This window comes from Coleofasciculus sp. H7-1, assembly GCF_057473865.1.
Genome location: NZ_JBYCCT010000010.1, coordinates 57672 through 115342 on the forward strand (window position 1 = coordinate 57672; position 57671 = coordinate 115342).

The following is a 57671-nucleotide window of genomic DNA, read 5'->3' on the forward strand; positions in this document are numbered from 1 at the left end:
GGTATTCCAGGATACATCTATCTCTGGCTAGCGATTATTATCTTTGGAGCTTCTAACGCCATTACTCGGCGGCTGACGGAAATTGGTTCTCAAAACTTCGTTGATGGCAGAAATCCAATTTCCTTTTGCAATGTTCTGTTTGTCGGAAATATTTGCGCTTTACTGATTCTGATTTTAATCTATCATCAGCAGTGGAATATTCGCTCCTTAAGACAGCTTTCCTGGAAAGATTGGCTTAGCTTGATAGCGGTGGCGATTTTGTCTGGGGCACTGGCTCCAGGTTTAATTTTTGAAGCCCTTTCGCAGACGATGGTTACTAATGTTGTGTTAATCGGACGAATCGAGCCTCCTCTGGTTCTGGCTTTATCCGTCTGGTTTCTCAAGGAACGAGTTAATTTTTTGCAAATTGCGGGTGCGATTGTTTCCTTGGCTGGAGTCATTTTGATTATGTTGCTTCAGCGTTCATCAGGGGAAAACATGATGAACATGGGAGGTTTTATCAGTGTAGGAACGGGTGAGATTTTTGCGGCGGCAGGAGCCGTGGCTTTAGCTGTTTCCACGATTATTAGTAAATTTCGGATAGAAGAGATACCTTTGGGAATTTATACCGTATTTCGTACAGCTTTGGGATCGGTAATATTTTTCTTTGCTGCTTTGTATTTCTATGGAAGTAATCATTTTATGGATGTATTTTCACCCTTTTTGTGGCAGTGGATGTTAGTTTATGGCGCGGTTATCGTCGCAGTAGGTCAATCATCCTGGTTTACTGGCTTAAAAAGTACTACGGCGTCTAAAGTTTCGTTAGCTAGCTCTTTTACTCCAGTTGTTGCGATTGTGGCGGCTTATTTAATTTTGGGCGAAGTGCCTACTTTAGCTCAATGTATTGGAGGCAGTGTCATTTTAGGAGGGATACTTCTAAGCCAGATTGGGGTGCGGCGCAAGAGCCACCGACAAGAGGAAATGGCACATACTAGCAGCAACTCTAAAGAGATGGATATGAGAGTAGGATTTAAAGGAATCTAGGATCAGGGTTACTAGGTAATTGATTAAGGAATGGTAATAGCATTTGTGACGGATTTTAAATTAATTGAGTGCTAAGTAACTTCAGCTTTAGGAAAGTAATAGAGATGACGCCTTCACAAATTGAAAATCAAATCTCAAAGCGTCAAGTCCTAAAACGGATTTTCCGCCTTCAGATGGCAACGCTGATCATGGTGGGGATTGTTGTCTTCGCAGCGGCGATCGCTGCGGCGTGGTTTGCTGGTGAAGGGAAGATTAGTCAGCTGTTTGCCGAACTCAATGCTTTGCAAGAAAACCCCCCCATGTGGCTGCAAGCACCAATGGTGAAGAGTGAATATTTGCTGGTTCCCACAGTTGCCTTGCTGGTGATTGTTCTGGTGGTGATGAAGATTTCCCCAAAGACCGATGCTTGGTCTCGATTTTTTGTGGTGGGGATTTTGCTGGGGTTGACGGGTCGCTATATTCTATGGCGATCGCTCTCAACTCTGAATGTTGCTGACCCCCTGAATGGTGTCTTCAGCCTGGGGTTATTTTTTATGGAAATGTTGATGTTGAGTAGTAGTACAATTCAGCTTTTTTTGATGCTGAATGTAAAGGAGCGACATCGTGAAGCTGACCAGATGGCGAGAAGTGTGCTTGATGGCAGCTTTATGCCAACCGTCGAGATTTTTATTCCTACTTACAATGAACCTTTATTTATTCTGAAGCGCACAATTATCGGTTGTCAAGCTTTAGATTATCCCAATAAGACAATTTATTTACTGGATGATACAAGCCGTCCAGAAATGCAAAAATTAGCTGAAGATTTGGGTTGCGAGTATAAAACAAGACTCGATAATAGTCATGCCAAAGCCGGAAATTTAAATCATGCCTTTCCTCAAACAACTGGGGAGTTAATTGTTGTATTTGATGCAGATTTTATTCCGACTAAAAACTTTCTCACCCGCACCGTAGGCTTTTTTCAAGATGAAACCGTTGCCCTGGTACAGACGCCCCAAAGCTTTTATAACTCTGACCCAATTGCCCACAATTTAGGATTAGAACACGTCCTGACGCCGGAAGAAGAAGTGTTTTACCGGCAAATTCAACCCATTCGGGATGCAGCAGGTAGCGTTATTTGTTCTGGAACTTCTTTCATTGTCAGGCGCAGTGCTTTAGAAGCAGCGGGTGGCTTTGCCACCGATTCTTTGAGCGAAGATTACTTTACTGGCATTTGTTTATCTGCCCAAGGCTACCGATTAATTTACCTAGATGAAAAGTTAAGTGCTGGATTAGCCGCAGAAAATATTGCTGCTCATGCTACCCAGCGGCTACGGTGGGCACAAGGCACTTTACAAGCTTTCTTTATTAAGGCGAATCCGTTAACAATTCCGGGACTTAGTCCTCTGCAAAGACTGGCTCATTTAGAAGGATTATTGCATTGGTTTACCAGTTGGTCGCGAGTTTATTTTCTACTGATGCCGTTAACTTATTCGTTCCTCGGCGTCATTCCCCTTCGGGCAACGGCTGGTGAATTGTTGTATTATTTCCTTCCTTACTATGTGGTACAACTCTCTGTTTTTTCATGGTTAAATTATCGTTCGCGCTCAGCTTTGCTCTCGGATATTTACACATTGGTGTTGTGTTTTCCCCTAGCGCTGACTGTACTTCAAGTGATGTTGAATCCCTTTTCTAAAGGATTTCAGGTCACGCCCAAGGGAATATCGCGCGATCGCTTTGCTTTCAACTGGAATTTAGCATTGCCTTTGATTATTTTATTTATAGCAACCGCTGTTAGTTTATGGCGAAATTTAGGAATGTGCATGATGGCGGGTGGCTGGCAAGGGACGGAAGCTTATGAATCAACTGAAGTGTATAAAGGTCTCGGCTTGGGTTGGATTTGGAGTGGCTACAACCTGTTAATGATTGGTATCGCGCTGTTAATATTACTAGATGTCCCCAAACCAGATATTTATGAATGGTTTGATTTACGGCGGTTGGTGCGGCTGAATGTTGCTGGGCAGAATTTTTGGGGCATCACTACGATGATTTCAGAAGCAGGCGCTGAAATCGCTTTAACGCAGGCAGGACTACCGAATGATGCTAGTGAAATGTTGCCGGTAACATTAGAAATTCTGGAAGAACAATTAGAATTGCAAGGCAAAATTATCCACACCGGAGTCAGATGTGAGTATCCGACCGTACAGGTGGCTTTTGAAAAATTGAATCTCGAAGAATATCGGCGTCTGGTAGAAATGCTATTTTGTCGCCCAGGTCAGTGGAAGCGCCGGGAGACTCCTGGAGAGTTTGGCTCTTTGTTGCTGATTTTCAAAATTTTACTTCGTCCACGAATTTTGTTTGATAGAGGGCGAGAAGTGAGAGCGATCGCTGTTTCCAAAATTTAAGGCTTTGCTAATTTCAGAAGCCAGAGATGGTTGTCCCCATAAACTCCCTCGCTCTGGGAATTCTTCTGTTTCTCCACTTGCTCTCGCAGCTTGTCTGAAGGACTCAGTAAAAACACAGTAGAGACACGATTAATCGCGTTACTATCATCAGGAATCTTGGGTATATTCGGGTCAACCACCAACTGAAACCGCACTTTTGGATCGAGAATATAGCTCAAAGAAAAGACATTTCCCGGATTAATCCCAAAAGAATTGCTCACTAAAAGTGGGCGCTCTGCTTGGTTGATTATCCTAGCAACTTTTGGATTGCTATAGCTAATCACCTTACTCCACCAAGTCTCGGCTTGGGAACTGACTGCACAGGAAACAACACCACTGACAATCAGCAGCGTCATCATCGCTTGCCAAATTTTCCGGCGTGAAAAACTCTTACTAGACAACTGAGCCGCTAACAGATAAGCAACCGCTAATTGAATTCCTAAAAAAGACGGAATTAGATATCGACTGGAAGCCGAGCGCAAACCCCCAAAGACTAAATCTGGAAGCATTAAGGATAATGCAGGCACTCCAATTAATGTCAAAATAAACAGCCAAATTTGCTTTGGAGTATTCCGACAGAGGAAATAAATTGCATATCCCACCAAAATTAAAAAAGCTGGTGTAATTAAATAAGTAACTGGATTTTCAAAGCCAAAGTCAAAATCGATAAAAATACGGTTAATGTGAAGGCTCCATGCTTGAATTAAAATTAACGGAGGCACTTTCATCATTGTCCAGCTTGTTGTATCTTGAAATTGAGAAAAATTAGTATTAAGAACTATAATCCAAGGAGCAAAGATGAAAACCCCAGCTAAGGATGCTATCACGAAGGCAGTTACTATCGGAGTCCAGCGAAATCTTTCGGTAACAATTATATAAATTCCCTGGGCAACTGCCACTAAGGCACTAAACAGAAATGTATACAAACTCAAAGCTAAAGTTACAGCATAAATTGCCCAGCTAAATTTTGTTTTGAGCCGCATTGCTCGCAGCAGTGAAGCGCTCAATAGTAAGAGGGTAACTGTCCATAAAGTATATTCCCGTGCTTCTTGGGCATAGAGAACGTGAATAGGAGAGATAGCAATGAGTGCGGTAGCAAAGCTTGCCGTAGGCATCGCTACCAGCGGCGACTCAAATAATTCTCGACACAGCCAATAGATACACGGAAATACCAGCAAACTCAGGAACGCCGAAAAACTTCTCATCGCTGTCACGGAATTCCCAAACCATTGCACCCAAAATCGCGCCATTACGTAATAAAACGGTGGATGCTGAGGATCTTCGATTGCCAAAGATTTAAGGGTGTCAATTAAGCCTTTTTCAGAATTTGGATGCTGGAACTTGGCAAAATCTTCGATACCAATGACGCGACCATCAAAGAGTTGTTGAAACACTTCTTGACTGGTGTAGCCCGAAATTCGCAACGAGGTATAAGTCTCGTCGTGCCAGTAAACTTTGCCTTCAAGGTTGAAAAATCGAAAAAAGATACCCAGTGCTAACAGGAGGACAATTAAAAATTGAACCGGATTCAGTTCTGAATTCCGCGTTAGAGATTTCATAGATTGGATATTTTCTATATTTATAAGTTTATCTATTTAGATAAATTTTGCAGTGGAGGTCTAGGCAGTTTACAAAGTTTAACTTAGTTTTTGAATTTTCGGCTGGATCGCCCCGCCCGATCGGGTGAGCTATTTGGATGAAGCGCGATCGCTCTCGCTCATCGTATGTTGACGAATACCCTGATTTGAGATGATAGCGATGAAAACCTCAGCGGTGCTATTTACTCTAAACAAAATTTGGAAAAGTTTTGTTAAATTTCTAGTTAAAAGCCCAGAACTGCGAACTAGAAAAGGTTCTGGTGACGGGCATTCTTCCTGGCTTGCTTACGATCCTGCTACAGATCGCTCTGCCTATCTTGGTTCAGAAGCCGAGGTGCGTTCGTGGATTGAAAAGCGCGATCGCGACAAGTGACAGATACTAGACTGACGCGATCGCACTCTTTAAAAGTGAAGCACTCAATTAAAAGGTTTCTTTATGGGTACTTAATAACAATTCAGGAATTTGTGAAAATTCGGGAAATTTACTTTACAAATTGAAGTAATATAAAACGCGATCGCGTCTGATGAAAAAGCAATTCAATAGCAGCCAGATTAACTGCAAGTAAAAAAGCTTAATAACAGAAGTCGCGGCTATACAAACGTAGGCACGTTCATGCCGTTAGGCTTTAGCCTTCAAGGGAGGGTAGTCCGCCTAGGCAGGCTAGCTGTGCCAAAATCGAGAGAAATAAGTAGGCGATCGCATTCGTTCTACCACGCTGCACCAAACTCATACTGGGGCAAACACAATGAGCAACTTTCCAGACTTTTCTAGTCACGCCTATCAAGTCATCGGAGAACTGGGACGCAACCGGGAAGCGGGGCGCATTACCTATCTAGCTACTGCCTTAAATCAAGACAAACAGGTTGTTATCAAAGAGTTCCGCTTTGCAGATTCCGGTGCAGATTGGTCGGGTTTTAAAGCTTATCAGCGCGAGATTGAAGTGCTGCGGGAACTGGATCACCCCCGCATTCCCCGCTACCTAAATTCCTTTGAAACCTCACAGGGTTTTTGCTTGGTGCAGGAATATAAAAACGCGCCCTCCTTAGCGGAACGATGCAGCTTTAATCCGGAAGACATCAAACAAATCGCCCTTTCACTATTAGAAATTTTGGTTTACTTGCAGCATCGCCTTCCCCCAATTATTCATCGGGATATTAAGCCAGAAAATATCTTGGTTGACGATCAACTAAATGCTTACTTAGTTGATTTTGGTTTTGCCCGAATTCGGGGCGCGAAAGTAGCAATGAGCAGTGTTGCCGCTGGCACTCCAGGCTTTATGCCGCCGGAAGAATTATTTAATCGTCTCCTCACAGAAGCGTCAGACCTCTATAGTTTAGGGGCAACATTGATTTGCTTGCTCACTGGCACCCGTTCGGTGGATCTTTGTAATTTAATTGATGATAATTATCGCCTTAATTTTAAGAAACTGGTTCCCCACCTCAGTCCATCTTTTATCGCTTGGTTGCAAAAGATGGTCGCCTCCAATGTCAAAGATCGCTTTAATAATGCAGCGATCGCTCTAAAAGCATTGAAGCCAATTCCAGTTGTTGGCGGTGCTATCGAGCTAGAAACTCTAGTTCAGGCAATAAGAGCTAAAAAGTTATTCACTACTCTGAATGTAGCAACGATTAGCATTATTTTATTGGGCACAACTTCTTTCCTCATTTACCAAAAGGGCAGTTCCGTCAGGCACTTATTAAAAACGAATACGTGCGTAGCGTGTAATCTTCAAGAAACTAACCTGGAAGGTGCCGATCTCAAGGGTGCCAACTTGGTTAATGCCAACCTGAAGTATGCAAGTTTGGAGCGTGCCAACCTCAAGAGTGCTAACTTGATCGCTGCCAATTTACAAGGTGTTGACTTGGGAAGTGCCAACCTGTGGGGGGCATATTTGGAAAGTGCCAACTTAGAAGGTGCTGAACTGGAACGTGCTAACTTGTGGGGGGCAGATTTAGAAAGTGCCAACTTAGAAGGTGCCGAACTCAAAGGTGCCAACTTGGAACACGCCAACTTGGAATACGCCAACCTGGAATATGCCAACTTGGAAGGTGCCAACCTGAAGAATCTCAATCTGAAAGGTGCCAATTTGAAGGGTGCTAATTTAAAGCGTGCCAACTTGGAATCTGCCAACCTCACAGAAGCAATTATGCCTGATGGCACGATACATCAATAAACGTAGTGCGGTTCAGGGGTGATGTCGCACGTAAGCAGGATGCGATCGCTATTTCTGTATCTGGTAATTCACCAAGTAGACGCGATCGCTAAAATGGAAGTATTCCACAAGAGCTATTAAATATGACTCTCAGCAAAAGCGATATCTACGTTTCCCCAGAAGACTATTTAGAAGGTGAGAAGATAAGTCCCATCAAGCACGAGTACAGACAAGGGGAAATTTATGCAATGGCAGGCGCAAGCGATGCCCATATAACTATTGCGGGAAATTTATTTGCGCTGCTGAGAAACCATGTTCGTGGTTCTGGCTACCGTGTATACATGGCAGAGATGAAAGCTCGGATTGAGCAAGCTAATATCTTTTATTATCCCGATGTGATGGTGACTTGTGATGAACGGGATAGAACTCCTGATGATTTCAAGCGCTACCCTTGCTTAATTGTCGAAGTGCTTTCTCCAACGACTGCGGCTTTTGATCGAGGTGAAAAATTTGCTGATTACCGAACATTAGAAACTCTCCGAGAATATGTATTAATCAATCAAGAAAGGGTAAGTCTAGAGTGTTTTCGCCGCAATGCTGAGGGGCGATGGGTTCTCTATCCCTACGGAGAAGGGGAAGAAGTTCACTTGGCTAGCGTTGATTTTAGGTGCGCGATCGCAGCCCTGTATGAAGATGTATTAGCGCTTAGTTGATAGGTTTAACCCGTTCGGTTAGCCATAAATTATTAATCGGCTAACTCATCAAGCGCAGCCCCTTGCCAGCGCTAAGATCGTTAAGCACTGTTTCGCTCTGCCCTCATGTCTGACCGTGTCAATCTTTCGGATGCTTTACCAACTGAGTCCTCAAACGGGCATCATTCCACGGGCGTAAATCAAAACAGCCAAAACGCGATTCGCATTCGCGGCGCTAGGCAGCACAACCTGAAGAATATCGATCTGGAACTGCCGCGCGATCGCTTAATTGTCTTTACTGGCGTCTCTGGTTCCGGCAAGTCTTCCCTCGCCTTTGATACCATCTTTGCAGAAGGACAGCGGCGCTACGTGGAGTCCCTGAGTGCCTACGCGCGGCAATTCTTAGGGCAGTTGGATAAGCCAGATGTGGATGCGATTGAGGGACTTAGTCCGGCAATTTCGATTGACCAAAAATCGACATCTCACAACCCCCGCTCAACGGTTGGCACGGTAACGGAGATTTACGACTATCTGCGGCTGCTGTTTGGACGCGCGGGTGAGCCTCACTGTCCCCTGTGCGATCGCTCGATTGCGCCTCAGACTATTGATGAAATGTGCGATCGCATCCTGGAACTGCCCAATGGCACCCGCTTCCAAATCTTAGCGCCTGTGGTGCGCGGCAAAAAGGGCGCCCATCAAAAATTGCTCTCCAGCCTGGTTTCTGAAGGATTTGCTCGCGTCAGAGTTGATGGAGAGGTGTTTCAACTGTCCGATTCTATTGAATTAGATAAAAATTATACACACACGATTGAAATTGTCGTTGACCGACTTATTAAGAAACCCGGTATTCAGGAGCGTCTAACCGATTCTCTCAGCACTTGTCTGCGTCATGCCAGTGGAATTGCGGTTATAGAGGTATTAAATGATACATCTAAACCTATAGAATTAGGCAGTATTAGTCTTACGGACACTAAGGAATCTACCACAAATCCAGAAAATGTACAAGAAAATTCTACAAATACTGATAATTCCTATCGGGAAAGCTCCAATGAATTAGTTTTTTCAGAAAACTTTGCTTGTCCAGAACATGGGGCGGTGATGGATGAACTTTCCCCGCGATTGTTCTCCTTTAATTCACCTTATGGTGCTTGTCCTCAGTGTCACGGATTGGGTAGTTTGCGGACATTTTCACCAGAGTTACTGGTGCCTTTTCCGGAGTCGCCGGTGTATGCTGCGATCGCGCCTTGGTCAGAAAAGGATAATTCCTACTATCTCTCCCTACTATACAATGTCGGACAAGCGTATGGTTTTGAAATCCAGACACCCTGGAATCAGCTAACAGCAGAACAGCAGCACATCATTATGCATGGTGCTGACAAATCAATTTGGAACGAAAGTCGAAATGATTTTAGACGCTACGCAGGTGTTATCGCTATACTCCAGAAGCAATATGATGAAACCAATTCGGAACTAATTAAACAAAAACTGGAGCAATATCTCGTCGAGCAACCTTGCGAAGTGTGTCAAGGGAAGCGATTGAAACCGGAAGCGCTGGCTGTGCGGTTGGGACAGTATCAGATTCGCGACTTGACGAGCGTTGATATTGGGGAAAGTCGGGAACGAATTAATAATTTGAAATTGAGCGATCGCCAGTTTCAAATAGGCGATTTGGTACTTAGAGAAATTAAAGCTAGGCTGCAATTTCTCCTTGATGTTGGCTTAGATTATCTTACGCTTGACCGTCCGGCAATGACACTTTCGGGTGGAGAAGCGCAACGAATTCGCCTCGCCACCCAAATTGGTTCGGGTTTAACCGGCGTCCTTTACGTGTTAGATGAACCGAGTATCGGACTGCATCAGCGAGATAATGGACGCTTGCTGCAAACTTTAATTAAACTCCGCGACTTGGGCAATACATTAATTGTGGTCGAGCATGATGAAGAAACTATTCGTGCTGCTGATCACATTGTTGATATTGGTCCTAGTGCGGGCATTCATGGCGGAAGAATTATTTCTCAAGGTGACTTAGAGACATTGTTAGCAGCAGAGGATTCGCTAACGGGTGCTTATTTGTCGGGACGGCAAGTGATTGAAACACCTGCACAGAGGAGAGATGGAAACGGGCGATCGCTAATTCTCAAAAATGCCTACCGCAACAACTTAAAAAATATAGATGTCGAAATTCCGCTGGGTAAACTTGTCTGCATCACCGGCGTTTCTGGTTCTGGCAAATCTACACTAATTAACGAATTACTTTACCCAGCCTTACAACACCACCTCACCCGCAAAGTTCCCTTCCCTAAACACTTGGAAGCAATCAAGGGATTGAACGCAATTGATAAAGCAATTGTCATTGACCAATCTCCAATTGGACGCACCCCTCGTTCTAATCCAGCTACTTATACTGGTATATTTGATGCGATTCGAGATGTGTTTTCCCAAACTATAGAAGCCAAAGCGAGAGGGTACAAACCGGGGCAATTTTCTTTCAACGTTAAAGGTGGACGCTGCGAAGCTTGTGGCGGACAAGGCGTGAATGTGATTGAGATGAATTTCCTGCCAGATGTCTACGTGCAGTGCGAAGTTTGTAAAGGCGATCGCTACAATCGAGAAACTCTACAAGTCAAGTATAAAAGCAAATCTATTTCCGATGTTCTCAACATGACCGTAGAAGAAGCTTTGGAATTTTTTAAAAATATCCCTAAAGCGGCAACACGGTTGCAAACTTTAGTAGATGTGGGACTCGGTTATATCCGTTTAGGACAAACTGCACCCACTCTCTCTGGTGGTGAAGCGCAACGAGTGAAGTTAGCCTCTGAACTCTCTCGTCGTGCTACAGGTAAGACGCTTTATTTAATCGATGAACCGACAACGGGTTTATCTTTTTACGATGTCCACAAGTTGCTAGATGTGTTGCAAAGATTGGTGGATAAAGGAAATTCAATTTTAGTAATCGAACACAATTTAGATGTAATTCGCAGCGGTGATTGGGTAATCGATTTGGGACCCGAAGGGGGTAATAAAGGTGGAGAGTTAATTGCGGTGGGAACGCCAGAAAAAGTGGCGGAGAATCCGAAGTCTTATACCGGGCAATATTTGAAACAAGTATTGCAGCAGCATCCCCCAAAATGACCATTTTTAATCCGTCAACCTACCAGCCGCAATCCCGCGATACCAGTCCAGAAATTGACAGATTTTTAATGCTGGCTTTTCGCCAGATGCCTGCTTGGAAAAAAGCGCATTTGCTCAATGAAGCAACGAAAGGAATTCAGCAATGGGCTTTGATAGCTAAAAATCCAAAACTTGCGTAGTAGCGCGTCTAGCCTAATTTGTTGAGTAAAGCAACGCCTATAGCAATCCTAAGTGATTTCTAAAATTCTCTTCTTTCTCTCTCTTGGCGTTCTTGGCGTTCTTGGCGGTTCGTCAAAAAAATATATTACAAATCAAATAGGATTGCTATATAATGCTTGCAAATTTTGATGAGAGCGAATTTCCTCAACTCAGCATTTTAGCCTAGACGCGCTAGTAGGTTGGGTTGAGGCAACGTTACCCAACACACATAAACAATGGTTGGGTTTCACTTGCATCGTCGATTCCCTATCGACTTGCTTGTACAGCACTAAACCCAACACACATAAACAATGGTTGGGTTTCACTGTCGTTCAACCATTCCCTACAACTTGCTAATCTCAATAGTACCGATATCTAAAGCTTGATTTTGGCTATTTGAGTCAGTGGGCGCAGACGCTAGGATTAGAAGATTTGATGGCAACAGCACTGGGGGAAGCGGGACTCAATGAGAACCCATTATTATTCTAATTGCCGATTAATTTTTAACGAACCGCCAAGAACGCAGAGGACGCAGAGGGAAGAGAAGCTAGAAAATGTCTAAGTCTCACTAAAAATACAAGACTTGCGTAGGGAATGGTTGAGGCAACGTTACTCAAGACACATATATAATTGTTGGGTTTCACTGTCGTTCAACCATTCCCTACAACTTGCTGATGGGAGTTAAATTTTTCTACTTTTTCTGCCAGTCAGAAGATAAGTCGTCATCTCGCCTTTGCCTTTGACATGGATGATACCGCGTTCCTCAAAAATATATTGATCTCGTAATCGCTCATAGGTAGTGGCAGTGATTTGAATTCGACCGGCAAGACCGTGGGATTCCATCCGAGAAGCTGTATTTACCGTGTCGCCCCACAGATCGTAGATAAACTTTTTGATACCAATAACGCCAGCAACCACAGGTCCTGTACTAATGCCGACTCGAATCTGAAAATTTTTCGCATTTTTTAGGTTAAATAGCGCGATCGCATCTTGCATATCCAGCGCCATTTCGGCTATAGCCTGGGCATGATCGCTGCGGGGCATTGGCAGACCGCCGACAACCATATAGGCATCCCCAATCGTCTTAATTTTCTCCAACCCATGCAGTTCGGACAGTCGATCGAAAGCCGAAAATATCTTGTTGAGCAATTCGACAAGTTCGGTGGGTGATGTATCGGCAGAAAGTTGGGTAAAGCCAACAATATCAGCAAACAAAACGGTGACTTCGGCAAAACTATCGGCAATTGTGCTTTCCTGAAGTTTCAATCGCTCGGCAATGGGGGCGGGTAAGATATTGAGCAGCAGTAGTTCCGATTGTTCCTGTTGATAGCGCAGTGCTTCTTCTGCTACCTTGCGATTCGTAATATCTTGGACAGTGCCTTCGTAGTAAAGGATTCTACCTTGAGAATTCTTAACCATGCGTGCGGTTTCCAAAATCCAGATAGTGCTGCCGTCCTGGCGGTAAATTTGAGACTCAAACCGGGATACAGAATCGTACTTTTGCATGGCAGCAATAAATTCCGCACGTCGGTTTGGGTCAACGTAAAGTTGCCGCTCAACGTTTGTTACATTGGCGATTAATTCTTCCGGGGAAGAGTAGCCATAAAGATGTGCTAGGGCAGGATTCCCACTGAGGAAGCGCCCATCCGGTGTGGTTTGAAAAATGCCTTCAACTGCGTTTTCAAAGATGCTGCGATATCTTTCTTCGGCTTGCCGCAGTGCGCCTTCCACTTGCTTGCGCTCGGTAATGTCGCGGGAATTAACAACGATGCCTGCCACGAATGGATCGGCTAGCAAATTGCTCCCAGTTGATTCTAGAAAGCACCAGGAGCCATCTTTTCGGGGAAAACGATATTCGATGCAAAAAACAGCCTGAGGGTTGTTAAGAGCCTGATGGAAAGCCTCTAAAACGCGGCGACGATCCTCTGAGTGAATCATGCCCAAAGTGTGTACGCCAGTCAATTCTTCTGGTTGGTAGCCCAAAATACTGACAATCGAAGGACTTTGATAGCGGGTAATGCCATCTGCATCATAAATAGCGATCAGATCCGAACTGTTGAGAATCAGAGAGCGAAATTTCGCTTCACTGCTAGCGAGGGCAGCTTCTGCTTGTTTGCGATCGCTCGCTTCCATTGCCAAAGCAGCCATATACGCTAAATAAGCCGCAAAGTTCTGATCCTCCAGCGCCCACTGCCTTGGCGTACCGATGTGTTCCAGACAAAGCACCCCCATCGTTCGTCCACCCACCCGAATTGGGACATCCAACATTGAGGCAATGCCTAAAGGAGTTAAATAAGCAGCGGAAAACTCCTTTGTCCGAGGATCGCTATGGGCATCAGAAGCCGCGATCGCGCGTTCCTCTTCTAGCGCTTGGAAATATCCCGGATAGTCAACTGCGTGCAGCTCTATGCCCCTGCTATGGCGCTCCTGAGTGAGTTCGTACAAGTCAACGCAGACCAATTTTGGATTCGGGTTTTGGGATGTTGCAGCCGGTTCATTGCCATCAACGATTTCTTGTCTATAAAGCCATATACTGGCTCGTTCGACGCCCAGCGTGTTCGTGGCTGTCTCGGTAATCTCCCGCCATGCCGCGCTCAAATCGCCCGTGTATAAAGCCTGACACGTCGCTAATTCCATCAGCGCCCGCTGCTGTCTGCGGAGTCGAGTCTCGCTTTCTTGGAGTGTCGCTTCCGTCTGCTTGCGCTGAATGACGGAACCCAGCTGAGCCGCAACGCCCGATACTAGCTCCACCAGCCGCCGATCTTCTTCCTGGCTGTCGAAACTGAAGAAAACCAGAACAGCCAGCACTGGTGACTGCTGTAGGGGCACGCCAGTGCTGTGCCCCTCCTGAATCGGCAGGGGGCACGATTTCCAAAACGTTGCCGCAATAATCGGAATGGCGAAACTTGCTTTCAATCCGCTTTCTTGGGCAATTGCGGCACGCTCAAAAACGGCTTGTGGCTGAATTGAAACATCATCAATCCACTCTGGCTGCTGCGATGACCAAACTCGTCCCGGCAATCCGTTCCCGAAAGCAAAAGTTAGCTTCTGGCTACAGTGTCTGAATTTCTTCAAGGCGGGGGATACCTCATCCTTACCGCCATACCAACCCCGGCTGCATTCGAGAAAGTCACTTGCTGGGTGGGGAATCCAAGCTTCCCCAAAACTCCAGCCGATTGTCTCGCATACCTTGCCCAGCGTGACTTGCAAAGCTGAGTGAAAATCAGAGGAATCCGCGATCGCTTGCGTGGTTGTCTGCAACAGAAGAATTTCTTCTTGCGCTTGTTTGCGAACGACTTCGTCGCGCTTCGCTTCGCTAATATCCCGAACTACGCCACACACCACCTCTCTGCCACCATAAGAAATCGGGTTGGCACTCACTTCTACATCCACCAGCGTTCCATCTTTACGCCGGTAGCGCCGTTCGCCCAAGTAGTGTTGTTTGTTGGCTAAGATTTGCTCAATATTAAAGTCAACGCTGTCTCGCTCGTGGGGGACGAGATCGTAAAGTGTCAGTTGTAAAATTTCTGCATGGCTGTAACCCAGCAGGCGCTTAAAGGCAGTATTGGCTTCCAGAATTTGAGAAGATCGAGCATCAATTAGAACAATTCCTTCCGAAGCTTGCTCAACCACAGCGCTGTGACGTTCTTCACTTTCAAGGCGATCGCGTCCAGATTTTTCCAACGCTTCTAGCATCCCATTAATCGTCAGTGCCAAGCTGGACAATTCATCCTTTCCTTGACTTGATACCCGCAGCGAAAGATCGCCACTCGCGCCAATTTTCCGAACTCCTGCGCTCAAAGCTGCCAATCGAGACAGCACCAATTGCTCTACCAGCAGCAGCGTCACTCCGCCAAATACCACTCCCGCCACCAACAGACACAAAATCAGATAGCCTTGGCGAATCTTTCCTTGCTTGTAGATTTCTCTGGGGACATCCACCCGCAACAGCAAAGCCGGATTGCCATAAATGTCTTTAATCTGAGCATATCCAGAAATCGTATCTTCGTTGCGCGATCGCACTATAATCGGGCGTTGTTCCGACAAAGCAGAACGCACGGCTTGGAAGTCTTTAGGCATTTGAGGATCGTTCATCCCGTACATCGTCACGGGCAAACGGTTAATTCTTGCCAACTTCTGAATCGTCTCATCATCTACATAACGCCCAAAGATCAAAGTTCCCCGGATAGAACCTTTGCTATTTGAAGGCAAAATCGGCTGCGAACTAATCAGCATTGCCCCTTCCGGAACCAGGATGATTCCCGACAAAATGCGATGAGAATTGGGACGCTCTAAAAGCCGGTCGTTGAGAGCAAGGTGTTCTTTGAGGACTGGTGGAATCGGTGTTTTTTTCTGGTTTTTCAGATCGAACCCAGTCCCAAAGACAATTTCACCGCTGTTATTGATATACAGCACCAAATTGATCTGCAAGTTGTAGAGCGATTCTGGAGCTAGATTCGACTCCCTATAGGCTTGGTTTGGATTCTTAATAAAGTTGTAGGTGTCATCCCACGCCGACCAATCGCGAAATCTGGAACTAAAGTCATCGCCAGTTTGGGCAAAAACATTCAGAACTGCCTTAACCAACTGACGGGTATTTTGTTCCTCAGCCTGCTTGAGGCTCCGCAACAAAATGGTGGAAGAGGTAGCATATAGCACCCCTACCAGACCGACGAGTGTCGCGCCAATGACCATTAGTGTCTTCGTTCGCAGTCTCATGCTTTAGTGCTGAGTCCGTCCTATAAAGGCGGGTTGACCCGTTCGTGCTAAGTGTTGAGAGCGGAAAATGTCAAATTATCTTCTTCAATGTTCCTCGTAAACTCAGCATTCAGCACTATTTCTGCCAAAATATACCTCCAGACGTTTGACGAAAAGCGGGATCTTCAGATTATCGCGTCAACAAGCTGTGTTGGAGAAGCACCCGGAATGGCGAAAACCCCCGACACCCAAACACGAGGAAAGGCTAGGGGTGAATGCCAACATCCTAGCTGCCTTGCGAACGACAGCCACAATCTGTAATTAATAACACCGAGAGACTACTTGACGATCCGGACGCGATCGCTCACTCTAAGTTGTTAACTGTAGGACTTCCCCTAGGGTTTTCTCTAAACGCGACCGATGAAAGCTAGAGCTAGATATACCAATAGTCTAGTAATGGCTTGAAGGCGTAAGTCCTAAACTAACAGGTGTGAGTGAGTGAGGAGTGAGTCTAAATGCTAAGTTGGGAGCCGACTCCTGTAGGGATGCCTTCCTCTGGGTACCCCAATATTACCCAAATACGGCGAGAAAATTTTACGGATACGCTCAAGGAACGGGCTTGGGTGGAAATTGATTTAGCCGCTTTAGCTCATAATGTGCGGCAGCTGAGGCGTTTTCTCTCGCCAAAAACGGCACTGATGGCGGTGGTGAAGGCGGATGCTTATGGTCATGGTGCGATTACGGTTGCCGAGGTTGCTTGCCAAGCGGGTGCAAGTTGGCTGGGTGTTGCTACGATTCCAGAGGGAATTCAACTGCGAGAAGCCGGGATTCAGGCACCGATTTTGATTTTAGGTGCCAGTAATACACCAGAACAAGTGCGAGCGATCGCTCACTGGAATTTGCAGCCGACTATCTGTACCCCTCAGCAAGCTTTGGTCTTTTCCGAGACACTGGGGCAAGCACAAGGCATTGCCCCTACTCGTTCTTTGTCGGTTCATGTAAAATTAGATACCGGAATGTCTCGCCTAGGCACTCCCTGGCAGCAAGCAGCGGAGTTGGTCGCCTTGGTGCAGCGATTGCCCCAGCTCAAAATTGCCAGTATCTACTCTCATCTGGCAACGGCTGATAGTCCAGATCCGACGGTGATGAGACAGCAGCGAGACAGATTTGAGGAAGCGATCGCTCTCATCAAAACCACAGGAATGACGCCTCCCCGTCTGCACCTAGCAAACTCAGCCGCCGCTTTAAGCGACTTAAGCTTACACTACGACATGGTGCGAGTGGGTTTAGCAACCTACGGTCTTTACCCCGCGCCCCATCTAAAGCCTGCCATCAATCTCAAACCCGTCATGCAAGTAAAAGCACGGGTGACGCAAGTAAAAAATATTTCAGCCGGTACGGGCGTCAGCTACGGACATCAGTTCGTCGCCAGTCGGGATATGCGCCTCGCCGCGATCGCCATTGGCTACGCAGACGGGGTTCCCCGCAACCTCTCCAACAAAATGCAAGTTTTGCTCCGAGGTCAGCCGGTGCCGCAAATCGGCGCAATTACAATGGATCAGCTGATGCTGGATGTCAGCGCCATCCCCGATTTACAAACTGGCGAAGTCGTCACTCTGCTGGGGAAAGAAGGTAACGTCCAAATTTCTGCTGATGACTGGGCGGCGACTTTAGGCACCATTTCCTGGGAAATTCTCTGCGGCTTCAAGCATCGTCTACCTCGCGTGGCAGTCGGTCAACCCCTGGAATCAGAACAGATTACACCGTCTTGAAGCAAGTTGATAACTTGCAAGTCTTTCCTTCTAGATGCAGGGGCACGCCACTGCCGTACCCCTACTCAGAATAAGAATAGTGGCAGACAAAAATTCATTTTCTCTGGTAAAAAACGATTGACAATGGATATTATTTCTATTGAAGCTGCATCCCAGTTATGGAACTACCTGATTGGTCAAGCGTATTTTAAGATTCTACAGAACCTTCTCTGGGCGGCTACGATTCTGCTCCTCACCCGATTAGCCGTAGGTTGGGTGGGGGGTCTTACCCGCAAAGCGCTGGGTCGCACAGAGCCAACCTTACGCAAGTTCCTGATTCAGGTAGCCGAGATTTTCACGCTGGTAGTCGGGATGGTTGCCGTTCTCAACAGGTTGGGAATAGAGACAACCAGCGTCGTCGCGGTAGTGGGGGCTGCTGGTTTAGCAATAGGTTTAGCGTTGCAGAATACCCTATCTCACTTTGCCGCCGGTGTGATGCTCATTAGTTTGCGCCCGTTTGAGGTAGGCGATTTTATTGAAGGGGCGGGGGCTGCTGGGGTGGTGGATACTATCGGCATTTTCTCTACCACGCTGGTAACGCGAGACAACGTAGTGATTACAGTGCCGAATGGGCAATTATTTAGCGGGACGCTGAAAAATACCACCGTACTAGGCAAGCGACGAGTAGATTTAGAGATTGATATTAGCGATCGCCCGATCGAACCGACTATCACCCTACTTTTGTCCCTGATTCAACCCCATCCCTTAGTTTTGGAAGATCCAAAAACTACTTGTCACGTTGCCTCCATCTCAGCAACCGGAACAATTTTATATCTGCGTCCTTGGTGTGCCGCTGAAGCCTACGATCACGTCCGTTCCGAAGTGCAACAGCTGGTGAAAGAAGCACTGCGAGAACCAGAATTGTCGCTGTAGTTTTCCGCCTACTCCTGAAGGATGCGGCATTATCCTTGATCCTTCATGTTCATTCTGTTCGCGTGTATCGGGAGTTCAATCCAAAACTCTGTTCCTCGTTCTGGTTCAGACAGACACTTCAGTACCCCACCATGCTTCTCAACGATCATCTGGTAGCTGATCGACAGTCCGATTCCCGTGCCCTTGCCTACAGGCTTTGTCGTGAAAAATGGATCGAATATCTTTGCCCTAATCTCTTCTGGTATGCCAGAACCATTATCAGCAATGCGAATCACTACATGAGATCGGTCAGAAGAAAGGCTAGTGCAGATGCGAATACAAGCATTGTCAGTTGGTAGAGACGCGATGAATTGCGTCTCTATGTCAGTTGTTTTTTCACTAACTGCTGACAGCTTACCATTGACCATTGACGACTCTAGAGCATCCACCGCATTGCTCAAAATATTCATAAACACCTGATTCAGAGGGCCAGCGTAGCACTGAACGGGTGGAAGGACGCCGTACTCTTTAATCACTTCAATACCAGAATTCTGCGCTGTAGCCTTGAGTCGATGCTGTAGGATTAATAGCGTGCTGTTAATCCCTTCGTGGATGTCAACTCGCTTCATCTCGGATTCATCCAACCGGGAGAAGTTCCGCAACGACAAAACAATTTGATGGATACGGTCAGTACCCACTTTCATAGAACTCAGAGTCTTCGGTAAATCTTCTGTGAGAAAGTTCAAATCAATCGCTTCTGCTTTTTTTTGAATCTCGCTATCGGGATGGGGATATTGCTTTTTGTAGAAGGCTAGCAAATCGAGGAGATCCCGAACATAGTCACTAACATAGGGCAGGTTGCCGTGAATAAAGTTGACAGGATTGTTAATTTCATGGGCGACACCGGCAACCAATTGACCCAAACTCGACATTTTTTCGCTCTGAATGAGTTGGGCTTGAGTATTTCGCAACGTCTTGAGGGTTTGCAGAAGTCGTTGATTACTGCGGCGGAGTGCCTCCTCTACTCGCCGACGCTTGCTGATAGTACGTTCTAATTTAGCCAGATTAATCCGTAACTCCATCTGGCTGACCACCTGCCGCCCTAACGCCCGCAGTGCTTCCATCTGTTCTGGGGTGAGATGACGTGGAACCCGATCAATCGCGCAGAGGGTGCCGATAGCATAGCCATCAGCACTCACCAAGGGGGTGCCAGCATAAAACCGGATATGAGGGTCAGAGGTCACTAGCGGGTTGCTGGCAAACCGCTCATCTTCTAAGGCATTGGGTACAATCAGCAAGTCATCTGGTTGCAGAATGGCATGGGCGCAGAATGCCACGTCTCTTGGCGTTTGGGTTGCTTCCACCCCGACTTTTGATTTGAACCACTGCCGATTAGCATCGACGAGGCTGACTATAGCAACGGGAGTGCCGCAAATATGGGCTGCCAGAGCCGTCAAATCGTCAAATGCCTCTTCAGGAGGAGTATCAAGAATCTTGTAGCGATTTAGCGCTTTGAGCCTATCTGCCTCATTGAGGGGTAAGGGTGGGCTGTTCCTGACTTCTTCTGTCGGTATCGATGGGGTGAGGTTGATTCGATTCAATCCAGAATCGATTGAGGCGTCTTGTCGCAGTGGCTGACGACTTAACTGGCGACGCCTTCTTCTAAAAAGACGACCGTAAATGCCTTGAATAGCGTTCAAAAGAAGGTTCCATGCTGTTTGAAATAGCCGTTTCACGCTGGTATTCTGCACGCTTGAGTTAGGGTCATCATAGGTCATTAATACCCTTTCTCTAATTGATTGCAGGGTATAGGAAGGTAGGGCACACGACCGTGCGCTTTTGCAAAGTTGCAAGCACAAAGTGAATTGGTATCAATTTCATTATCTGTTACTGTGTATTACTTGAGGCTAACACCATTTTAGATTGAGGATTTTGGATGGGAAAACGGAACTTATAATCAGATTGTAAAAATTTAAATTAAGTACATATAAAACAAGATAATACAACTCAGACCAGTCATTTTATTTCTTCCATCACTAATAAATTGCAACCAATCCACTCCAAATCCGGATAGTTTGAGAGTGATAAAAACTCAAATCGTTGCTTGCAAAAAGGGAATTGCTATAAGCAATTATGTAGAATGATTTTTCTTTGAAAAGAAGTATAAAGTAAAAAAAGCCTTGTAGTTGTACCAACATTACTGGTACAACTAGAAGACTTTGTGGTTACTTGGTAGGGTACCCGCAGGACAAACTGCTGGGTAAAATTTAGGCGCTGACTTGACCGACGAGTTCGGGTGCAGCTTCTTTCACTATTAGATGAGTGTAAAGGTCACTCAGTTGAGACGCCACGCCATCCCAACTAAACATTTTCTCTACCCGCACTCTTGCATTCTTACCTAACTGGTTGCCCCATTCTGGGTTGGCGAGGATACGGTCAATCGCAGCGGCAAACGCGGCGTCATCTTTCGGGGGTGCCAGTAAACCAGTTTCTTCGGGGACGACGGTGAACTGGAGTCCGCCGACATCGCTGGCAACCACGGGCGTTCCAGAAGCCATTGCTTCAATCGCCACTAAGCCGAAGGGTTCGTAATGACTGGGTACGACACAAACATCAGCGGCGGCGTAGTAAACTGGCAGGGTTTCGTCACCCAACCGTCCGGGGAAGGTGGTGATGTCTTGCAGTCCCAGTTCGCCTACAATTTTTTCGATGCGATCGCGCTCTTTACCGTCACTTTGACCGGGACGAGAACCACCCCCGATAAATAGCTTCAGGTTCCCCTGCTGGCGCATCTGGGACTTGCCAACGGCGCGAACTAGCGTTTCAATCCCCTTGCGCTGGTCAAATCGTCCCACGTAGAAGACCACTTGGGTGTCGGAGTCGATTCCCAGTTGCTGTCGTGCTGCTTCGCGGGTGACGGAACCAAACTTGTGAATATCGGTGCCGCAGGGGATGATGTCGATGCTGCCTTTTGCAGAAACCAGCGATCGCATATGTTCTTTTTCCTGCGGACTGGTGGCGACAATCCGTTCCGCTGTCTCTAGAACCTTTCTTTCTATCTCTAGCCGCGTGGTAGCAATCAAGGGTATCGTCGAAACCGACTTATATTTAACTGCTCCCAAAGAGTGGTAAGTATGAATTTGCTTGATGGGTTGAACTTTCTTCAGCTCCATTCCCACCCAAGATGAGAGCCAGTAATTTGTGTGTACTACAGAATATTCGATGCCTTCTTGCTGCTGAAACTTGAGCAGCTGTTCAACAAACACTGGTAGATACTCAAACAAATGGTCTCTGGGGACAAACTCTTCAGGACCAGCCGTTAACCGAATCGTTCGACAATTAGAACTGTGTTGAACAATCGTGGGTTGATCGCGACTAACTTTGCGGGTAAACATATCTACCTGCCACCCCTGTTGAGCAAGTGCCTCACCCACCTGACGTACATAAACGTTTTGACCGCCAGCCTCTTCTTTACCGATTTCAATTGCTGGATCTCCGTGGACGGAAATCAGAGCAATGTGCTGGTTGTTTGTGGAAAGCATAATATTTTATCAGTTTTGTAACTTAACAACGTCCAGGGCGAAGCGGGGGTTGACCATTCTACTCAGTTGCCTCTTCAGCCCACGCGAACTTAAGGAATCTTTACTTGCTTTGATCATAGGATAAGCTTCGCTGTTGATGATGAACATCAACTACTGGAGAGAACCTACTACCCGACAATATTCAACCTTCCGAGGGACGATAGGGTATTATTTGGTGTCATCGCCTCCTCCTAAAGAAGGAAAATTTTAAGTCAAAGGGCATATAAATGACCTCCTTAGCGAATGGATTCCCATTTTTCCGTCCTCCAATAGTCAGGGAAGTGAGGATTTCTAGACTTAATCGTGTAACGCGGGAATATTTAAATCGTCCAACCTTTACGGAAACTGGGTTGTAAAAGATTATTTGATTTCTTTGCCAGCTATGAAGAATTTACTAATAAGTAATTATACTTAGGAACGGGAAACAAGCAAAGAGTCGCAACGGGGAGGATGAATTATGGATTTCCCTCCAACTGCGAAGACTCACGCGGAATGACCAGGCATCGAAAAAAAGAAAATTTTTTTTGACAGCAGCTTCGATTCATTAATATCTGGTATTATGTATATTCGTCACCTAGGAGAGGTGGCTGAGTGGTCGAAAGCGACAGATTGCTAATCTGTTGTACGGTTGGTAACTCCGTACCGAGGGTTCGAATCCCTCCCTCTCCGTTTTAAAAGCATACAAAAGAGGCAAGAGGGGAAGCCCAACAGCTAAAACCAGACGCCTCACTCTTCACACCTCAGAGCGATCGCTTCTGCTGCTAGCTAAAATGCTGGCAGAAGCGATCGCTGTATTCTTAAACAACTGAGATCAATTAAAATATTTGATTTCAATCGTGGACTGTTGAAGAGTTAAACACGCAAATGAGCAGACCCGCTTCAGCCAGAAGTATCAAACCGAGTTGGGCTCGCGCCCTAGCAATTACCACCTTAGCGACAAGTTTTCTAACCGCTGCTTGCCAAAACACTTCTCAACCAACGGCAAGTAATAACACGCCAACCAGTAGCCCCACCCAGACAACAGCATCTACCCCAGCCACCAGCGGTTCCGGACTCAAGATTGGCTCACTGCTGCCTACCACCGGCGACCTATCTTCTGTGGGACAACCCCTACCAGATGCCATCCGTTTGTTAGTAGACACCGTCAACAAGTGTGGCGGCGTCAATAATCAGCCAGTCACATTTATTCCTGAAGATGACCAAACCGATCCCAACGCTGGCACCGCAGGAATGACCAAACTAACGGAAGTAGACAGAGTTGCTGGCGTCGTCGGTTCCTTTGCCAGCAGCGTCTCTAGTGCCGCCGTGCCTGTCGCTGTCCGCAACAAGGTGATGTTTATCTCACCGGGTAGTACCAGCCCTGTCTTTACCGAACGAGCCAAAAAAGGAGAATTTCAAGGTTATTGGGCGCGAACGGCTCCCCCCGATACCTATCAAGCTCAGGCTTTAGCAAAACTAGCAACAGACAAAGGGTTTAAGCGCGTTTCCACTGTCGTCATCAACAACGACTATGGAGTTGGCTTTGAACGAGAATTTGTGCAAGCCTTCAAAAAATTAGGAGGCACTATTGTCAACGAAGGCAAGCCAACTCGTTATGACCCCAAAGCCGCCACTTTTGAAAGCGAAGCAGCAGCAGCATTTAATGGCAAACCGGACGCCGTAGCAGCGGTTGTCTACGCCGAAACCGGCAGCTTGTTCTTGAAATCTGCCTACGAACAAGGTCTAAGTAAAGGCGTCCAGGTGATGCTGACAGATGGTGCCTATTCCCAGGACTTTCCAGAGCAGGTCGGCAAAACCAGTGATGGCAAGTTTATATTAGCTGGGGCAATCGGCACGGTTCCCGGTGCCAATGGACCAGCGCTGGCTGAATTCACCAAGATTTGGAAAGAGAAAACCGGAAGGGGATTGAGCGCCTATGTCCCTCACGCCTGGGATGCTGCCGCTTTGATGGTACTAGCAGCCGAAAACGCTAAGTTAAATACCGGCGAAGGCATTAAAAGTAAGCTTCGTGATGTCGCCAATGCCCCAGGCAAAGAAGTGAGCGATGTTTGTCAAGCGCTAGAACTGGTGCGTAAGGGTGAGGAGATTAACTACCAGGGAGCTAGCGGTAACGTGGATATTGATGCAAACGGCGATGTGGTCGGTAGCTACGATGTCTGGGCGGTGGAACCCACTGGTGAGTTGGCAGTGACAGGCAAAGTCAGCCCCCAAGTAGAAGTAACCAATAAAAAGTAAAAAAGTTAGGACTTACGCAACTTGCGCGACATCTGAGGGCAACCACAGGGGGATTGAACCGACAAGAACGCTATATGTATAAGCTTTGCGTAAGTCCTGAAAGTAAAAAGGCAACAGGAGAAACCAAAATTTTCTCTGTTGCCTTTTGGCTTTTACTTTATACTTTCTCTAGAAGCCAGGGAAGGTGTAACCCACACCCAGGATTAATCCCACCGGCACGTCATCGCTTTGAAAGCCGACATTTAGAGCTGCTGTTGCTGTAAATTGCCGTGTCAAAGGCACATCGACGCCACCCGTAACCAGGAAACCAATGTCGCTGTCATCACCCGTGGAAATCGTTACACCGCCACCAACGTAAGGGGCGAATCTGACGGGTTCAAACGGATCTGATTGTCGGATGTTAAAGTCGTAAGTCACTGGAATCAGAAAGGTCGTATCGTCACCTAGTAGCACGGAAGGGCGTAAAGACAACGTATTGGTTAGACCAATTTTGCTGATTACTGCGAAGCTACCATCGCCCAAAGCGTTATCACCCCCGAAACCAATATTGAAGCCAACCCCGACGTAGCTTCGACCCGCACGAGTGGCTCGACCGAGTTCGATGTCGGTTTGAGCAACCTCAGAGTCATTGGGTAAGTTTGGAGTTTCAGAAGTTGGTTGCTGAGGTGGCGCGGCGAGAGCGGCGGCAGAAGTGGTTACGCCGGGAAACGGTTGCGTAGCAGTACCATCAGTTTCTGCCAAGGAGGAAGGTTCTGGTGCCGCAGGCTTGGCGCTTTCTTCAGTCAGGGTTGCATCTTGATACTCAGAGAGGTTGACCGGCTGTTGGTTCACATTATATTGTGGTGATGCCGGGACAGTTGATTGGGTAATCGGTGTGACACCTGCTGGCTTGACAACTGGGTTGACAACTGGCATACCCATTACCGTTGGCTCAGTTATCGCCTCAGATGCGGCAGGTTCTGAACTCTGAACGACCGCAGGAGTCTTTTGGTCAATGACTGTGGCAGTGGGCGTTTGGCCCCTAGCTGACAAGCCACCGCTGAGAACCGTCAGTGCCGTCAGACCCAGCAAGAAAGAAACACGCTTAGAAAAGATTGTATTCACGGTCACTCCTCAAAAATTTCCTCAAAAATTTACGAAAGCCAACCTTAATTGCCTATTCTCTCGGAAATTATATTTCCCTGTGGTCAATTTAGGAAATTTTAAAAGATTTTGCTACCCACCAAGGAAGGATTATTAGCTGGAAGTGGCTAGTATTCGACGAAATTGATGTTGACAGGTGAAATGTAAGAAAGAGGGTGAGAGAGTGACAAGAGAGATTTTTATTCACGGTTCCTCAGACTTTATCTCATCAGTAGCGATCGCAATTTCTAGACGTGGATGCTTGGGATGCGACCTATTGCTCACTTTGATGACGAAGAAACCCTTTTTATTGTAAAAAAGGGTTTCTTCGTCATTGATCGAGATCGCTTCTGTAACCGGGGATTGCACTAGGTAAGGCTGTCCATTGCCGCTACGACTTTCTGGGAAACAAAGGGTAGAATCGCTTTGTTTTTACTATTTGCTTTGCCTTCGGTGAACGCAATCAACAGATAAGGTTGCCGTGATGGTAGCTCGATATAAGCGGCGTCGTGACGAACTTGGTTCGTCCAACCGGCTTTAGACCACAATTGGGCGTTTGCAGGCAGTCCGGCACCTAAGAAACCCCTAACCTGATTTTCCTCGTCGGAGGCTTCATCGTCTTCTGGATGGAGGCTGCGTTTCATCAGTCCCATCATTGCTTGCGATCGCCCGGATGAAACAGCGACGCCCCCGACAATGCTATGTAGCAGCCTCGCCGTGGCATTGGTCGTCACCATATTGCGGTTTTCCCGCATCTCCCCTAAGAATGCCCGCTCTCGCCCATAGGGGCCGTCACCCCAAGGTTTTTGATTGACATTGATGGTTTCCATCTCTGTCCAGCCGAGGGATTGAAAGTAGCGATTCACGATATTGCGCTGCAACTGCCAGGTTTCAAATGGCCCTGGTGGCAACTCCGGGCCGCTAGTGGTGCCAGTCAACACATCCACCACTAAACTGGTGGCATCGTTGCTGGAATCAATAATCATGTCGCGGATGGCTCGCTCTAGCTCAGAGGAAGTCTGGAGCATATTTTGTTCTAGCCACTCTTGTACGGCGGCGAGATAAAACAGTTTAACGATGCTGGCAGGAAATATTCGCTCGACACCGCGATAGCTAAAGCCCCGGACTGGATATTTCCAGAATTCCTCTGAGCTGAGGGCACCGCCGGTATTGACGGGCACTGGGGGATCGTAGACTACCCAGGTTAAGGCAATTTGGTTGCGGGCTAATCCCGGAAATTCTGCCCAAGTTGCTTCTAAAATGCGATCGCCTAGTTTTTCTAGTTGTTCGTCTTTGTGAAAAAATGTCATTTTTATCAGTTGTTATCAGTTGTCAGTTATCAGTTGTCAATTGTTCAATAGTTTGTACCACTGACCAACAACCACTGACCCATGACCCATGACCCATTCTGCGAGTACCAGTGTCGAGTCAATCTAAACCTCTATGATTCCTCCAGTTGTACTCGTTTGGCAACTCAGGCAGCAACCGGGCGTCACTTGCGGATTTTGTCGCCAAAGACGGATGTATCGTCTATCCAGGTTTGTCTGCGTGAAGATGACTATTCCGGCTGGGTGGCAATTCAAGACCTCAAAGAGATTGAGGAGGCTCAAACGCCCTACGAAGCTCACACTATCTCCCCGACAGAAATTCAAAATCGCTTACCCCAAGTCATCGCCTTTATGCAAGCGGCGATGCAACAGCCGAATTATTATCTCTGGGGCGGAACAGTAGGGCCAAATTATGACTGTTCCGGGCTGATGCAAGCCGCTTTTGCTGCCTCTGGAATTTGGTTGCCGAGAGATTCTTATCAGCAGGAAGTTTTTACAGAATCGATTGCGATTCAAGCGCTACAATCAGGTGATTTAATCTTTTTTGGCATCGGCGATAGAACAACCCATGTGGGTTTATACCTAGGAGAAGAACGTTATATTCATAGTTCCGGTCAAGAACAGGGTCGCAATGGAATTGGGATTGATATCCTTTCGGAACAGGGAGATTCGATTAGTCAGTCGTATTTTCGGCAACTGCGCTCTTGCGGGCGAGTGGTTGCCAGTTATCAACCACAACGACAATAAGACACCAAGAGGTGGGAGGCAATCGTGTTAATTCCTGAAAGACTGGTAACGCAGAGCGAAATTTCTGCTGACGGTATCCCCGATGTTTCTGTAGTAGTGCCGGTTTATAACGAGGTGGAGAGTTTACCCCACCTGATTGAAGCGATCGCTACCACTTTAATTGAGACGAATCTGAACTACGAAATTGTTTGCGTGGATGATGGTTCCAAGGATGGCTCAGCGGAACTGCTTAAATCTTTGGCGCAAACCCGCGACAACTTAAAAGCAGTGCTTTTGCGTCGCAACTACGGTCAAACTCCGGCAATGTCGGCTGGGTTTAACTATGCGCGAGGCAAGGTGATTATCACAATGGATGGCGATTTGCAAAATGACCCGACGGATATTCCCCGGCTACTGGCAAAGTTAGAAGAAGGCTATGACTTGGTGAGTGGCTGGCGTGAGAAACGGCAGGACGCCGCCTTAACTCGCCTGCTTCCGTCTAAAATCGCTAACTGGTTAATTGGACGAGTCACGGGTGTAGAGTTGCACGACTACGGTTGTTCCCTGAAAGCCTACCGCTCAGAATTGGTGGCGGATATGAATCTTTATGGGGAATTGCACCGATTTTTGCCAGCTTTAGCTTTCATTGAGGGGGCAAGAATTACTGAGCTGCCAGTGGGGCACCATGCCCGCCGCTATGGACGCAGTAAGTATGGGTTGGGGCGGACATTCCGAGTCGTGATGGACTTGTTAACCGTCTACTTTATGAAAAAGTTCCTCACTCGCCCCATGCACGTCTTTGGGCTGTTTGGCATTATTGCAATGGCGTTGGGGACGCTGCTGGGTGTGTATTTAACGGTTTTAAAAGTGGGTTTCGGTCAGAGCATTGGCGATCGCCCGTTATTGATCTTGGCGGTCGTGCTGCTGGTGACGGGCGTGCAATTGTTTTCTTTTGGACTGCTCGCAGAGTTGTTAATGAGAACTTATCACGAGTCTCAGGGCAGACCAATCTATCGGGTGAGGGAAGTTGTTGGGGAGAATGTTAACAATAGTAAACAAAGGGAAGGCTAAAAGTGTAACAAGGGATTAAGCTTTGAAAGTTTTTCGGACGCTAGAGCCGCCCAGTCGTCGCAATCTGTTGGTTTTATTTACGGCTGGGCTATTATTTTGGTCTAGTATGGCTTCTTTGCTACCGACGCTGCCGCTGTATGTGGAGTCTGTGGGCGGAAGGACGCAACAAATCGGTTTGGTCATGGGAGCATTTGCCATCGGACTGATTTTGTGTCGCGCGTGGCTGGGACGTCTGGCAGATCGACGCGGTCGCAAGCTGGTACTGCTGATTGGCATGACTGTGGCAGCGATCGCGCCTTTGGGCTATCTATTTGTCAAGTCAATTCCCCTGTTGATGCTGCTGCGAGCGTTCCACGGGATTAGCATTGCGGCTTTCACGACTGGTTACAGCGCCTTGGTGGTTGATTTGTCCCCAGTGTCCAAGCGGGGTGAGATCATTGGCTATATGAGCTTGGTGACACCGATTGGGATGGCAATGGGACCAGCCATTGGTGGCTTAGTGCAAGCTCAAGCTGGGTACACGCCCCTATTTCTGCTGGCATCGGCGCTAGGAGTGCTGGGTTTATTTGGTGTTAATCAGGTCAATGAACCCCGGAGTCTCTACCAGTCACCGGATGTTGAGGAAGCATCGTCTAAAAGTTCAGCCGCACAACAGCAATTTTGGCAGCTGCTGGCAAGCGATCGCTTGCGAATTCCGGCTTTAGTCTTATTGCTGATCGGTTTGGGGTTTGGCGCGTTGAGTACCTTCGTGCCTCTATTCATCAAGGATGCACAAGTTGACTTGAATGCTGGCTGGTTTTACACTGCCGCTGCAATGGCTAGTTTTATTTCCCGGATTATTATCGGTCGTGCTTCCGACCGCTATGGACGGGGAATCTTTATCACTGGTAGTATATTGTGCTACGCGCTAGCGATGCTGATACTTTCTCAGGCATATACTGCGGCGAACTTTTTGCTGGCGGGTTTTTTGGAAGGCGCAGGATCGGGAACGTTATTGCCAATGATGATTGCCTTGATTTCTGACCGTTCCTCTCCCCAAGAACGAGGCAGAGTTTTTGCTTTGTGCATCACTGGATTTGATGTCGGGATAGCGATCGCGGGTCCCGTTTTGGGTTCCATTGCCGAACCCATTGGCTACCGAGGAATGTTTACCATTACTACTGCCATGTGCTTCCTAGCACTGATTATCTTTGCCACCCTATCCAGCAAAAATTTATCCCACTCCCTCCGCTTCGCCTTTGGACGCGAACGGGATGTTTACGCCTTGAATAAGTAAGCGCTGAGGGTAGTAAGAGAATGAGATCGCACTTTTACTTTTGTGGGGATAAGTGCGATCGCATTCTCTTACGCTTACTAGAGACAAGCGATAGCGATATGTGGGAGTTTGCAAAGCTTCAAAGGTTTTGTATTCTTACCCAAGATGCTGACTTTGCAAAGCGAAATCGTCTTTATGGTTCGCTCCAAATGTTAGACCACCACTACTCAGCTTGCTTAAACTTCTCTTTCAATATGGCTTCAACTTCGATTTCAGGATTCGCAAGGTCAAAAGGATATGGTTGGCGGTTGGCGAGGTTACGACGGTTCATTAAAACTTCTAACGCTGCTCGAAAGGCTTCATCCTCATTCCTATGTTCGGAAAGATATCTCTTTAGCTCAGCATTCGTCATTTGAGACAAATTTAGTGTCATAGAACAAACTCCCAACTTCCATCTTCATCAATTATGAGCGCGATTTCATCAGCCATTCCAGCCTGAATGTAAATCGTTTTTAATATCTGGTCGTAACGAAAAACTTGGATTGGCTGGTACAAATTGGAAAGCAACTGACAGAGGAATATAGTGGTGTCTGACTGTTTCTGCGTTGGCAAGTTGCAATTGAAGATACATCAAATGTAGCGTATCAGAAGTGAATCCCCGCACTCACTCAACTGCATTTCTTCCACTGACAACCTCACAACTACACCCAAACCGAGAACTCCCCCTTACTTAGCGATCACGCTTTGCAGGACTTACGCAAAGCTTATACATATAGCGTTTTTTCGGGTTCAATCCCCCTGGGAAAAGCCCACACTATGTGGTGATGTTGCCTAAGTCCTAGCTTTGGTTGGAAGGAGTGCGATCGCTCACCATTACGGGTGTAAAGTAAGCACATATCTTTATCGCACCTGCTAAAAATTGGATTCTGATAACATTTGCAAATACCTTGCAGAACAATACCCAGCCGAGTTTGTGCTATGGCTACTTTCAGATGAAGCTACTGACATTCAGGTACTCAAAACTGAACTAAGTGCAGAACCGATTCGCGCCGATTCTCTCACACTATTGCAAACTGGCAACTGTATCCTGCACATCGAATTTCAAACTCTGCCAGCATCTAATCCCCCACTGCCATTGAGAATGCTGGATTATTAGTTAAGACTGCACCGAAAATACCGTTGTGACATTGAACAAGTCGTAATTTTTTTAAAGTCTACTACCTCAGAAGGTGTCTTTACCGAAGAGTTTAGCGCTCGTAACACCAGACATCGCTATAGAGTCATTCGCTTGTGGGAGCAAGATCCGGCACCACTTTTGGCAAACCCGGCATTATTGCCACTGGCGACTCTAGCTAGAAGCAACACCCCTAACAGCTTACTAGAGCAAGTCGCAGCCCAGATCGATATGATCGAAGAACCACAGCAACGGGGAAATCTTGCTGCTTGTGTCGAGGTGCTGGCTGGTTTACGGTTTGAAGAAAGTTTAATTCGCCAACTTTTACGGGAGGAAATTATGCAAGAATCTGTAACTTATCAAGCCATCATCCAAAAAGGACGACAACAAGGAAAACAAGATGAGGCGCGATCGCTAGTTATGCGTCAGCTAACCCGTCAATTTGATAATCTTGACGAAGAATTGCAACAGCGCATTCAAGCATTATCCGTCACGCAGTTAGAGGACTTGGCTCTAGCATTGTTGGATTTTCAGGCAGTATCGGATTTAGTTGTCTGGTTGGATGAGCATTCGTTCTAGCTGTCGGGTATGGTTGGGAATGCGATCGCTCCTTTGTCGCCTTTGTCTAGCAAAGGGCGATCGCTGAAGTTAGCGTAATAATAAGTTGATATAAAAAAACAAGGCAAAAGTTTTATCTTTTGCCTTGTTTAACGGGCTAGGAGGGATTCGAACCCCCGACACCGTGGTCCGTAGCCACGTGCTCTAGTCCACTGAGCTACAAGCCCTCACCAGAAATTTATAATAGCACAGCCCAACTGTATGACGCAAAATTTTTCTCAAAATCAACCGCTCACTCATCTGGACGCCCACGGTGAGGCTCAGATGGTGGACGTTTCCGGCAAAGCGCCAACCCGACGCCATGCTGTTGCTGCTGCACAGGTGCGGATGTCATCAGAGACATTTGAGGCGATTCTAGCAGGAAATACGCCGAAAGGAGATGTACTCGGAACGGCGCGAATTGCTGGGATTATGGCGGCAAAGCAAACTTCCCAGCTAATTCCTCTGTGTCATCCCTTGCCGATTCACAAAGTAGAAGTTCAGATAATGCCTGACGCCAATCTGCCTGGATATCAGATTCAAGCGGAAGTCGTCACCAAGGCAGAAACTGGCGTGGAGATGGAAGCGCTAACAGCGGTTTCTGTCGCGGCACTCACCCTCTACGACATGGCGAAAGCGCTGGAAAAGGGGATGGTGATTGAATCGATTCGCTTGGTGAGTAAGACGGGTGGCAAGTCGGGAGATTACCTCCGCCAAGGACAGGGTAGTTAGAGGCTTAGAATGAATTTAGTTGTTAGCGCTAACAACTCAAGAACGGGTGGGTTTATTCAAGATGTCAGTGAAATATCAAGTTTTTCGGAAAAACCCGCCCCTATAAACTCAACACTCATAACTTATAACTTCCATGCCTCCTCGTTGGCCTCGCAAACCAGACCGCAATGACCCCGCCTATCGTCGCCTCGACGATAGAATGAATTTTGCCATCCATGTGGCGATTTTTGGTGCCTGTAATTCTGGCTTGTGGTTTTTCCACAACTTGCAGAATGCTACATGGCCTTGGGCAACCTGGGTGACAGGCGGATGGGCGTTAGTCTTAGCTGCCCACGCTCTGTATATCTTTGCACTCGCAGATTATTCCAGTCCAGTAGCAGGATCTGGAAATACCACTGCTGGTTTAGGATTCCAGCCGAAAACTAAAGAGCAATCCAAAAAAACTACCTAAAGATAGATCGCTGTTTCTTGCTTTTCGTAGATTCAAACTCGGACGGGGATCGATTGCAATGAAAGCAATTAGATTCCCTATCCACATAACCAAAGTAAATCCTATGGATAGAACCAACACTTCTGAAGCAATTGAATCCCTCGCTGCCGAAATCGGCGAAAACGTGTATATCGACGTTGCTAAATGGCACCTCTATTTGCAGGATGCCAAGCTGCATACTGTTGTGGCAGAAAAGCTGTATCCCCTACTGGTTGATAATTCTCTAGATGAAAATCAGATGGTGAAAGTCCTGCAAAGTATTCCCATCAAGTTAGGCGGCGGGAAGCGGGAAGTTCCCCTAGTAGATTTGTTGCCTACGCAGTGCCAGGTAAACCTGATGGATATTCTGGAAGAATTCCAGCGCCACCTATAAAAAAGCTGTAGCTTTTCCGTTCCCCTTCCTTGGTAGGGAAGGGGTTACATCTGCCCGATCCGAAAAGGATTGGCAAGAGCCAGTTGCATTACTAAAAATGTTTAGTTTGATACGCAGAAGTTTTGATTAACTTGCGACGATAAGCGTATTGACCGTAAACACTAACTAGATAAGGCATCAGGTAGGTCAGCAATACAGAAATCCAGCGATCGCGCGTCATTTCGCCTTGGAAAAAGGCAACCCCGTGATTGATCAAAAACAAAAGAGTCCCGACAAATAGAGCCGTTTTTAATCCGGTCGGGATAAACTCTTTGTCAAATAAGCTGACAAGATATGCTTTAAGTGTCTTCATTAGTGGTTGCGATCGCTAAGCTAGGCGAGCCAAGCCTCAATACTCATCTCGGCTTAATGTTTAGATACCACACCTTCCCCTGAAGTTTGGTATTGTTTCATACACCTGATTGAGCAAGCTCAAGTGCGATCGCGCGTTGCGCCGACCTGTCGGTTCGCTATCTCACAAAGCGCTGGCGAATCCGCGACACAAAAATATCGATTTCTGGCAAATTCAGCCGCGTCGCCAAGAAAGCATAAACGCTCAAGCCAACGAATGCAGCTAAACTTACCTGCAATAACTGCACCAGCAACCCATTCGCGTTCCAAACTTGTTGAAAACCTGTACTGACACCCCAACTGGCTAAACCAGCTAAAAAGCTAGCACCTGTCAAACCCAAAATTGGCAAACTCCACTCTTGCCAAGGCAAGCCGTTGAGCTTGCGGTTCAACATCCAAACTAGCGCCACCACTGAAATCGTATTCACCGTCACCGTGGCTAAAATCAAACCGGGTGCGCCGAAATCTTGAACGAGAATATAATCTAGCAGGGCATTGAAGAAGATATTGACAATGCTGATACGAAAAGGCGTCTCTCCATCGCCCAAGGCATAAAATACCCGCACCAGTACATCGCGCCCCAAATAAACAAACATCCCGATGCCATAAGCAATCAGCACTGAAGCAACCAACTCAGATGCCCTAGATTTAAAGGCTCCGCGTTGATAAACCACTTGGACGATGGGGGTTGCTAGCGTCACCATCAGGGCACTTAAAGGCAACATAGTAATGGCAGTCAGGAGTAATCCTTGACGAATCCGCTGCTTGAGTTCGGGCCAATTTTCAGGGGCAGCAAGCCGCGAAAAAACGGGCAGCAGGGGTACTAAAATTACATTCGAGATAATTCCTAGGGGCGTTTGGACTAAAAGTCCCGCATAGGTCATAGCAGCCGCTGCTGTGGGGATATATGAGGCGAAAAATAAATCGGTGTAGAGGTTAATTTGCAGCATCCCGGAGGAAAGCGTTGCCGGTCCCATCACCTTCAGGACATCCTTGACCCCCGGCTGATGCCAGTCAAAGCGCAGGCGTAACTTACCCAAGCCAGCCCGCCACTGGGCAGTGAGTTGGACTAGCCACTGCAACAGGGCACCGGCAAGGGTTCCCCCCGCCAACACCAGTCCTCCCACTTCGGCGTATTGGGGTAGGTTGATTTGGTTGCCGAGTTGTAGCGCCAAGATTGCCAGTCCGCCAATTACGGTAATACTGGAGAATAAGGGGCTAACGGAGGGTAGCCAGTACATATCCGCCGCATTTAAGGTGCCAAAACCAATCCCAATCAGCCCAGCCATCAGCGCCATCGGAGCCATGATCTGTAATTGTTGGATGGCGATCGCTCTCACTTGCATTCCTTGCGGCGTCTCGCTTAAACCGGGTGCCACCAGGTTAATAAAAACACCCGCAAACACGATTAAGACGATCGTGACGAGTAGGAGTATCCCGCCTACGAGCGTTGTAATCGTCTCCACTAGGGGCGCGGCTTCCGATTTGTCGCGCTTGGCCAAAACACTGACAATCGCACTGTGAAAAGGGCCATTGATGCCACCCAGTAAGATCAGCAAAAAGCCAGGAATCACATAAGCGTAGTTGTAGGCATCGGCAACGACACCCACGCCAAAAGCGGCGGCGATCGCTTGTTGGCGCACTAACCCAAAAATTTTACTAATCAGCGTAGCAACTGCCACAATTCCGGCAATGCTAGCGAGTGTCCGAGCGGTTTTCTGCTTTTCAGTCACGAACGGTTAACAATCCCTCAATTGGCTCATCTTATTTAAACGCAAAGGTTAACGCCAAGGTACGCCAAGTTAAAATCTCCTTTGCGCTCCTTTACGATTTCCCTGCCTTACCTCTGCGTTAAAAGTACTATGGATTGGCTCTACCGCTACCCGACTCTCTCCTCCGGAATTTTGCTCAAACGCTACAAGCGTTTCTTTGCCGATATTGAACTAGCGTCTGGGGAGGTAATCACCGCCCATTGTCCAAATACCGGTCCGATGACTGGGGTTTCAACGCCCGGTAGTCCCGTGCAGGTGTCGTATAGCGACAATGCCAAGCGGAAATTGCCTTATACCTGGGAAATGATTCAAGTTTACGATACCGAACCCGTTTGGGTGGGAGTGAATACAGCTTTGCCAAATCGGGTCATTAAGTTAGCGCTAGAAAAGTTCCTTTTCCCAACATTGGGCAGTTACAGCCAAGTTCGCTTTGAGGTGCCGTATGGGGTAGAAAAAAATAGTCGGGTAGATTTTTTACTGACTGGGAATGACTCCGATTTACCAATTTATTTGGAAGTCAAAAGCACGACTTGGGCGCAAGGGAAACTGGTGCTATTTCCCGATACAGTAACGACAAGAGGACAAAAGCACCTGCGGGAACTGACTGCGTTAATTCCTCGGACGCGGGCGGTGATGCTTTATTTTGTGAATCGAGGTGACTGTACTCATTTTGCTCCTGGAGACAGTACCGATCCACTGTATGGGAAATTGTTGCGCGATGCGGTTGCCCAAGGCGTGGAAGTATTACCCTGCCGCTTTGAAGTTACCCCAGAAGGAATACGCTACTTAGGCTTAGCAGATTTTCTGCCTTCAATGCCCGCGCAGACAACTTACCTATCCTTGCCAGAATAGCTTGGGGTGAGGTCTGCCGACTTGTGTGTACGCGGTAGCACTGCGAACGGGGTGGGAAAAACGGAAAGGTAGCCCAAATGCAGAGCGATAGGTATCTTGAAAAATAGCTAACCTCGATTGAGTAAAGGCAAATTGGAGCTAAAAAACGTCATCATTGCACACAAGGCAGGAGATGCCCTCAGCCGCAGCTGGGCAGAAAAATGTGCTAAACAACTGGAAAAACGCAATTGCCACGTACTGATGGGGCCAAGTGGGGCCAAGGATAACCCCTATCCAGTGTTTTTGGCTTCTGCAATGCATCCAATCGATCTGGCGATAGTATTGGGCGGCGATGGCACGGCTTTGGCTGCGGCGCGGCATCTGTCTCCCGATCGTATCCCGATTTTGGCGGTGAATGTGGGGGGACACCTGGGATTTTTAACCCAGCCGTTTGAGGATTTTCAAGATACGGAGCAGGTTTGGGACAGACTTTGCGAAGATCGCTATGCAATCGAGCGGCGGATGATGTTGCAAGCGGCATTATTTGAGGGGAATCGCACGAATATGGAGCCTGTGAGCGATCGCTTCCTCGCACTAAATGAAATGTGCATCAAACCTGCCTCCGCCGACCGTATGATTACTTCCATCTTAGAAATGGAAATTGATGGAGAGGTGGTCGATCAATATCAGGGAGATGGACTGATTGTTTCTACTCCCACCGGCTCCACTTGCTACACTATCTCTGCCAATGGCCCCATCGTCCACTCTGGCATGGAAGCGATTACCATTACGCCCATCTGCCCTCTGAGTCTGGCGAGTCGCCCAATTGTCATCCCTTCTGGTTCTGTCGTCAGCGTTTGGCCTTTAGCTGACTACGAATTAAACACTAAATTATGGATGGATGGTGTCTTGGCAACTGCCATCTGGCCCGGACAGCGCGTCGATATCCGTATGGCAAATTGTCTGGCTAAGTTTATTATTTTGCGGGAAAACTATTCTTATTACCAGACACTCCGCGAAAAGTTGCAATGGGCAGGAGCCAGAATTCGGTACAGTAATAATCACCGAAATTAAGGATGTTGTAGAGTTGAAACATTGGCAATCTAGCATTGCATTTTAAAATTGCAGCGATCGCAATCAGTAGGGTGGGCATAAAAGCATTTCAATTTATCCATTACCAAACCGACGCGATCGCTATGTATTTTAAACGCACAGCAACTTATTTCTTTTTCTCACCCTTCAGCTTTGCTGGTTTAGCTGACTCTGCAACTGCTTTTACAGTCAGCTTTTCCTGCTTCAATTGATTCTGCGATCGCTGTTTGGCTTCTATGGCTTGTTGGTAATCTGACTTGTATCGAATCGCCTTGTCATAAGATGCGATCGCTTCTTCATACCGCTTCACATTAAACAACGCATTGCCCCGACTGAACCAGCTTTCGTAGTGATCTGGCTTGATGGCAACGGCTCGATTATAAGACGCGATCGCTTCTTGATATTGTTTCAAATTATAAAGTAAATTACCTCGATTGTACCAAATGAGGTAATCATTTCGATTGAACTTTATCGCTTGGTTATAGGCAGCGATCGCTTCTTCATATCGTTGTAATTGATGTAGCGACCAACCAATCCCATACCATCCTTTAGAGTAATTTGGCTGAATTTTAGTGACTTGTTTATACGAGTCAATTGCATCTTTATATTGCTGCAAATTCACTAACGCATTACCTCGACTATGCCAAGCTTTGTAGTTATTGGGTTGAAATCTTACCGCCTTGTCATAAGATTCAATCGCGTCTTGATAACGTTGCAAGCTCATTAGGGAGTTACCCCGATTGTACCAAGCTTGGGAGTAGTCGGATTTGGATTCTACAGCTTTGTCATAAGACGCGATCGCTTCCTCGTATTTTTGCAAATTATGCAACGCCCAGCCCCTACTATGCCAAGCTTGATAGTAGTCTTGCTTAAATTGCACTGCCTTATCAAAAGATTCAATTGCTTCTTGATATTGCTGCAAATTAGTCATTGCTTCGCCGCGACCATTCCAAACTTCTAGTGAATTGGGATTAATAATTAAAGCCTTGTCGAAAGAAGCAATAGCCTCTTTGTATTGCTCCAATTTATCCAGTACATAGCCGCGACCTGCCCAAGCTTCAAAGGATTCTGGGCTAATCTGAATGGCTTTGTCATAAGCTTCAATTGCTTCTTTTGATTTTTTCAGATTGAAGAGAATTTGACCGCGACCATTCCACGCTTCTAGGTAGTCTGGTCTAATTTTAATTGCTTTGTCATAAGCATTGAGCGCTTCTTCATTCCGATTTAATTCCGAAAATGTCTTGCCTCGGTTATACAAGTCAGTCGCATTAGAAGAGTTAATAAAATTAACCATAAAAATTGCTACACCTGTTCCTAATCCTAAGACAATCGTTGAGATTAAAATTTTCCAGGGGAGCGAACGTGATTTTTTGTTTTTTTTCTGACTTGTAGGACGAACGGGTGATTTTACAGATGGTGCAACCATGATTGTGACACCCGTCGGTATCTTCAAATCTTTGAGAGCTTGCAATGCTTCAGCAGCAGATTGATAGCGCTGCCGAAAATCATAACGCACCATCTTGTCTAAAACATTTGCGAGAGGGGTGCTGACTGACGAATAGTTGCGCCAAATGATTTCACTCGTCTTGGAATCTTCTGGTAATTCGTTAGGAAATAAGCCGGTGAGCGCCTGAATTCCGATCATTCCTACCGCATAAATATCACTGCTTAATTTGGGGTTTCCGTTCGCTTGTTCGCTCGGTAAGTAGCCTGGAGTACCAATGGCAACAGTAAAGTTACTTGTCGCCCCATTAATTATTTGAGTGCTAATTCGTTTAACTGCACCAAAATCAATTAAAACTAACTTGTTATCTTGCTGACGTCTGATTAAATTACGAGGATTGATATCGCGGTGGATAACATTTTGTTGATGGACAAATTCTAATATTTCCAGAATCTCTTGTAACAGAGAAATCACTTCATCCTCAGATAGCGGCGGGGTTACTCCACTGCTACCGCCTGTAGGTAGTTCCTGGCTAAGATCGCCACCTTCAATGAATTCCTGAACCAGATAAAACTCTTGATTTTCCTCGAAGTAAGCGAAAAGTCGAGGAATCCGATCGTGATTCCCTAACTGGTGCAGAACTTTTGCTTCCGTCTCGAATAGGCGTCTCGCGGTTTGCAAAGTCTGGGGATCGGTTGCTTGAGGCTTGAGTAGCTTAACAACGCATCGAGGGGTGCCAGGAAGATACATATCTTGGGCAAGATAAGTTTGACCAAACCCTCCTCCTCCCAAGGAGTTAATGATTTGGTAGTGTCCTCCCAGTGTTTGTCCGATAACTAAGTTCATGTAGTTTCGTAGCCGTTAGCGTTAGGAAAGCGTCTTTGCAGAAAAATCGCGCAATCATTGAAATCGATTTTGGCACAGAAGAACTTGCCTAACTCCACCTACATAGGTGAAATCAATCCATCAGGTGATTTGATGCGATCGCTTCTCTGGACACACCGCAGCTTCCAGTCAACCCCCCATCGCGCGATCGCTCTCAGCTCAAACGTCTTTCTCAGGGTAGGCGATTGACTCTACCCATAGCAAGGGGATTGCTGGTGAGCTGAAACTTACTTTTGTCAATATGCAACCTGCCTCTTTTGATAAAAGTTAACCATAGGCACACAAATGATAAAAAAGTTTGTCTTTACTACTCTTCTAGCCTTTTCAGCGCCCGTCGCTATCTCCACGTTAGGTCTTGCCCAATCTAACCCCCCAAGCACACCGACCACACCAGGAGTAACAGCGGCGACCCCGTCGATTACACCAGCCGTACCACCCGCGACGCCACTACAGTGAACTGTAACGAGCGGTGTCGCCTAGCTGCATAGCACATATCACTGGCTTCCGGAAATAGATGTAAGTTGCTGAAAAAATTATCTAGATGTGTTTTGAAAATTCACTAGATAACGAGCTGGCAATTTACTCCATGATTGGAAAATTAGTAAAAGAGCGTTACCAAATTGTCCAACTCTTGATATCTGGAGTTTTTGGACAGACTTATATTGCCGAAGACATTCACCAAACAGGCAACCCAAAATACGTTGTCAAACACTTTAGTCTTGCAAGTTTAGACCCCCACAGTTTGAAAAGTGCAAGGCGTCGGTTCCTCAGCGAAACAGAAATCTTGACAAAACTTGGCAACCATGCCCGAATTCCCCATCTGTTGGACTCCTTTGAAGAAAACCAAGAATTCTATTTGGTACAAGAATTTATTCAAGGACATCAGCTGAGTGCGGAACTGCCAATGAGCCAAGGTTGCGTCAAACGCTGGACGGAAACCGAAGTTGTTGAAATGCTGCAAGAAGTCTTGCGTATCCTGGCATTTGTTCACAGTCACGGCATCATTCATGGCGACCTCAAACCGAACAATTTAGTCAGACGCGCCGAGGATGGCAAGTTATTTTTAGTAGATTTTGGTGCAGCGCAGCCACAGCATTCAACTCCCGATCTAGCACAGAGCAACACGACCTTGGCTGTTGGTGGTTTAGGCTACATTCCCTCAGAGCAACTCATCGGACATCCCCGCCGGAATAGCGATATTTATGCTTTGGGAGTGATTGGCATCCAAGCATTAACCGGCGTGGAACCTGCACAATTAAAAGCAGATCCTGAGACGGGTGAGCTGATCTGGCAGCACCTTTTTATCAGCAGTCCCTCAATGCGTCTCCTGAGCGATCGCTTAGTTTCTGTCCTAAACAAGATGGTACGCTACCACTTCAAAAGCCGCTACCAGTCGGCTTCGGAGGTACTGCAAGCCCTCCAGTCGTTAGACGGAAGCCAGAAATCAGTAGTAAAGACAACCAATCAGCCACCCGTACAGAAGGCAGTCGTTCATCGTCAAAAAAAAGAAACTCAAAAAGCCACAATTAAAGAATTTCCACTTCAAAACTCAAGTAAAGCCGAGGGAAATACTCGCTCTTACAAACCTCAACATTCTCCTATACTGACTGGACTTGGAATTGGGATTGCGGCGAATAGTTTGGTGATAACCGGCGGACTTTATTCTCTGCTGAATGCTTTTCCGTCAGAGTCTTCATCAGACATTTTAGTTACAGCGCAGGAGAAATATCAGACGGGAGATTTCCAAAGCGCGATCGCCCTGGCAAAATCCATTCCCGCAAAAAGCCCCATCTATCCAGAAGCTCAAGCCACCGCGCGCGAGTGGAGCCAAGAGTGGCATACCGCTGCCGCTCAATTTCAAGCCGCCGAACAAGCATTTAAGGAAAGCCGGTGGTTAGATATGCTAGAGGCAGCTCGTAAGATTCCAAAAATTTCCTACTGGCAAAAAAAGATAGAGCCACTTGTTCAGAAAGCTCAACCCAAAATTGAAGCAGAATCTCAACAATTATTAAAAAAAGCCTACGAGCGAGCAACAGAAAAAGACTTTACCAGCGCCCTAAACTATCTCAAACTAATTCCCAAAGAAACGCCTGCTGGGGCAAAAATTCAACCAAAGATTGCAGAATATACACAAAAGCAACATATCAAAGCTGATTATTTGTTACAACAAGCCTACGAGCGGGCATTTGTAACAGACTTTGCGGGTGCGTTAAATTATCTGCAACAGATTTCCCAAGACACTCCTACCTATGCGAGAGCTTTAGCCAAGAGTGCGGAGTATACCGAAAAGCAGCATCTCCAAGCTGAAGCCGAAAAAAAGGCGGAAGCCGAAAAAGCTGCCCAATCTGCTTCCCAGACTTCAGCAGAGCGCCAAGATGCATCCAGAAGCAGGGAAGTCGGTGCAACGTATCGACGAGATATGAACCCTGGTAGCCGCCTCCAAGAAGTTACCCTAAGACTCATTCCCTTTTAACTGAGGGAATGGGTAATTATAGCGGTTCGAAGTTATCCTAAGACTCATTCCCTTTTAACTGAGGGAATGGGTAATTATAGCGGTTCAAGGGTTGAGTCAAGTAAGAACCGCTATAGTTGGTAATCTGATATCTTGCACCAACTCGATAACCAGCCCGGAACTCAAGTTCCACAGCTTATAGCGAAAGTCCTCTGAAGAGGACTAATAAGGAGTTTCAGTCCATTTTAATGGACTTGGGCTATTAGCCAGTGATTTGAATCGCTGGCGGGTTAACAGCGTAGGTGCAAGATATGAGTAATTGATCCAGGACTTACGCAACATCACCACATAGTGTGGGCAACCACAGGGGGATTGAACCCGAAAAAACGCTATATGTATAAGCTTTGCGTAAGTCCTGCGATCTTCTCCCCGGCTCCCTTGCTCCCTCTGTAGTCTGTTGCAACTTGGACTTCAGCTATTAGCCAGTGATTTGAATCGCTGGCGGGTTAACAGAGTCGGTGCAAGATATGAGTAATTGATCTTCTCCCCGGCTCCCTTGCTCCCTCTGTAGTCTGTTGCAACTGGTTCTGTTTTAAGGCTACGTTAAGAGAAGGTTTTCCACAGCTGGGCTGCAATGAGTGAAAAGAACGAAGGTATAAAAATTCTTAGCGATAACCGGCAAGCCCGTTTCCTCTATGAAATTTTGGAAACCTATGAGGCGGGAATGGAGTTAACTGGCACCGAGGTCAAATCGATTCGTCTGGGTCAGGCCAATCTACGAGATGGCTATGCCCTGATTCGCGATGGTGAGATATGGCTGCTGAACGTCCACATTTCACCCTACAAGGGCATCGGCGCGTTTTTCAACCATGACCCCCGTCGCACTCGCAAATTGCTGCTGCACCGCCAAGAAATCCGCAAGCTGATTGGCAAGGTGGAACAGCAAGGCTTAACGTTAGTACCCCTGAAGATGTATTTGAAGGGGGGTTGGATTAAAGTTACTTTGGGTCTTGGCAAAGGTAAAAAGCTGCACGACAAGCGCGAAGACATCAAGCGGCGCGATGATAAGCGCGATATGGAACGGGCGATGAAAAATTACTAATGGGATCGGGCAGTCAAGGCGGATCTGGCAAAATTTGCTTTACATTTCGATTCCCCCAACCCCGCGATCAATTGGGGGACAAAAGACGAATCGCAAGTGAAGCGTCAACAAGCCTGAATTGGGATGAAGTGCTAGTCCCCAACTACCAGAAGCGTCACTCAAAATTAACAGGGCTTACGCAAGATCACCATATCTGAGGGCGAACCGACAGGTCGGCGCTTCGCTATCGCAGGGGGATTGAACCGACAAGAACGCTATATGTGTAAGCTTTGCGTAAGTCCTGATTAATTTTGGCTGTGTGTCTCATCTCGTCGATAAGGAATACCGTTCACTTCTAAAGTTGGATTGGAGAAGCTGTAGTTTTCCAGCTCTCGAACATCGTCATCAATATAGAAAATGGCTTGAATGGGACCGTAGCGCTCTCGAATCGCCAACTCAATGCGCTCGGCAATTAGAGAAGCAATCCCCATAAACTCTGGATGCAGAATTAGATGCATCTGCACCAACACTAAACGCCCGACAATTCCTCGTGACTCAATCTGGTAACAGTGGGTGACGCCCCCAACCTGACGGGCAATTTGGGCCAAAACTTCAGGAGCGATCGCAGTCTGCTGCACCATCAGCGGTAACTGCCAATTCACTACGTACCAACAACTTCTGGCGGCTAGAAGGACTAAAAAAACTGCCAGCATCACGTCGAGCCAGAAGAAACCCCACATCACTCCTACGAAGCCTGCTAACACTAAGATGGTCAGCCCCACATCCTTTAACAACTGAATGGCATTAAAACGCACAGCAGGGCTATTTAAAACTCTGGCTTGGTACACGCCCATGAGCGCCAGGGCAAGGGTCGTGGCGACAACCACTCCCAGCAATTGAATCAGGGGTAGACTCACATCGGTGGGAAACGGGAGATCGACAACCCTGGTCGCAGCGGCTAGCTGTTGGGCGGACATTCCCAGCAAATTTAAGCAGGCAAAGCCCAAAAAAGCTACGAGCAGAAGCGTTGCCACGCTTTCCAGTTTGCTATGACCATGCACTTCCCGCCCTGCTAGACGGTCGGGTGCGGCAGTGACCAGCAAACTCAACAAGATACTAAAGCTGGTAATCAGGGTGTGCAGCGACTCCGCTAACAGACTGAGCGATCGCGTTGTCCAACCTGCTGAAACTTTAACTGATAAAACGAACAAGGTGAGCCAAAGCGTCGCAAATAAAACCCGACGACTGGCGCGATAGCGATTCTTTGCCTCGGTCATAGTCTTTTAAGGAGTTATTAGTTTTTGGTTGTTAGTGTTTAGAGGTTTGGTTACTCTAGCAACGAACAACGAACAACGAACAACTCATGTCAAACCCTTCTTTTTCTAACCAGGTAGTTGAGGTAAGCTCTCCCCATTTAGATGCCAAGGCGATTCGATTATTAGTTTTAGATATTGATGGCACGATTGCCGGTGTATCCAACACTATCAGAGAACCTGTACTTCGGGCAATTCGTGCCGTTCAAGCAAAGGGTATTCACATTGCGATCGCTACAGGTCGGATGTATCGTTCTGCTTTGCGCTTCCATCAAGATGTTGGCTCCACGTTGCCGGTGATGGCTTATCAAGGTGCTTGGATTCAAGACCCCGTCACCCAGCAATTTCTCCGTCACTTGCCCGTTTCTAAGCTAATGGTATTGCAATTGTTGGAATACTTTGAGGAGCCGGAATGGCGATCGCTACTTTCCGTCCACTTCTACATCAACGATCAGCTGTATGTCAGAGAACTGACATCAGCAACCAAAGCTTACTCACAACGCTCTGGCATCCAGCCTATCGTGGTTGGCGACCTGCGTAACGCCCTCTCCATTGCTGAACCGACGAAAGTTTTGGCGCTATGTGACGACACTACCGTGATTGACAATTTGCTGGGGACGTTGCGAAAGCGTTACACCCCAGCCGAACTTTACCTGACAACCTCTGTCGCGACTTTCTTTGAAGCGACTCACCCCAGTGTGAATAAAGGAACGGCAGTGCGTTACTTAGCTGAAGAGATATTAGGACTAGACGCCGCTAATGTGATGGCGATTGGCGATAACTTTAATGATTTGGAGATGCTTGAATACGCTGGGATTGGTGTAGCGATGGGGAATGCACCCGCAGATGTTCAAGCGATCGCGCAGTGGGTGGCTCCTAGTGTGGAGAAAGATGGTGCCGCCGCTGCCATTGAAATGTTTTTACTTTAAAACCCTTTAGATCAGAAAGAGGACCGACGACTGGCCGTGTTTCGTCTCGGTCCTCTCACTGGTTCGCTCCTCACACAAGAGCAATAATATTTCATATCATTCCATTTGTCTAGTGCTTTTTATAAAATTTTCTAACTAGGGGTAGACGATGGTGAGACTAAAGTTCTATGGGTGCCAAAATGCCCAGCCTGTCTTGCAAGAGTAATTTCAAAATTGAGCGAGTTACTCCCACTAACCCCAATCTTGCCTGCGCCAGATGGGGCGTCTGAGTCTTGACTTCGCCAAAAATGCGACATTCACTGTAAAAGGTTTCAAAAGCCTGACTCGCATCAAACGCCCGTTTTACCCACTTAGGTTGATTCATGCCCCCCAGTTCATCTAGCAACTCCAGCAACAGGGCAATCAAGCGGCGTTCTGCTGGATGAACCAACTGGAGTTGCCCGTCCGCAGTCAGCCAAGGAATTGGCTCTGGGTAGACTAGCATCAGCGCCAGCGAGTCATTGAGCTGGATTAGATTCTCCCGATGCCCTAAGCGCAGCAAAGAGCAGCAACGGGCATGAATGTACTGTACTTTTGAAAGACTTGATAAGGGTTGGGGACAACTAATCGGTAATGGGTAATCGGTAATGGGTAATGAATAATTGGGAACTCCCTGGCTTTGACTCAGTTCCCCTGACACCAAAAGCTGCAACCAACGGGCTATTTCCGCATCGGTGAGTTGGAAATCAATGAAACCGGGAGGAATGACTTGAATTGTCAAATTTTGTAAACCCACCTTTCCCTGAGCGTCATCGACGCTAGCACAGAGATAGGCAGCTAGCTCAGTTGCAATCTCTAGTGCTGGCAGGTGCCAGAGAGCCGCAAGTTTGAGCGCTACACTCGACCTGTATAGGATGCCCGTACTCCCCTGAAATCGCTGGAGAGAGATTCCGGCAACAGTCATCAGCTCAGCACTCAACGGCACATTTTTCTCTGTCAGATGCGAAGCGATCGCGTCCTTGTCGAGAATGTATCTTTCTCTGTACAAACCGATAGCTGCTTGTAGCTGAATAAGCATCTGCTGCTTCAGAGATAGGCAATTAACAGCAGGTAAATTCACCTTCACACTCACTCCCTTTCAAAAACGTATTTCTCTTATCTAGTCTAGTTTTCTTGCCTCTACCTAAGGTTAGAACTTTCCCAGAAGAATATCTAACTCAAGCAGGCGCATGAGGAAGTATTTTTTGCTACCTTGTAATCCTGGTAAAATTTATAAAAGATCATCGCTGCCACTTATGCATTCACCATCCTCCACATCAGAGGTATCTCGACCCTTTTTAACCTGGCAACGGATTCTAGACTGGGCGCAGGAACACTACCGTTATCGGACTTTTAGTAAAGATGAGCGGATTCCAGCTAGACCAGGACTTTTGTATCTAGTCCAACGGGGTGCAGTCCGCTTAGTCGGCACGGCTCAAGTTAGTGCCAACACCAGTAGTTCCGCTGTTAAAGCCCTGCGTTTGAGTCCAGAAGAAGCTTTTTTAGGCTTCGTGGGTGCAGGACAACCGTTTGAAATTGTTGCCCAGTCACCGTTTACCCTTCAGGCTTATGCCCACGTCGATCAAACTTCTGTAGTTTGGATGTACTGGCATGACCTGGACAACTGGCCTCACTTCCGGCGCGAGGTATTTGATGCGTTTCGGTATCAGCACCAGCGCAAGCTACTGTGGCTGAGTACTCTGGGACAGCGACGGACAATCGATCGGCTGTTGGGATTCCTGACGCTGTTGATCGAAGAATTTGGCGAACCTCAAGATAGCGGTTACTGTCTACCATTTCCCCTGACTCATGCCCAAATTGGCAGTGCCATTGGTTCTACTCGCGTCACCGTGACTCGCTTAATGGGTAAGTTACGTCAAAAAGGATTAATCAGAACTCAAGGGGAGAGTTTGCTCTGTTTACCGGCGTCTGCTTTGAGTGCTAACAATAATTAGCTGTTTTGGGCGTATTGCCATCAGTTTGTTGTCCTTGCTATTGCTTGCTCATGGCTAGCAGCTGATTAAGGACGAAGCGGTACAAAATCGTAGCCGGTGCCTGAGGTGGTACCCGGTTGACTGCGGACTAAAATGACGGCAGCATTGCGATCGCCTGACGGTAAAAACCGGATGATGCCTGATGCCCCAGTAGTAGAAAAATCCGATGCCCTGAGGGCTGCTTGGACTCCAGTTCGGGTCGGATTGCGTTGCAAGGCTGCAATCAAAGCCCGCGTAGCGTCATAAGACAAAGCGGTGCGCCAATTTATATCGCCACCCCAAAGTTGTCTGGATTGGCGGGGAAACTCTGATGTCGAATCGCTATTGATATGCCAAGGCACTGCCAGCACCATCCCAACTGCTGCCTCACCTCCAACTTCCAAAGTCTTGGGCGTGTAAACATCATCTCCCCCCAAGAGAGTGAATCGTTTGCGATTCAGATGCACGACTTGCAGGGCTTTGTCTAAAGTCTCTGTATTCGCTGCTAACATTAGCACCTGGGCACCTTGAGCGATCGCTTGTTCAATACTCCTAGCAGCACTAAAACCGGGTTCGGATAAGTCAAACTCATTCGATACTTGTCCTCCTCCCAACGACACAGCAGTGACAAATTCCGATTTCAGCGATTGGCTATAGGCACTCCGAGAATTAAAGAAAACGGCTGCATTTTTCCGTTGCAATTTGTTGAGCATATATTCAGATAATGCCCTGGCTGCCACGTAGTCACTGGGAACAGTCCGAAAAACGTAGCGGCTAAAACCGGAAAGTTTAATTGAGGTGCTAGTCGGGGAAATGACGACTAATTTGCCATCATTATAAGTAGTTCCTGCCGCCAAAGTGACATCGCTGGAATAAGGACCGACAACACCCAACACGTCTGGATTATTGACCAATGTGGTAGCAATTTGTTTGGCAATTTCTGGATTATTGTCGTCATTAGCGATCGCTACTTTCAACGGAATTCCTTTAATTCCCCCGGCTTGATTAATTTCAGTTTGAGCTTGAGCGACACCGCGCAACATCTCTAAAGCTCCATTAATATCGTTGCCAATCGGTACAGAGACTGCAATGGTGTAGCTGATTTGCTTGCCAATCCGGGCATTGTTGAGATAAATTAAAGCCTCTGGATCGTTGCGATTCGCTTGCAGAGATGATTGTAGCTTAGCGATCGCGCCAGCAAAATCCCCACTTGCAAAGGCTTGCACCCCGGCTTGTTTATCCGAGTTCGTGTTAGCCGCAACTAAAATTTTTTCCCCTACACTAATCCGAGCGCTTATAGAACCTGGTGCTATAGGCACTTGACTTGATTGCACCGAATCGGGTTTTTCCGGAGCAATTGGCGTACCGGAATTGCTCTTGAACCACCAATAACCAGTCCCCAAAAGACCTGCTGTAATGAATAGTGACAGAACAAGAACCGTTGTTTCGTTTTTATGGGACATGGATGGTTAAGCAGGAAGAAATAGGGCTTATTGATAAGTCTAATTAAATTCTTTTTAGGCGTTAAAAATTTTATTTTAAATCGCCTCTCAAACCAGAGTAATTAATCGCTAACAGCAATTGATTAGCGGAGTCTGACAAATCCAGCCTCAGAAATCAGTTGCTGTCCTTGTTCTATCTGCAACAAATTCGCATAAGCTTCACCAGCTTGCTGTTCTCTCTGACCATTCTGTTTAACAATCACAAACAGCTTACGAGTCAGGGGGTACTGACCCGTTTGGAAAGCCTTAATGTTCAGCTGATTGCGTTGACCAGGGCACGTTTGAAGCGGCACAAAAGGCTCTTGGTAAGGCGTTACAAATTCACCCGTTCTTCGCCCAACTGGCAAAGACTTGATGCTACATTGTGGCACCACTTCTGGCGCAGAAGCAAAGTAAATTCCCCCAGGACTACCACCAAGTTTTTGCAGTGCTTGAGTCGTGGTGGAGACAAATTCAACATTGGCACCAAAAGGTTGACCGTTCAAGACTTCTTCAACAAACAGTTCCACCGTCCCCCCGGCATTAAGGGAACGAGAATACGGCTTAATGGGGATATCCGGACCGCCTAATTCTTTCCAGTTCGTAATCTTACCCGTGTAGATAGATTTCAGCTGATCTAAGGTCAAACCTGGAATATTCAGGTTTGGGTTAACAGCGACTGCCAATCCATCAATCGCGATCGCAATTTCTTTGAGACCGAACCCTCGCTGCTGTGCCTGGTTATACTCGGCAGGAAGAATCGGTCGGGAGGATTGGGCGAAGTCAATTTTCCCGTCTAGTAACATTTTGATGCCAGCGCCAGAGCTAGCAGAGCCGGTATTTGGCTCAACATAGCGCAGCCGAAACTCAGGTCGCGCCGCTTGCATACGAGAGTCTACTGCGAGTCGAATCGGTGCCCAAGAGGTGCTGCCACCATAGCTAAACAGCCCAGTGGGAACCTTCTGCACTTCGGGAAAGCCTTCACCCGTGGATGGTGTCGAACTATAGGGCTGATCCCGGTTGTTGGCAGCAGAATCACTGGGATTGGTGGTTTTGTTTAAACCACCAAGGTCAACACCAGATCGTTTGGTAAACCACCAAAAGCCACCGCCCAATAAGGCAGTAGTGAGCAGGAGAGCTAAGACTAGAACCGTGGTTTCGTTTTTTTGGGACATAACCGCTTGCAAGTTTGTCAACAATGCTGACCTGTTCAAGGTCATAGCATAAATTGGTGGTTGCCAAAGGAGCGATTTGCTCAGCGGATGCTGACAAATCCAGCCTTGCTAATCAAGTCCTGACCCTGAGCCGTTAGCAACAATTTGGCATAAGCTTCGCCTGCCTGCTGGTCGATTTGACCATTTTGTTTGACAATTACAAACAATCTCCGGGTAATTGGGTATTGACCGCTTTGAAAGGCAGCAGCGTTTAGCTGGTTGCGCTGGCTTGGACATTGGGAAAGAGGTACGAAAGGCTCCTGATAAGGGGGCACCCATTCATTGGAGTTCCGACCCAGCGGCAGCGGTTTAACGGTACACTGACCGACCACTTCCGGAGCCGAGGCGTAGTAGATGCCGCCAGGATTATCAGCGACTTGTCTCAGGGCTTCGGTCGTCGTGCCGATAAACTGAACATTGGCACCAAAGTTCTGCCCCCCTAAAACATTTTCGGCAAAAAATTCAATGGTGCCTCCTTCTTCTATCCGGCGAGAGTAAGGCGTGATGGGGAGATTCAAGCCACCGACTTGATTCCAATTAGTAATTTTGCCGGTATAAATGTCTTTAAGCTGGGTAATGGTCAGACCGGGAATATTCAGGTTTGGGTGAACGGCGAGGGCAATTCCATCAATCGCTACTGGTATTTCTTTGAGAGTAAAGCCTCTGGCTTGAGCCTGCTGATATTCCTCATCTTTGATGGAGCGAGAAGATTGAGAAAAAGCCAGCTGGTTGTTTAACAGCATTTTGATGCCACTGCCAGAACCGGGGGCACCAGTCGTGGGGTCGGTGTAGCGTAGCACAAACTTAGGCCAGACAGTTTGAATGTCTGAGTCTACTTCTTTACGAATAGGTGCCCAAGTTGTGCTGCCACCGTAGCTAAAAAGTCCCGATGGAACGCCTTGTAACTGAGCAAAAGTTTCCCCTGTGGATTGTGTAGATTGGTTGGTTGGATTAGACCGCAAACCTCCTAAATCAACGCCTGACCGATTCGTAAACCACCAAAACCCGCCGCCCAGCAACCCCAAGGTTAATAGGAGAGCTAAGACCAGAACCGGGGTTTCGTTCTTTTGAGACATTATGGTTACTCAGGAAGCTCACGATTAGCTTAGAGAAAATTAGCAAGTAATTTATAAATTAGGCGAAATAGAGCAGTCACTGCGATCGCGCCTGCTCCAGCTAACATAGCCACAAAGACGACCAACTGAAGGGTAAACCCGTCTCGCAAGGCGGGAAAGAACAGCATAATCGCCAGCGTTATTCCCGCAATAATCAATAAATCAAATTTTTCAATAACGCGGCGGTATTGGGCAAACAGCAGACCCCCAATCGTCATCCCCAATAATCCAATGCTTAGCCCTGGGGATGACAGCAAACTGCCCAAAGCAATAAACAATAATCCACCTTCAAACCCAGTAAAAGCTGCCCCTCCTAAAACCTCCAGTAGAGAAAATCTGCGTCGAGACGAGGGTTGAGAAATGGGGGCGGGCGGCTGGGGAGTAGGGACTGGAGTTGGAGGAGAGGTGGCGGCTGGAGCAGGGACGCGGGGGGGCATCTGAGCTGGTACCGGAGGCGGAGGTGACGGTGATGAAGGAGTGAGGGCGTGCAGCACTTCATCAGCGGACTGAAAACGTTGATTTGGTGCAGGCAATAGCATCTGGTCTAAAATATCGGCGAAGCGATTCCACTCTCTGGCTACTGCAATGCTTGCGCTCGCAGTCACATGAGGTCTCCAATTCCACTGGTTTTTGTAGACATCAAATAACTCGGTTGGCTGCTTGCCCGTGAGTAGGATAATGCAAGTCACCGCCAGAGCATACAAATCCGTTGAGGGATACACTTGACCCCCAGCCATTTGCTCTGGCGGTGCAAATCCCATTGAATAAATTCCGGTTGACGATCCACCAGGCGTTGCCTTCGTCACCTGCTTAACAGCACCAAAATCTAACAGATAAAGCCGACCATTGCGATCGCGCATAATGTTGGAGAGCTTGATATCTCGGTGGATGGAGCCACTATTATGGACAAACTTTAGTACCGGGAGGATTTCTCGCAGCAAGAACAACACCTCGTCTTGGGAGAACTTCCCCTTCTGCGCCAGTTCCTCTTCCAAGTTATGCCCATCAATGAATTCCTGCACCAGATAGAAAAACTTGTCTTGCTTTCCTGGTTGGATGCTGGGGACTGTGATATCAAAGAAAGCAAATAAGTCGGGAATTTGAGGATGGCTGCCCAGTTCTTCTAAAACTTCTCCTTCCCGTGCAAATAGATTTTGGGCAATTTGTAGCTGCGGCGGCGTTAAATCTCCCGCAGGCTGAAACTGTTTGACTACGCATCGGCGCATTCCAGGCGTGCGGCGATCGCGTGCCAAAAACGCCGCCCCAAATCCCCCACGTCCTAACAGCTTTGTCGATAGATACCGACCATCTAAAATCAGATGCATTCCACAGGCGGTGCAATACTTCTGCTGCACCGTTTTGACAAGGTTGTTGTCATCAAGATCGGCAAAAAAATTCAGGGGGCGAGGGCAGCCGGGACGGGTGCAGTAAATTTCCATGAGGGCTAATCGAGCGTTGGTAATTGCTAATTGTTCAAGAGCTATTAGCCATACTTCTATTAGCTATTAGCAACTAACAACTGGCTAAAACTGAAATTAACTGCCTGCGGAGTTAGGAGCAGCTGCCTTGAACCCATCTGCTTCTATTGGAGATGACGCTTCCATTTCCTTTGCCCATCCGGGGGAGGCAAAGGCGGGTAAAATTTCTTGGCTAAAAGCTTCTGCTGCTTTGGAGCGGTAGCGATTGGGGTTAACAATCACCCACAGCATCCGCTTGACCACCACCTCTTCAATTTTTGCGTAGTGGAGGATGCCCATTTGCAGCTCTTTTTCGATCGCCGATAGGGAGACAAACGCCGCCCCAAGTCCTGCCTGCACGGCATTTTTAATTGCCTCAATCGAGTTGAGTTCCATCTCTATTTTGAGGCGTCGGGTATCGATGCCGCAGCGGGTTAGCACTTGGTCAATTACCTTGCGAATGGTGGATTGGGAGTCTAAGGCAATGAACTGCAATTTGTAAAGGTCGTCTTTCTGGATAGTACCGATTTTGGAGAGGGGATGTAAGGCTGGCAAGATCAGCGCTAGTTCATCTTCAGCATAAGGAATAATTTTTAATGCTTCTTGTAGTTCGGAAGGAACCTCTCCCCCGATGATTGCCAGGTCAACTTGCCCGTTGGCGATACTCCACGCCGTGCGGCGCGTCGAGTGAACGTGCAATTGCACCGCCACATCTGGATACTGCTGGCGGAACATCCCAATCATTCGGGGCAGTAGGTAGGTTCCTGTTGTCTGTGAAGCTCCTATAATCAGGGTGCCACCCTGGAGATTTTGCAAGTCTTCAATGGCGCGGCAGGTTTCTTGACAAAGCGTCAGGATTTTTTCGCCGTAGCTGAGAAGTAGGTGCCCTGCTTCCGTCAGTTGTGCCCTGCGTCCTCCCCGGTCAAACAACGGCACATCCAACTGCCGCTCTAAGTTTTGGACTTGTAGGCTGACAGCGGGTTGGGAGACGTACAGGCTATCGGCGGCACGCTTGAAGCTTCCCTCGGCAGCGATCGCTTTAAGAATGCGGAGTTGGTCTAAAGTGAAAGGAAGGTCAGACATACAGGCTTTACCTGAAAAGGGAAAGGAGCGACTGAGGCATAAAGCTCGGCGATCTGTTAGCTTTTTGTCGGTTGTCAGTTGTCAGTTGTCAGTTGTTGGTTGCTGCTGACATTTGACCGATGACCCATCACCAATGACCGAAGGATCGCTAAGCGCTCTCTTGCGAGAGATAGGGCTTAACTCAAGCGATTGATAGCCCACTTCGTTGTAAAGCCTCTCAGTCATCGACAGTAACACAACACGAGATCAAGTCTCTCAGGGAATACTTGGGGGGTCTATTTTCTACTGGAAATTACGTAAAAGTTTATGAATTTCTTTGGCGTTCTGACTCCTAGCCACTACACAATGCTAGGACTGCTTTTAGGGTTTGCGATCGCTCACAGTGGTCTCGCCGCACTGCGTCCTTGGGGCGAAAAAAAAATCGGTCCCCGACTCTACCGCATCCTATTTGCCCTCGTCAGTCTTCCCCTAGCGGTGGTGTTGATCGTTTATTTCATTAATCATCGTTATGATGGGCTACAACTGTGGCAAGTTCAGGGCGTCCCTGGCGTCCAGTCGGTTGTGTGGGTACTTTCGGTGATCTCGTTTCTGTTTCTTTATCCAGCGACTTTCAACTTGTTGGAAATTGCCGCCATCGAAAAGCCTCAAGTGCATCTTTACGAAACTGGCATTATCCGCATCACCAGGCATCCCCAAATGGTCGGACAGGTGATTTGGTGTATTGCCCATACGCTTTGGATTGGCACGACTTTTACTCTCTTAACTTCAGTGGGGCTAGTGCTGCATCATTTATTCGCAGTTTGGCATGGCGATCGCCGTCTTTTAGATCGCTATGGGGAAGCTTTTGAAGCAGTGAAAGTTCGCACCTCCGTTGTCCCCTTCCAGGCGCTCCTGCAAGGGCGTCAAACCCTGAAATGGCAGGAGTTTCTCCGCCCTGCCTATCTGGGGGTCACTGCTTTCATTCTGCTGTTGTGGTGGGCGCACCCTTGGTTGATCCAGGCGACAGCTCGTGTCAGATGGTAGTTCCGCAATTATGCTGAGCCACGCGATCCCAAATGGATGTAGCATGATCCCAAATAACTTTCAGCTTAATTACGCTCTGGTTCTACCGTCTTAGCGTCCCCATAGATGCCTAGACGTGTAGATACGCACTGGTGTACTGGTTGCGCTAGAGTAAGCTGAGAGAGTTTACTTCATTGTTGACTGCTTTACTTCCTCCTTTTGGCTGATTTTCAATAGTAAAAGCAAATAAAACTAGAGGAATCATGGTGCTTTCTGTTAGCGAACGGACGTTTACACAAGAAGTTTTAGAATCTTCCACCCCAGTTTTGGTTCATTTTTGGGCACCCTGGTGTGGATTATGTCGGCTGATTAACCCCCTGCTGACCAGAGTTCAATCAGAATGGGGCGAACAAGTCAAATTAGTCGGAATTAATGCCGATCAAAATTTAAAACTGGCGAATACTTATCGCCTCCAGAGTCTACCAACGATCATCCTGATTGAAAACGGCAAGGTGGTTCACCGCATTGATAGCTTTCAAGGACGGGATGATTTACGTATGGCGCTAGAAAAAATTATGGTAAGTTATTTGCCAAATTCTGCCTGAGATTGCTCTTCAGATACCCGGATGGTGGATAACTGGCGCGATCGCGTGAGTTATCCACCATCCAAGATAAACAGGACTTACGCAAAGCTTATACATATAGCGTTTTGTATGGGTAATCCCCCTGTGGTTGCCCTTACTATGTGGTGATGTTGCGTAAGTCCTGATAAATTTTTTTCGCTCCTGGTGACTTTTCAACCTGAATCCAACGCCCTACCCTTTTGTCAGCCCACCGATCCTCTCTATCGGTGGGTTTAATTTTGCTCACAAGTTCCTCGCTGTCTAAACTGTTAGTTATAAATACTTTAGAGACCGTCTGTGTCACAATGTAAACGGTCTTACCAAGTTAGTGAAGAAATATAAAGTAGGCGTCAGTGATGGAACTGCTCTATCAGTATGCCTGGATCATCCCAGTCCTGCCGCTAGCTGGGGCGATGCTGGTCGGTCTGGGACTAATCTCGATTAATCGATTTACCAACAGTCTGCGGCAGTTAAACGCCGTGGTTATAGTCTCCCTGCTAGGGGTGGCGATGGGTTTCTCCTTGGCGTTGCTCTGGAGTCAAATTCAAGGTCATGCTCCCTACACCCGTACCCTGGAGTGGGCAGCAGCGGGGAATTTTCACCTGAATATGGGCTACACGATTGACCACTTGACAGCCCTGATGCTGGTCATCGTGACGAGTGTTGCCTTCCTGGTGATGATCTACACCGATGGCTACATGGCTCACGATCCGGGGTATGTGCGCTTCTATGCCTATCTGAGCCTGTTTAGTTCCTCCATGTTGGGTCTGGTGGTCAGCCCAAACTTGGTACAGGTTTATATTTTCTGGGAACTGGTCGGGATGTGTTCTTACTTACTGATCGGATTCTGGTATGACCGGAAGGCAGCAGCGGATGCTTGCCAAAAGGCTTTTGTCGTCAACCGCGTCGGCGACTTCGGGCTGCTGTTAGGGATGCTGGGGCTGTACTGGGCGACGGGCAGCTTTGAATTCGACGTGATAGGCGATCGCCTGCAAGCATTTGTCGCATCAGGCTACCTGAGTACCGGCCTTGCCGCTCTGTTCGCCATCTTAGTGTTTATGGGGCCGGTGGCAAAATCTGCCCAGTTCCCGTTGCACGTCTGGCTACCAGACGCGATGGAAGGTCCTACCCCCATCAGCGCCCTGATTCACGCAGCAACGATGGTAGCAGCGGGCGTCTTCCTAATTGCGCGGATGTATCCCGTGTTTGAAGACATCCCAGTGGCAATGAACGTGATTGCCTGGACGGGTGCCTTTACCGCATTTTTGGGGGCAACCATTGCCATTACCCAAAACGACATCAAGAAGGGTCTAGCTTATTCCACCATGTCCCAACTGGGCTACATGGTAATGGCAATGGGCGTCGGTGCCTATACTGCCGGTCTATTTCACCTGATGACACACGCCTACTTCAAGGCGATGCTGTTTTTGGGTTCTGGTTCTGTGATTCACGGCATGGAATCAGTGGTGGGTCACGATCCCGCCTTGGCACAGGATATGCGGATGATGGGAGGACTGCGGAAGTATATGCCGATTACCTCCCTCACCTTTTTGGTCGGAACTCTGGCGATTAGTGGGATTCCACCTTTTGCTGGGTTTTGGTCGAAAGACGAAATCCTAGGAAGTGCTTTTGGCGCGAATCCGGCGCTGTGGGTCGTCGGCTGGCTGACGGCTGGAATGACTGCTTTCTATATGTTCCGGATGTACTTCCGGACGTTTGAGGGCAAATTCCGGGGGCATGAATCAGGCATCAAGCAGGAACTACTGGCGGCTGCTAAATCTCCCCAGGTCGAATTCGCTTTTGGCCCTGGGGCGATGGATACCAGAGAGTTGTCCTCCACAGCCCATGACAGTCACGATGACCACGCCCACAGCGAGTATCCCCACGAGTCACCGCTGACGATGACGCTGCCCCTGATCGTTCTGGCGGTGCCGTCGATGCTGATTGGTTTGGTAGGGACGCCTTTCCACAATTATTTTGAGGAATTCATTCACGCCCCCGGCGAACCAATCACCGAAGTGTTGGAAAAAGCCACTGAGTTTGATTTGACAGAATTTTTGATCATGGGGGGTAATTCGGTCGGAATTGCCTTGATTGGGATTACGCTGGCTTCTCTGATGTACTTGAGAGGCAAGATCGATCCGGCGGCGATCGCTGCCAAAATCCCCTTCCTTTACAAGCTGTCGCTCAACAAGTGGTATTTTGACGAAATCTATGACACTCTCTTCGTTCAAGGGTGCCGCCGCTTGGCGCGG

At 47.4% G+C, this 57671-nt stretch carries 46 protein-coding genes, 2 tRNA genes and 2 pseudogenes (2 of these 50 cut by a window edge); 30 read left to right on the forward strand and 20 right to left on the reverse strand.

Going from position 1 to position 57671, the window contains the following annotated elements:
* Together AC2VDX_RS02190 and AC2VDX_RS02195 are read left to right on the forward strand one after the other, a co-directional pair.
* Nucleotides 1–1023, forward strand: the 3' portion of a protein-coding gene (locus tag AC2VDX_RS02190) for a DMT family transporter (protein ID WP_378178769.1). 39 nt of this gene lie to the left of the window's left edge; 1023 of the gene's 1062 nt are visible here — the last part of the coding sequence; its start codon lies off the left edge, out of view; the stop codon is at nt 1021–1023.
* 104 nt (nt 1024–1127) lie between these two features.
* Complete coding sequence (locus tag AC2VDX_RS02195) at nt 1128–3404, forward strand: glycosyltransferase family 2 protein (protein ID WP_378178766.1); 2277 nt, start codon at nt 1128–1130, stop codon at nt 3402–3404.
* On the opposite strand, the gene AC2VDX_RS02200 is transcribed toward AC2VDX_RS02195, so the two are convergent.
* Nucleotides 3401–5002 carry a glycosyltransferase family 39 protein gene (locus AC2VDX_RS02200; RefSeq protein WP_378178763.1) on the reverse strand — a complete coding sequence of 534 codons (1602 nt, stop codon included), beginning with the start codon at nt 5000–5002 and terminating at the stop codon, nt 3401–3403. The two genes, AC2VDX_RS02195 and AC2VDX_RS02200, sit on opposite strands and share 4 nt — an antisense overlap.
* A 199-nt stretch (nt 5003–5201) precedes the next feature.
* Between AC2VDX_RS02200 and AC2VDX_RS02205 the strand changes: the two genes are divergently transcribed.
* From AC2VDX_RS02205 to AC2VDX_RS02225, 5 genes are all read left to right on the forward strand, one after another.
* Complete coding sequence (locus AC2VDX_RS02205) at nt 5202–5414, forward strand: hypothetical protein (RefSeq protein WP_378178760.1); 213 nt, start codon at nt 5202–5204, stop codon at nt 5412–5414.
* A 373-nt stretch (nt 5415–5787) separates the two neighbouring features.
* On the forward strand, nt 5788–7215 hold the full coding sequence (locus tag AC2VDX_RS02210) for a pentapeptide repeat-containing protein (protein WP_378178757.1): 1428 nt from the start codon (nt 5788–5790) through the stop codon (nt 7213–7215).
* A 122-nt stretch (nt 7216–7337) separates the two neighbouring features.
* Nucleotides 7338–7907, forward strand: coding sequence for a Uma2 family endonuclease (locus AC2VDX_RS02215; protein WP_378178754.1), 570 nt, complete (start codon nt 7338–7340; stop codon nt 7905–7907).
* A gap of 105 nt (nt 7908–8012) precedes the next feature.
* Nucleotides 8013–11018: an excinuclease ABC subunit UvrA gene (gene uvrA / locus AC2VDX_RS02220; protein ID WP_378178751.1), complete on the forward strand. Its 3006-nt coding sequence runs from the start codon at nt 8013–8015 to the stop codon at nt 11016–11018.
* On the forward strand, nt 11015–11197 hold the full coding sequence (locus AC2VDX_RS02225; protein ID WP_378178748.1) for a hypothetical protein: 183 nt from the start codon (nt 11015–11017) through the stop codon (nt 11195–11197). Before uvrA ends, AC2VDX_RS02225 begins: the two co-directional genes overlap by 4 nt.
* 700 nt (nt 11198–11897) lie before the next feature.
* On the opposite strand, the gene AC2VDX_RS02230 is transcribed toward AC2VDX_RS02225, so the two are convergent.
* Nucleotides 11898–15935, reverse strand: coding sequence for a PAS domain S-box protein (locus AC2VDX_RS02230; protein ID WP_378178745.1), 4038 nt, complete (start codon nt 15933–15935; stop codon nt 11898–11900).
* Nucleotides 15936–16429: 494 nt separating this feature from the next.
* Between AC2VDX_RS02230 and alr the strand changes: the two genes are divergently transcribed.
* Complete coding sequence (gene alr / locus AC2VDX_RS02235; RefSeq protein ID WP_378178742.1) at nt 16430–17686, forward strand: alanine racemase; 1257 nt, start codon at nt 16430–16432, stop codon at nt 17684–17686.
* Nucleotides 17687–17809: 123 nt separating this feature from the next.
* Nucleotides 17810–18598, forward strand: a complete 789-nt coding sequence (locus tag AC2VDX_RS02240; RefSeq protein ID WP_378178739.1) for a mechanosensitive ion channel family protein — start codon at nt 17810–17812, stop codon at nt 18596–18598.
* Nucleotides 18599–18627: 29 nt separating this feature from the next.
* Here the strand turns inward: AC2VDX_RS02240 and AC2VDX_RS02245 are convergent, their stop codons facing one another.
* Both AC2VDX_RS02245 and AC2VDX_RS02250 read right to left on the reverse strand, forming a co-directional pair.
* Nucleotides 18628–20355, reverse strand: coding sequence for a sensor histidine kinase (locus AC2VDX_RS02245; protein WP_378178737.1), 1728 nt, complete (start codon nt 20353–20355; stop codon nt 18628–18630).
* A 489-nt stretch (nt 20356–20844) separates the two neighbouring features.
* A complete protein-coding gene (locus tag AC2VDX_RS02250; RefSeq protein WP_378178734.1) occupies nt 20845–22119 on the reverse strand; it encodes a glycosyltransferase family 4 protein in 1275 nt (424 codons plus the stop codon).
* Nucleotides 22120–22735: 616 nt separating this feature from the next.
* On the opposite strand from AC2VDX_RS02250, the gene AC2VDX_RS02255 reads away from it, so the two are divergent.
* Together AC2VDX_RS02255 and AC2VDX_RS02260 are read left to right on the forward strand one after the other, a co-directional pair.
* Nucleotides 22736–22827, forward strand: a tRNA-Ser gene (locus tag AC2VDX_RS02255).
* A 195-nt stretch (nt 22828–23022) separates the two neighbouring features.
* Nucleotides 23023–24393 carry an ABC transporter substrate-binding protein gene (locus AC2VDX_RS02260; protein ID WP_378178731.1) on the forward strand — a complete coding sequence of 457 codons (1371 nt, stop codon included), beginning with the start codon at nt 23023–23025 and terminating at the stop codon, nt 24391–24393.
* A 168-nt stretch (nt 24394–24561) separates the two neighbouring features.
* Here AC2VDX_RS02260 and AC2VDX_RS02265 read toward each other — a convergent pair whose 3' ends face one another.
* The gene (locus tag AC2VDX_RS02265; protein WP_378178728.1) at nt 24562–25497 is read right to left on the reverse strand and encodes a hypothetical protein; all 936 of its coding nucleotides are present in this window, start codon (nt 25495–25497) and stop codon (nt 24562–24564) included.
* A gap of 386 nt (nt 25498–25883) precedes the next feature.
* Nucleotides 25884–26825 (reverse strand): serine hydrolase, encoded by a 942-nt coding sequence (locus tag AC2VDX_RS02270; protein WP_378178722.1) that lies wholly within the window; start codon nt 26823–26825, stop codon nt 25884–25886.
* A gap of 81 nt (nt 26826–26906) precedes the next feature.
* Here AC2VDX_RS02270 and AC2VDX_RS02275 point away from each other — a divergent pair, with 81 nt between their 5' ends.
* The 4 genes and pseudogenes from AC2VDX_RS02275 to AC2VDX_RS02290 all read left to right on the forward strand — a co-directional run.
* The gene (locus AC2VDX_RS02275; RefSeq protein ID WP_378178719.1) at nt 26907–27590 is read left to right on the forward strand and encodes a C40 family peptidase; all 684 of its coding nucleotides are present in this window, start codon (nt 26907–26909) and stop codon (nt 27588–27590) included.
* Between the two features lie 24 nt (nt 27591–27614).
* Entirely contained in the window at nt 27615–28640 is a 1026-nt protein-coding gene (locus AC2VDX_RS02280; protein ID WP_378178716.1) for a glycosyltransferase family 2 protein, read from the forward strand.
* A gap of 22 nt (nt 28641–28662) precedes the next feature.
* A complete protein-coding gene (locus tag AC2VDX_RS02285) occupies nt 28663–29916 on the forward strand; it encodes an MFS transporter (protein ID WP_378178713.1) in 1254 nt (417 codons plus the stop codon).
* A gap of 20 nt (nt 29917–29936) precedes the next feature.
* Nucleotides 29937–30086: pseudogene (locus tag AC2VDX_RS02290) on the forward strand (DUF5615 family PIN-like protein); the annotation flags it as partial.
* Nucleotides 30087–30118: 32 nt separating this feature from the next.
* Here the strand turns inward: AC2VDX_RS02290 and AC2VDX_RS02295 are convergent.
* Both AC2VDX_RS02295 and AC2VDX_RS02300 read right to left on the reverse strand, forming a co-directional pair.
* Complete coding sequence (locus AC2VDX_RS02295) at nt 30119–30328, reverse strand: DUF6887 family protein (RefSeq protein ID WP_378178710.1); 210 nt, start codon at nt 30326–30328, stop codon at nt 30119–30121.
* Nucleotides 30325–30507 (reverse strand): DUF6888 family protein, encoded by a 183-nt coding sequence (locus AC2VDX_RS02300; RefSeq protein WP_378178707.1) that lies wholly within the window; start codon nt 30505–30507, stop codon nt 30325–30327. The genes AC2VDX_RS02295 and AC2VDX_RS02300 overlap by 4 nt, the downstream gene beginning before the upstream one ends.
* A 307-nt stretch (nt 30508–30814) precedes the next feature.
* On the opposite strand from AC2VDX_RS02300, the pseudogene AC2VDX_RS02305 reads away from it, so the two are divergent.
* A pseudogene (locus tag AC2VDX_RS02305) lies at nt 30815–31648 on the forward strand (Rpn family recombination-promoting nuclease/putative transposase).
* 132 nt (nt 31649–31780) lie between these two features.
* Here the strand turns inward: AC2VDX_RS02305 and AC2VDX_RS02310 are convergent.
* Nucleotides 31781–31854 (reverse strand) — tRNA-Arg (locus tag AC2VDX_RS02310).
* Between the two features lie 34 nt (nt 31855–31888).
* Between AC2VDX_RS02310 and moaC the strand changes: the two genes are divergently transcribed.
* The 3 genes from moaC to AC2VDX_RS02325 all read left to right on the forward strand — a co-directional run bounded on the left by moaC (nt 31889) and on the right by AC2VDX_RS02325 (nt 33261).
* Nucleotides 31889–32398: a cyclic pyranopterin monophosphate synthase MoaC gene (gene moaC / locus AC2VDX_RS02315; RefSeq protein ID WP_378178704.1), complete on the forward strand. Its 510-nt coding sequence runs from the start codon at nt 31889–31891 to the stop codon at nt 32396–32398.
* A 133-nt stretch (nt 32399–32531) separates the two neighbouring features.
* Nucleotides 32532–32849, forward strand: a complete 318-nt coding sequence (locus AC2VDX_RS02320; RefSeq protein WP_378178702.1) for a 2TM domain-containing protein — start codon at nt 32532–32534, stop codon at nt 32847–32849.
* 103 nt (nt 32850–32952) lie between these two features.
* Nucleotides 32953–33261, forward strand: a complete 309-nt coding sequence (locus AC2VDX_RS02325) for a DUF3181 family protein (RefSeq protein ID WP_378178699.1) — start codon at nt 32953–32955, stop codon at nt 33259–33261.
* 91 nt (nt 33262–33352) lie between these two features.
* Here the strand turns inward: AC2VDX_RS02325 and nrtS are convergent, their stop codons facing one another.
* Both nrtS and murJ read right to left on the reverse strand, forming a co-directional pair.
* Nucleotides 33353–33613 (reverse strand): nitrate/nitrite transporter NrtS, encoded by a 261-nt coding sequence (gene nrtS, locus AC2VDX_RS02330; protein WP_378178696.1) that lies wholly within the window; start codon nt 33611–33613, stop codon nt 33353–33355.
* A gap of 157 nt (nt 33614–33770) precedes the next feature.
* A complete protein-coding gene (murJ, locus tag AC2VDX_RS02335; protein WP_378178693.1) occupies nt 33771–35384 on the reverse strand; it encodes a murein biosynthesis integral membrane protein MurJ in 1614 nt (537 codons plus the stop codon).
* Nucleotides 35385–35513: 129 nt separating this feature from the next.
* On the opposite strand from murJ, the gene sfsA reads away from it, so the two are divergent.
* Entirely contained in the window at nt 35514–36275 is a 762-nt protein-coding gene (gene sfsA, locus AC2VDX_RS02340; protein WP_378178690.1) for a DNA/RNA nuclease SfsA, read from the forward strand.
* 132 nt (nt 36276–36407) lie between these two features.
* Nucleotides 36408–37328, forward strand: a complete 921-nt coding sequence (locus AC2VDX_RS02345) for an NAD(+) kinase (protein ID WP_378178909.1) — start codon at nt 36408–36410, stop codon at nt 37326–37328.
* 145 nt (nt 37329–37473) lie between these two features.
* Here the strand turns inward: AC2VDX_RS02345 and AC2VDX_RS02350 are convergent, their stop codons facing one another.
* Nucleotides 37474–39636 carry a tetratricopeptide repeat protein gene (locus AC2VDX_RS02350; RefSeq protein ID WP_378178687.1) on the reverse strand — a complete coding sequence of 721 codons (2163 nt, stop codon included), beginning with the start codon at nt 39634–39636 and terminating at the stop codon, nt 37474–37476.
* A gap of 69 nt (nt 39637–39705) precedes the next feature.
* Between AC2VDX_RS02350 and AC2VDX_RS02355 the strand changes: the two genes are divergently transcribed.
* The 4 genes from AC2VDX_RS02355 (at nt 39706) to smpB (ending at nt 43229) form a co-directional block, all read left to right on the forward strand.
* Complete coding sequence (locus AC2VDX_RS02355) at nt 39706–39864, forward strand: hypothetical protein (RefSeq protein WP_378178684.1); 159 nt, start codon at nt 39706–39708, stop codon at nt 39862–39864.
* Between the two features lie 96 nt (nt 39865–39960).
* Nucleotides 39961–40131, forward strand: a complete 171-nt coding sequence (locus tag AC2VDX_RS02360) for a hypothetical protein (protein ID WP_378178681.1) — start codon at nt 39961–39963, stop codon at nt 40129–40131.
* 130 nt (nt 40132–40261) lie between these two features.
* Nucleotides 40262–42148 (forward strand): protein kinase domain-containing protein, encoded by a 1887-nt coding sequence (locus AC2VDX_RS02365; RefSeq protein WP_378178678.1) that lies wholly within the window; start codon nt 40262–40264, stop codon nt 42146–42148.
* 613 nt (nt 42149–42761) lie between these two features.
* Entirely contained in the window at nt 42762–43229 is a 468-nt protein-coding gene (gene smpB / locus AC2VDX_RS02370) for an SsrA-binding protein SmpB (RefSeq protein WP_378178675.1), read from the forward strand.
* A 284-nt stretch (nt 43230–43513) separates the two neighbouring features.
* Here the strand turns inward: smpB and AC2VDX_RS02375 are convergent, their stop codons facing one another.
* Nucleotides 43514–44485: a cation diffusion facilitator family transporter gene (locus AC2VDX_RS02375; protein WP_378178672.1), complete on the reverse strand. Its 972-nt coding sequence runs from the start codon at nt 44483–44485 to the stop codon at nt 43514–43516.
* 86 nt (nt 44486–44571) lie between these two features.
* Between AC2VDX_RS02375 and AC2VDX_RS02380 the strand changes: the two genes are divergently transcribed.
* Nucleotides 44572–45450 (forward strand): Cof-type HAD-IIB family hydrolase, encoded by an 879-nt coding sequence (locus AC2VDX_RS02380; RefSeq protein ID WP_378178669.1) that lies wholly within the window; start codon nt 44572–44574, stop codon nt 45448–45450.
* 157 nt (nt 45451–45607) lie between these two features.
* Here the strand turns inward: AC2VDX_RS02380 and AC2VDX_RS02385 are convergent, their stop codons facing one another.
* A complete protein-coding gene (locus AC2VDX_RS02385) occupies nt 45608–46549 on the reverse strand; it encodes a DALR anticodon-binding domain-containing protein (protein WP_378178666.1) in 942 nt (313 codons plus the stop codon).
* A 175-nt stretch (nt 46550–46724) separates the two neighbouring features.
* Here AC2VDX_RS02385 and AC2VDX_RS02390 point away from each other — a divergent pair, with 175 nt between their 5' ends.
* Nucleotides 46725–47423 carry a Crp/Fnr family transcriptional regulator gene (locus tag AC2VDX_RS02390; RefSeq protein ID WP_378178663.1) on the forward strand — a complete coding sequence of 233 codons (699 nt, stop codon included), beginning with the start codon at nt 46725–46727 and terminating at the stop codon, nt 47421–47423.
* Nucleotides 47424–47488: 65 nt separating this feature from the next.
* On the opposite strand, the gene AC2VDX_RS02395 is transcribed toward AC2VDX_RS02390, so the two are convergent.
* The 5 genes from AC2VDX_RS02395 to AC2VDX_RS02415 form a co-directional block, all read right to left on the reverse strand.
* Nucleotides 47489–48904 carry an ABC transporter substrate-binding protein gene (locus tag AC2VDX_RS02395; protein ID WP_378178660.1) on the reverse strand — a complete coding sequence of 472 codons (1416 nt, stop codon included), beginning with the start codon at nt 48902–48904 and terminating at the stop codon, nt 47489–47491.
* A 122-nt stretch (nt 48905–49026) separates the two neighbouring features.
* Complete coding sequence (locus AC2VDX_RS02400; RefSeq protein WP_378178657.1) at nt 49027–50097, reverse strand: PstS family phosphate ABC transporter substrate-binding protein; 1071 nt, start codon at nt 50095–50097, stop codon at nt 49027–49029.
* 80 nt (nt 50098–50177) lie between these two features.
* Complete coding sequence (locus tag AC2VDX_RS02405) at nt 50178–51212, reverse strand: PstS family phosphate ABC transporter substrate-binding protein (protein WP_378178654.1); 1035 nt, start codon at nt 51210–51212, stop codon at nt 50178–50180.
* A gap of 29 nt (nt 51213–51241) precedes the next feature.
* Nucleotides 51242–52690: a protein kinase domain-containing protein gene (locus AC2VDX_RS02410; protein ID WP_378178651.1), complete on the reverse strand. Its 1449-nt coding sequence runs from the start codon at nt 52688–52690 to the stop codon at nt 51242–51244.
* A gap of 96 nt (nt 52691–52786) precedes the next feature.
* The gene (locus AC2VDX_RS02415; RefSeq protein WP_378178648.1) at nt 52787–53791 is read right to left on the reverse strand and encodes a LysR family transcriptional regulator; all 1005 of its coding nucleotides are present in this window, start codon (nt 53789–53791) and stop codon (nt 52787–52789) included.
* 306 nt (nt 53792–54097) lie between these two features.
* On the opposite strand from AC2VDX_RS02415, the gene AC2VDX_RS02420 reads away from it, so the two are divergent.
* The gene (locus AC2VDX_RS02420) at nt 54098–54814 is read left to right on the forward strand and encodes an NnrU family protein (RefSeq protein WP_378178645.1); all 717 of its coding nucleotides are present in this window, start codon (nt 54098–54100) and stop codon (nt 54812–54814) included.
* Between the two features lie 242 nt (nt 54815–55056).
* On the forward strand, nt 55057–55398 hold the full coding sequence (locus AC2VDX_RS02425; RefSeq protein ID WP_378178642.1) for a thioredoxin family protein: 342 nt from the start codon (nt 55057–55059) through the stop codon (nt 55396–55398).
* A 136-nt stretch (nt 55399–55534) separates the two neighbouring features.
* Here the strand turns inward: AC2VDX_RS02425 and AC2VDX_RS02430 are convergent, their stop codons facing one another.
* Complete coding sequence (locus AC2VDX_RS02430) at nt 55535–55663, reverse strand: hypothetical protein (protein WP_378178639.1); 129 nt, start codon at nt 55661–55663, stop codon at nt 55535–55537.
* Nucleotides 55664–55772: 109 nt separating this feature from the next.
* On the opposite strand from AC2VDX_RS02430, the gene AC2VDX_RS02435 reads away from it, so the two are divergent.
* Nucleotides 55773–57671 carry the 5' portion of an NAD(P)H-quinone oxidoreductase subunit 5 gene (locus AC2VDX_RS02435; RefSeq protein WP_378178636.1) on the forward strand. The gene runs 174 nt beyond the window's last position, so 1899 of the gene's 2073 nt are visible here — the first part of the coding sequence; it begins with the start codon at nt 55773–55775; the stop codon falls past the right edge of the window.

Coding starts and splice junctions, on each gene's coding strand:
- AC2VDX_RS02195 (WP_378178766.1), top strand. CDS start 1,128: ATGACGCCTTCACAAATTGAAAATCAAATCTCAAAGCGTCAAGTCCTA.
- AC2VDX_RS02200 (WP_378178763.1), bottom strand. CDS start 5,002: ATGAAATCTCTAACGCGGAATTCAGAACTGAATCCGGTTCAATTTTTA.
- AC2VDX_RS02205 (WP_378178760.1), top strand. CDS start 5,202: ATGAAAACCTCAGCGGTGCTATTTACTCTAAACAAAATTTGGAAAAGT.
- AC2VDX_RS02210 (WP_378178757.1), top strand. CDS start 5,788: ATGAGCAACTTTCCAGACTTTTCTAGTCACGCCTATCAAGTCATCGGA.
- AC2VDX_RS02215 (WP_378178754.1), top strand. CDS start 7,338: ATGACTCTCAGCAAAAGCGATATCTACGTTTCCCCAGAAGACTATTTA.
- uvrA (WP_378178751.1), top strand. CDS start 8,013: ATGTCTGACCGTGTCAATCTTTCGGATGCTTTACCAACTGAGTCCTCA.
- AC2VDX_RS02225 (WP_378178748.1), top strand. CDS start 11,015: ATGACCATTTTTAATCCGTCAACCTACCAGCCGCAATCCCGCGATACC.
- AC2VDX_RS02230 (WP_378178745.1), bottom strand. CDS start 15,935: ATGAGACTGCGAACGAAGACACTAATGGTCATTGGCGCGACACTCGTC.
- alr (WP_378178742.1), top strand. CDS start 16,430: ATGCTAAGTTGGGAGCCGACTCCTGTAGGGATGCCTTCCTCTGGGTAC.
- AC2VDX_RS02240 (WP_378178739.1), top strand. CDS start 17,810: ATGGATATTATTTCTATTGAAGCTGCATCCCAGTTATGGAACTACCTG.
- AC2VDX_RS02245 (WP_378178737.1), bottom strand. CDS start 20,355: ATGACCTATGATGACCCTAACTCAAGCGTGCAGAATACCAGCGTGAAA.
- AC2VDX_RS02250 (WP_378178734.1), bottom strand. CDS start 22,119: ATGCTTTCCACAAACAACCAGCACATTGCTCTGATTTCCGTCCACGGA.
- AC2VDX_RS02260 (WP_378178731.1), top strand. CDS start 23,023: ATGAGCAGACCCGCTTCAGCCAGAAGTATCAAACCGAGTTGGGCTCGC.
- AC2VDX_RS02270 (WP_378178722.1), bottom strand. CDS start 26,825: ATGACATTTTTTCACAAAGACGAACAACTAGAAAAACTAGGCGATCGC.
- AC2VDX_RS02275 (WP_378178719.1), top strand. CDS start 26,907: ATGACCCATGACCCATTCTGCGAGTACCAGTGTCGAGTCAATCTAAAC.
- AC2VDX_RS02295 (WP_378178710.1), bottom strand. CDS start 30,328: ATGACACTAAATTTGTCTCAAATGACGAATGCTGAGCTAAAGAGATAT.
- moaC (WP_378178704.1), top strand. CDS start 31,889: ATGACGCAAAATTTTTCTCAAAATCAACCGCTCACTCATCTGGACGCC.
- AC2VDX_RS02320 (WP_378178702.1), top strand. CDS start 32,532: ATGCCTCCTCGTTGGCCTCGCAAACCAGACCGCAATGACCCCGCCTAT.
- AC2VDX_RS02325 (WP_378178699.1), top strand. CDS start 32,953: ATGGATAGAACCAACACTTCTGAAGCAATTGAATCCCTCGCTGCCGAA.
- nrtS (WP_378178696.1), bottom strand. CDS start 33,613: ATGAAGACACTTAAAGCATATCTTGTCAGCTTATTTGACAAAGAGTTT.
- sfsA (WP_378178690.1), top strand. CDS start 35,514: ATGGATTGGCTCTACCGCTACCCGACTCTCTCCTCCGGAATTTTGCTC.
- AC2VDX_RS02350 (WP_378178687.1), bottom strand. CDS start 39,636: ATGAACTTAGTTATCGGACAAACACTGGGAGGACACTACCAAATCATT.
- AC2VDX_RS02360 (WP_378178681.1), top strand. CDS start 39,961: ATGATAAAAAAGTTTGTCTTTACTACTCTTCTAGCCTTTTCAGCGCCC.
- AC2VDX_RS02365 (WP_378178678.1), top strand. CDS start 40,262: ATGATTGGAAAATTAGTAAAAGAGCGTTACCAAATTGTCCAACTCTTG.
- smpB (WP_378178675.1), top strand. CDS start 42,762: ATGAGTGAAAAGAACGAAGGTATAAAAATTCTTAGCGATAACCGGCAA.
- AC2VDX_RS02375 (WP_378178672.1), bottom strand. CDS start 44,485: ATGACCGAGGCAAAGAATCGCTATCGCGCCAGTCGTCGGGTTTTATTT.
- AC2VDX_RS02380 (WP_378178669.1), top strand. CDS start 44,572: ATGTCAAACCCTTCTTTTTCTAACCAGGTAGTTGAGGTAAGCTCTCCC.
- AC2VDX_RS02390 (WP_378178663.1), top strand. CDS start 46,725: ATGCATTCACCATCCTCCACATCAGAGGTATCTCGACCCTTTTTAACC.
- AC2VDX_RS02395 (WP_378178660.1), bottom strand. CDS start 48,904: ATGTCCCATAAAAACGAAACAACGGTTCTTGTTCTGTCACTATTCATT.
- AC2VDX_RS02400 (WP_378178657.1), bottom strand. CDS start 50,097: ATGTCCCAAAAAAACGAAACCACGGTTCTAGTCTTAGCTCTCCTGCTC.
- AC2VDX_RS02405 (WP_378178654.1), bottom strand. CDS start 51,212: ATGTCTCAAAAGAACGAAACCCCGGTTCTGGTCTTAGCTCTCCTATTA.
- AC2VDX_RS02410 (WP_378178651.1), bottom strand. CDS start 52,690: ATGGAAATTTACTGCACCCGTCCCGGCTGCCCTCGCCCCCTGAATTTT.
- AC2VDX_RS02415 (WP_378178648.1), bottom strand. CDS start 53,791: ATGTCTGACCTTCCTTTCACTTTAGACCAACTCCGCATTCTTAAAGCG.
- AC2VDX_RS02420 (WP_378178645.1), top strand. CDS start 54,098: ATGAATTTCTTTGGCGTTCTGACTCCTAGCCACTACACAATGCTAGGA.
- AC2VDX_RS02425 (WP_378178642.1), top strand. CDS start 55,057: ATGGTGCTTTCTGTTAGCGAACGGACGTTTACACAAGAAGTTTTAGAA.